The sequence below is a fragment of the Sphingomonas sp. Leaf62 genome (genome assembly GCF_001421915.1).
Classification (GTDB): Bacteria; Pseudomonadota; Alphaproteobacteria; order Sphingomonadales; family Sphingomonadaceae; genus Sphingomonas.
Map to the genome: position 1 here is coordinate 55038 of NZ_LMLN01000028.1, position 57671 is coordinate 112708.

The 57671-nt window shown below is 67.2% G+C and carries 46 protein-coding genes and 1 tRNA gene (2 of these 47 cut by a window edge); 22 read left to right on the top strand and 25 right to left on the bottom strand.

Features of this window, described 5'->3' with window-relative positions; genetic code table 11:
• Both ASE91_RS11705 and ASE91_RS11710 read right to left on the bottom strand, forming a co-directional pair.
• Positions 1-314, bottom strand: partial view of a hypothetical protein gene (locus ASE91_RS11705; protein WP_056626433.1) — the start only. It extends 388 nt beyond the left edge of the window; only the first 314 of its 702 coding nucleotides appear in the window; its start codon is at positions 312-314; the stop codon falls past the left edge of the window.
• 4 nt (positions 315-318) lie between these two features.
• Positions 319-1512: a toxic anion resistance protein gene (locus ASE91_RS11710; protein WP_055995737.1), complete on the bottom strand. Its 1194-nt coding sequence runs from the start codon at positions 1510-1512 to the stop codon at positions 319-321.
• A 141-nt stretch (positions 1513-1653) separates the two neighbouring features.
• On the opposite strand from ASE91_RS11710, the gene ASE91_RS11715 reads away from it, so the two are divergent.
• Complete coding sequence (locus ASE91_RS11715; protein WP_235530453.1) at positions 1654-2892, top strand: alpha-galactosidase; 1239 nt, start codon at positions 1654-1656, stop codon at positions 2890-2892.
• A gap of 393 nt (positions 2893-3285) precedes the next feature.
• Positions 3286-5130, top strand: a complete 1845-nt coding sequence (typA, locus tag ASE91_RS11720) for a translational GTPase TypA (protein ID WP_055995729.1) — start codon at positions 3286-3288, stop codon at positions 5128-5130.
• Between the two features lie 165 nt (positions 5131-5295).
• Here the strand turns inward: typA and ASE91_RS11725 are convergent, their stop codons facing one another.
• Together ASE91_RS11725 and chrA are read right to left on the bottom strand one after the other, a co-directional pair.
• The gene (locus ASE91_RS11725) at positions 5296-6060 is read right to left on the bottom strand and encodes a hypothetical protein (protein WP_235530454.1); all 765 of its coding nucleotides are present in this window, start codon (positions 6058-6060) and stop codon (positions 5296-5298) included.
• Between the two features lie 86 nt (positions 6061-6146).
• Positions 6147-7325, bottom strand: coding sequence for a chromate efflux transporter (gene chrA, locus ASE91_RS11730; protein ID WP_056626435.1), 1179 nt, complete (start codon positions 7323-7325; stop codon positions 6147-6149).
• A gap of 256 nt (positions 7326-7581) precedes the next feature.
• Here chrA and polA point away from each other — a divergent pair, with 256 nt between their 5' ends.
• Positions 7582-10341, top strand: coding sequence for a DNA polymerase I (gene polA / locus ASE91_RS11735; RefSeq protein WP_056626437.1), 2760 nt, complete (start codon positions 7582-7584; stop codon positions 10339-10341).
• A gap of 130 nt (positions 10342-10471) precedes the next feature.
• The gene (locus ASE91_RS11740) at positions 10472-11998 is read left to right on the top strand and encodes a lipopolysaccharide biosynthesis protein (protein WP_056626439.1); all 1527 of its coding nucleotides are present in this window, start codon (positions 10472-10474) and stop codon (positions 11996-11998) included.
• Between the two features lie 250 nt (positions 11999-12248).
• On the opposite strand, the gene ASE91_RS11745 is transcribed toward ASE91_RS11740, so the two are convergent.
• From ASE91_RS11745 to ASE91_RS11755, 3 genes are all read right to left on the bottom strand, one after another.
• A complete protein-coding gene (locus ASE91_RS11745; RefSeq protein WP_056626442.1) occupies positions 12249-13700 on the bottom strand; it encodes an AMP nucleosidase in 1452 nt (483 codons plus the stop codon).
• A gap of 71 nt (positions 13701-13771) precedes the next feature.
• Positions 13772-14086 (bottom strand): hypothetical protein, encoded by a 315-nt coding sequence (locus ASE91_RS11750; RefSeq protein WP_056626444.1) that lies wholly within the window; start codon positions 14084-14086, stop codon positions 13772-13774.
• Between the two features lie 256 nt (positions 14087-14342).
• Positions 14343-14825 carry a peroxiredoxin gene (locus ASE91_RS11755; RefSeq protein WP_056627151.1) on the bottom strand — a complete coding sequence of 161 codons (483 nt, stop codon included), beginning with the start codon at positions 14823-14825 and terminating at the stop codon, positions 14343-14345.
• Positions 14826-14937: 112 nt separating this feature from the next.
• Here ASE91_RS11755 and ASE91_RS11760 point away from each other — a divergent pair, with 112 nt between their 5' ends.
• The 10 genes from ASE91_RS11760 (at position 14938) to ASE91_RS11805 (ending at position 29143) form a co-directional block, all read left to right on the top strand.
• On the top strand, positions 14938-15498 hold the full coding sequence (locus tag ASE91_RS11760; protein WP_055995711.1) for a YqgE/AlgH family protein: 561 nt from the start codon (positions 14938-14940) through the stop codon (positions 15496-15498).
• Between the two features lie 189 nt (positions 15499-15687).
• The gene (gene ahcY, locus ASE91_RS11765) at positions 15688-17097 is read left to right on the top strand and encodes an adenosylhomocysteinase (RefSeq protein ID WP_055995708.1); all 1410 of its coding nucleotides are present in this window, start codon (positions 15688-15690) and stop codon (positions 17095-17097) included.
• 270 nt (positions 17098-17367) lie between these two features.
• Positions 17368-19701 carry a sensor histidine kinase gene (locus tag ASE91_RS11770; RefSeq protein ID WP_056627152.1) on the top strand — a complete coding sequence of 778 codons (2334 nt, stop codon included), beginning with the start codon at positions 17368-17370 and terminating at the stop codon, positions 19699-19701.
• Positions 19701-20144: a tRNA (adenosine(37)-N6)-threonylcarbamoyltransferase complex ATPase subunit type 1 TsaE gene (tsaE, locus tag ASE91_RS11775; protein WP_082454038.1), complete on the top strand. Its 444-nt coding sequence runs from the start codon at positions 19701-19703 to the stop codon at positions 20142-20144. Before ASE91_RS11770 ends, tsaE begins: the two co-directional genes overlap by 1 nt.
• Positions 20129-21100, top strand: a complete 972-nt coding sequence (locus ASE91_RS11780; RefSeq protein WP_056626446.1) for an aminoglycoside phosphotransferase family protein — start codon at positions 20129-20131, stop codon at positions 21098-21100. Before tsaE ends, ASE91_RS11780 begins: the two co-directional genes overlap by 16 nt.
• Positions 21097-21852: a nucleotidyltransferase family protein gene (locus ASE91_RS11785; RefSeq protein ID WP_056626448.1), complete on the top strand. Its 756-nt coding sequence runs from the start codon at positions 21097-21099 to the stop codon at positions 21850-21852. Before ASE91_RS11780 ends, ASE91_RS11785 begins: the two co-directional genes overlap by 4 nt.
• A complete protein-coding gene (gene addB, locus ASE91_RS11790) occupies positions 21845-24931 on the top strand; it encodes a double-strand break repair protein AddB (RefSeq protein ID WP_082453995.1) in 3087 nt (1028 codons plus the stop codon). Before ASE91_RS11785 ends, addB begins: the two co-directional genes overlap by 8 nt.
• Positions 24918-28343: a double-strand break repair helicase AddA gene (addA, locus tag ASE91_RS11795; RefSeq protein ID WP_056626450.1), complete on the top strand. Its 3426-nt coding sequence runs from the start codon at positions 24918-24920 to the stop codon at positions 28341-28343. The genes addB and addA overlap by 14 nt, the downstream gene beginning before the upstream one ends.
• 46 nt (positions 28344-28389) lie before the next feature.
• On the top strand, positions 28390-28713 hold the full coding sequence (gene trxA / locus ASE91_RS11800; protein WP_055995696.1) for a thioredoxin: 324 nt from the start codon (positions 28390-28392) through the stop codon (positions 28711-28713).
• A gap of 118 nt (positions 28714-28831) precedes the next feature.
• Positions 28832-29143 (top strand): hypothetical protein, encoded by a 312-nt coding sequence (locus ASE91_RS11805; protein ID WP_235530455.1) that lies wholly within the window; start codon positions 28832-28834, stop codon positions 29141-29143.
• A 15-nt stretch (positions 29144-29158) separates the two neighbouring features.
• Here the strand turns inward: ASE91_RS11805 and argJ are convergent, their stop codons facing one another.
• Positions 29159-30385: a bifunctional glutamate N-acetyltransferase/amino-acid acetyltransferase ArgJ gene (gene argJ, locus ASE91_RS11810; protein ID WP_056626454.1), complete on the bottom strand. Its 1227-nt coding sequence runs from the start codon at positions 30383-30385 to the stop codon at positions 29159-29161.
• A 110-nt stretch (positions 30386-30495) separates the two neighbouring features.
• Between argJ and ASE91_RS11815 the strand changes: the two genes are divergently transcribed.
• The 3 genes from ASE91_RS11815 to secA all read left to right on the top strand — a co-directional run bounded on the left by ASE91_RS11815 (position 30496) and on the right by secA (position 34437).
• Positions 30496-31248 (top strand): energy transducer TonB, encoded by a 753-nt coding sequence (locus tag ASE91_RS11815; protein ID WP_056626456.1) that lies wholly within the window; start codon positions 30496-30498, stop codon positions 31246-31248.
• Positions 31249-31344: 96 nt separating this feature from the next.
• The gene (locus ASE91_RS11820; protein ID WP_235530456.1) at positions 31345-31599 is read left to right on the top strand and encodes a hypothetical protein; all 255 of its coding nucleotides are present in this window, start codon (positions 31345-31347) and stop codon (positions 31597-31599) included.
• A gap of 90 nt (positions 31600-31689) precedes the next feature.
• Entirely contained in the window at positions 31690-34437 is a 2748-nt protein-coding gene (gene secA, locus ASE91_RS11825; RefSeq protein WP_056626460.1) for a preprotein translocase subunit SecA, read from the top strand.
• Between the two features lie 198 nt (positions 34438-34635).
• On the opposite strand, the gene ASE91_RS11830 is transcribed toward secA, so the two are convergent.
• From ASE91_RS11830 to moaA, 4 genes are all read right to left on the bottom strand, one after another.
• Entirely contained in the window at positions 34636-35295 is a 660-nt protein-coding gene (locus tag ASE91_RS11830) for a CC0125/CC1285 family lipoprotein (protein ID WP_055995677.1), read from the bottom strand.
• Between the two features lie 221 nt (positions 35296-35516).
• Positions 35517-35591 (bottom strand) — tRNA-Asn (locus ASE91_RS11835).
• A 360-nt stretch (positions 35592-35951) separates the two neighbouring features.
• On the bottom strand, positions 35952-36719 hold the full coding sequence (locus ASE91_RS11840) for an NAD kinase (RefSeq protein WP_055995674.1): 768 nt from the start codon (positions 36717-36719) through the stop codon (positions 35952-35954).
• The gene (gene moaA / locus ASE91_RS11845) at positions 36716-37714 is read right to left on the bottom strand and encodes a GTP 3',8-cyclase MoaA (protein WP_056626462.1); all 999 of its coding nucleotides are present in this window, start codon (positions 37712-37714) and stop codon (positions 36716-36718) included. Before moaA ends, ASE91_RS11840 begins: the two co-directional genes overlap by 4 nt.
• Before the next feature lie 216 nt (positions 37715-37930).
• On the opposite strand from moaA, the gene ASE91_RS11850 reads away from it, so the two are divergent.
• On the top strand, positions 37931-39916 hold the full coding sequence (locus ASE91_RS11850; RefSeq protein WP_056627159.1) for an EAL domain-containing protein: 1986 nt from the start codon (positions 37931-37933) through the stop codon (positions 39914-39916).
• On the opposite strand, the gene ASE91_RS11855 is transcribed toward ASE91_RS11850, so the two are convergent.
• The gene (locus ASE91_RS11855) at positions 39910-41160 is read right to left on the bottom strand and encodes a D-amino acid dehydrogenase (RefSeq protein ID WP_055995665.1); all 1251 of its coding nucleotides are present in this window, start codon (positions 41158-41160) and stop codon (positions 39910-39912) included. The two genes, ASE91_RS11850 and ASE91_RS11855, sit on opposite strands and share 7 nt — an antisense overlap.
• Positions 41148-42260 (bottom strand): alanine racemase, encoded by a 1113-nt coding sequence (alr, locus tag ASE91_RS11860; protein WP_056626464.1) that lies wholly within the window; start codon positions 42258-42260, stop codon positions 41148-41150. The genes ASE91_RS11855 and alr overlap by 13 nt, the downstream gene beginning before the upstream one ends.
• Positions 42261-42381: 121 nt before the next feature.
• On the opposite strand from alr, the gene ASE91_RS11865 reads away from it, so the two are divergent.
• The gene (locus tag ASE91_RS11865) at positions 42382-42834 is read left to right on the top strand and encodes an Lrp/AsnC family transcriptional regulator (protein ID WP_055995659.1); all 453 of its coding nucleotides are present in this window, start codon (positions 42382-42384) and stop codon (positions 42832-42834) included.
• A 347-nt stretch (positions 42835-43181) separates the two neighbouring features.
• Here the strand turns inward: ASE91_RS11865 and ASE91_RS11870 are convergent, their stop codons facing one another.
• Both ASE91_RS11870 and ASE91_RS11875 read right to left on the bottom strand, forming a co-directional pair.
• On the bottom strand, positions 43182-43712 hold the full coding sequence (locus ASE91_RS11870; protein WP_055995656.1) for an alpha/beta hydrolase: 531 nt from the start codon (positions 43710-43712) through the stop codon (positions 43182-43184).
• Between the two features lie 147 nt (positions 43713-43859).
• Complete coding sequence (locus ASE91_RS11875) at positions 43860-44312, bottom strand: Lrp/AsnC ligand binding domain-containing protein (protein WP_056500112.1); 453 nt, start codon at positions 44310-44312, stop codon at positions 43860-43862.
• 256 nt (positions 44313-44568) lie between these two features.
• Between ASE91_RS11875 and putA the strand changes: the two genes are divergently transcribed.
• Positions 44569-47664, top strand: a complete 3096-nt coding sequence (gene putA / locus ASE91_RS11880; protein ID WP_056626466.1) for a bifunctional proline dehydrogenase/L-glutamate gamma-semialdehyde dehydrogenase PutA — start codon at positions 44569-44571, stop codon at positions 47662-47664.
• On the opposite strand, the gene ASE91_RS11885 is transcribed toward putA, so the two are convergent.
• Positions 47650-49455: an aminopeptidase P family protein gene (locus ASE91_RS11885; RefSeq protein WP_056626468.1), complete on the bottom strand. Its 1806-nt coding sequence runs from the start codon at positions 49453-49455 to the stop codon at positions 47650-47652. The genes putA and ASE91_RS11885 overlap by 15 nt on opposite strands.
• Before the next feature lie 85 nt (positions 49456-49540).
• Here ASE91_RS11885 and ASE91_RS11890 point away from each other — a divergent pair, with 85 nt between their 5' ends.
• Complete coding sequence (locus ASE91_RS11890) at positions 49541-51598, top strand: S9 family peptidase (protein ID WP_056626470.1); 2058 nt, start codon at positions 49541-49543, stop codon at positions 51596-51598.
• 79 nt (positions 51599-51677) lie between these two features.
• Here the strand turns inward: ASE91_RS11890 and ASE91_RS11895 are convergent, their stop codons facing one another.
• From ASE91_RS11895 to ASE91_RS11920, 6 genes are all read right to left on the bottom strand, one after another.
• Positions 51678-52736: a 5-(carboxyamino)imidazole ribonucleotide synthase gene (locus tag ASE91_RS11895; RefSeq protein ID WP_056626472.1), complete on the bottom strand. Its 1059-nt coding sequence runs from the start codon at positions 52734-52736 to the stop codon at positions 51678-51680.
• Positions 52733-53218 (bottom strand): 5-(carboxyamino)imidazole ribonucleotide mutase, encoded by a 486-nt coding sequence (purE, locus tag ASE91_RS11900; RefSeq protein WP_055995641.1) that lies wholly within the window; start codon positions 53216-53218, stop codon positions 52733-52735. Before purE ends, ASE91_RS11895 begins: the two co-directional genes overlap by 4 nt.
• Before the next feature lie 388 nt (positions 53219-53606).
• Positions 53607-54293 carry a 2,3-diphosphoglycerate-dependent phosphoglycerate mutase gene (gene gpmA / locus ASE91_RS11905; protein WP_056626474.1) on the bottom strand — a complete coding sequence of 229 codons (687 nt, stop codon included), beginning with the start codon at positions 54291-54293 and terminating at the stop codon, positions 53607-53609.
• A gap of 36 nt (positions 54294-54329) precedes the next feature.
• The gene (locus ASE91_RS11910) at positions 54330-54785 is read right to left on the bottom strand and encodes a GNAT family N-acetyltransferase (protein ID WP_056626476.1); all 456 of its coding nucleotides are present in this window, start codon (positions 54783-54785) and stop codon (positions 54330-54332) included.
• Entirely contained in the window at positions 54782-55894 is a 1113-nt protein-coding gene (locus tag ASE91_RS11915) for a M14 family metallopeptidase (RefSeq protein ID WP_056626478.1), read from the bottom strand. The genes ASE91_RS11910 and ASE91_RS11915 overlap by 4 nt, the downstream gene beginning before the upstream one ends.
• Positions 55891-56505, bottom strand: coding sequence for a DUF4136 domain-containing protein (locus tag ASE91_RS11920; protein WP_056626481.1), 615 nt, complete (start codon positions 56503-56505; stop codon positions 55891-55893). Before ASE91_RS11920 ends, ASE91_RS11915 begins: the two co-directional genes overlap by 4 nt.
• A gap of 190 nt (positions 56506-56695) precedes the next feature.
• Between ASE91_RS11920 and ykgO the strand changes: the two genes are divergently transcribed.
• Positions 56696-56821: a type B 50S ribosomal protein L36 gene (gene ykgO, locus ASE91_RS11925; protein ID WP_055755695.1), complete on the top strand. Its 126-nt coding sequence runs from the start codon at positions 56696-56698 to the stop codon at positions 56819-56821.
• Positions 56822-57063: 242 nt separating this feature from the next.
• Here the strand turns inward: ykgO and ASE91_RS11930 are convergent, their stop codons facing one another.
• Both ASE91_RS11930 and ASE91_RS11935 read right to left on the bottom strand, forming a co-directional pair.
• Positions 57064-57480: a hypothetical protein gene (locus ASE91_RS11930; RefSeq protein WP_056626483.1), complete on the bottom strand. Its 417-nt coding sequence runs from the start codon at positions 57478-57480 to the stop codon at positions 57064-57066.
• Positions 57477-57671, bottom strand: the final stretch of a protein-coding gene (locus tag ASE91_RS11935; RefSeq protein WP_056626485.1) for an arginyltransferase. The gene runs 594 nt beyond the window's last position; 195 of the gene's 789 nt are visible here — the last part of the coding sequence; its start codon lies off the right edge, out of view; it ends in the stop codon at positions 57477-57479. The genes ASE91_RS11930 and ASE91_RS11935 overlap by 4 nt, the downstream gene beginning before the upstream one ends.

Genomic DNA, 57671 nt, shown 5'->3' on the forward strand with positions numbered 1-57671 from the left:
AGCGACTTGATCGGGGCCTGCACCAGTTGCTCGACGGCGACCGGTCGCGTGACCGGCAGTGCCGCGAACAGCACCGTCGCCGCGATCAGCAGCGCGACGACCAGCAGTGCGCCGCCGACGCCCAGCGGCACGAACCAGCCCAGCACCAGCGCGGCGAGGAGGATCGCGCCATCGGCGAGCGCGATGCGGCCGACGCGGCGCAGCACCTCCGCCTCGCGCCGCCGCCGGGCGCGCGGGGCGACGACGCCGTTGCGTTCGCGCGCGCGTTCCAGCGTCAGGCTGGCGCGTTCCAATACCTCGTCGCTGCGCGACATGGGCCTACATCGCCTCCAGCTTGAACGTCTCGCCCTGGCCCGATGCGTTCTGCGACGCGCCCTCGGCACGGGCGATATAGCCCTTCGACCGTTCGACCTCGCTGCCGAGCGTGTTGATGGTGGTCTTCATCGAATCGAGCGCCTTCAGCTTGAACGTGTCGATCGCGTCCATGGTGTCATAGACGTTCTGGAACGCGCGTTGCAGCACTTCGACCGGAATCGTCGAGGCGGCGGCCTGTTCATGGATCGTCGCGGTTTGCGAGCGGAGCAGCTTGCCGGTCGAATCGATGATGTTGGCGGTGGTGGTGTTGAGCGCGGTGATCTGTTCGAGGACCAGCTTCTGGTTGGTCAGCGCCTGCGCGACGGTCACCGCGGTGCGCAGCGCGCCGACGGTGGTGGTGCTGGCGCGATCGACACCCTTCACCAGCTCGACATTGTTCTTCTTGACCAGATCGAGCGCGAGATAGCCCTGCACCGTCACCGCCATCTGCGTCAGCAGGTCCTGGCTGCGTTGCCGGACATAGAAGAGCGCGGTTTCGCGGATCGCCTTGGCCTTGGCCGGGTCGGTGTGATCCAGCTCGTTGGCCTTGTCCTCCAGCTTCCGGTCCATCTCGCGCGAAAGATAGATCATCTGTTCGAGCCGCCCCATCGCGGTCCACAGGTTCGCGCGTTCGGTGTCGATGGCGGCATTGTCCATCAACAGCTCGTCCTTGCCCGATTGCAGCCGCTTCAGGATCGAGGCGATATGGCTCTGCGCGGATTTATAGCCGTCGAAATAATCGCGGACCTTGCTGCCGAACGGGATCATGCCGAACAGCTTTTTCGGTTCGAGCAGATTGCCCTGACGGCCCGGATCGAGATCCTCGATCGTGCGGCGCAACTGCGCCAGATCGGCCCCGACGCCCGATTCCTGATCCATCGCCCGCACCGGCCGGTCGAGGAAGCGGTTCGACTGGCCCGCCGCCTCGCGAATCTCGCGCGCGCCCAGATTGCTGATCGCGTCGACCCGCTTGCCGAATTCGGGGGAATTCACGTCCTGCGCGACCAGCTGGTCGATGAAATCGTCGACGCGGGTCTGCAATTCGGTCTTCTTGACGTCGTCGACCGGGACCAGTCCGGCCGCCTTGGCGGCGGGAACCGTCGGCACCGGATCGGGCGGCGTCAGCACCAGCGCGGGTTCTTCAGTCTGCGTCGCCATAGTTCCTCCACGTCGTCCGCCGGGTGATGCCATGCGAACGCGGTATCATTCAACTGTGGTATTTAGGTAATACACCAAGCGGGCGCAACCTCTTGTCTCACGCTGTCATCCACGATAGCCAGCACGGCAGAGGGGATTGATATGACAAAGCGTTTTCAAGGCCTGTTGCGGACCGCCGCCCTGTCGATCGCGTTGATGACGCAGACGGCACGGGCGCAGGATCAGTTCGTCGATCCCAATACGCTGCGCCCGTCGCTCGATCCGGCGCGGATGGCCAATGGCCTCGCGCTCACCCCGCCGATGGGGTGGAACAGCTGGAACAAATATGGCTGCAACATCACCGAAAAGATCGTGCGCGACATGGCCGACGCCATGGCCGGCAACGGGATGAAGGCGGCGGGCTATTCCTATATCGTCATCGACGATTGCTGGCACGGGCAACGTGACGCGAACGGCTTCATCACCGCCAATGCCGAGAAGTTCCCGAGCGGGATCAAGGCGCTGGCCGACTATATCCATGGAAAGGGGCTGAAGTTCGGTATCTATTCCGATGCCGGCGCCAAGACGTGCGGCGGCAAGCCCGGCAGCCAGGGCCATGAATATCAGGACGCGCTGACCTATGCCCGCTGGGGCGTCGATTATCTGAAATACGACTGGTGCTCGACCGGGGTCCGCAATGCCGAGGAAGCCTATGCATTGATGGCCGATGCGCTGAAGGCCAGCGGGCGGCCGATCGTGCTGGCGATCTGCGAATGGGGCAACAACCGGCCGTGGGAATGGGCGAAGAAGATCGGCAATCTGTGGCGCACGTCCGCCGACATCCGCGACGGGTGGAAGGGGCGTGAGAAATGGTCGATCGGCATGACCGACATCGTCGACATCAACGAACCGCTCTATGCCCATGCCGGCCCCGGCCACTGGAACGATCCCGACATGCTCGAAGTCGGCAATGGCGGGATGAGCGACACCGAATATCGCGCGCATTTCAGCCTGTGGGCGATGATGGCCGCGCCGCTGATCGCCGGCAACGACATCGCGACGATGAGCGACGCGACGAAGGCGATCCTGCTCAACCACGACGTCATCGCGGTCGATCAGGATGCGCTGGGCGCGCAGGGCCGCCGCGTCCGCGACGACGGCGATCAGGAAGTGTGGTCGCGCACGCTGGTCGACGGATCGCGCGCCGTCGTCCTGTTCAACCGGGGCGAGGCACCGGCGCAGATCACGGCGACGTGGCCGGAGATCGGCTATCCGGCAGGCGTAAGGGCCGAGGTTCGCGACCTGTGGGCGCACAAGTCGCTCGGCCGGATGGCGGGCCGGTTTGCGGCGACCGTTCCGGCGCATGGCGTCGTCATGGTCCGCGTCACGCCGGGCAAGTAGCGGCGGTTTTCGCGCAGAGGCGCTGAGGGTGGGTGCGGTCGGGAGACGCTACGACGGCGTCGAACGCACCTTCTCCGCGCCTCCGCGCCCCTGCGCGAACATCTTTCGCCTGCGATCAGGAAGAAGGAAGGTTGCTTCATGCGAAGGCGCGAAGACGCGGAGGAGACTCGTTCGGGGCATTTGTTACCCGCGCCACCAGCCTCTAGCTTGCGTCTCCGATAGCGCTGTGTCTCCCGAACGCGAGCCGGCCGCCGGTCGCGCAACCGCTTCACGCCTTCGCGTGAACCAATCTAAGGCCCCCACGCTGCACCGCAAAAACGTCCCCTTTGCGGAATCGCGATAAATACGCTAAGCGCGCGCCCAACTGCACTCCCGCACGATCCAGGAAATAGTATGAGCCTTCGCAACGTGGCAATCATCGCCCACGTCGATCACGGCAAAACCACGCTCGTCGATCAGTTGTTCCGTCAGTCCGGCACGTTCCGCGACAACCAGCGCGTCGAGGAACGCGCCATGGATTCGAACGACCTCGAAAAGGAGCGCGGGATCACCATTCTCGCCAAGCCGACCTCGGTCGACTGGACCCCGCCGGGCAGCGATGAATCGATCCGCATCAACATCGTCGACACCCCCGGCCACGCCGATTTCGGCGGCGAGGTCGAACGCATCCTGTCGATGGTCGACGGCGTCGTCCTGCTGGTCGATTCGTCGGAAGGCGCGATGCCGCAGACGAAGTTCGTGACCGGCAAGGCGCTGGCGCTGGGCCTCAAGCCCATCGTCGTCGTCAACAAGGTCGACCGCAGCGACGCGCGCATCCAGGAAGTGCTGGACGAAGTGTTCGACCTGTTCGTGTCGCTGGACGCCAACGACGAACAGCTCGACTTCCCGGTGCTCTATGCCTCGGGCCGCAACGGCTATGCCTCGACCGACATGGACGCGCGCGAAGGCACGCTGATCCCGATGTTCGAGACGATCGTGTCGCACGTCCCCGCGCCGAAGGTGGAAGTGGAGGACGTTCCGTTCACCTTCCTCGTCACGCTGCTCGACCGCGACAACTTCCTCGGCCGTATCCTGACCGGCCGCGTCAATTCGGGCACGGTGAAGCTGAACCAGCCGATCCACGCGCTCGACAACGACGGCAACATCGTCGAGACGGGTCGCGCATCGAAGATCATGTCGTTCCGCGGCCTCGACCGCGTGCCGGTCGACGAAGCCAAGGCGGGCGACATCATCTCGCTGGCCGGCCTGACCGTTGCCACCGTGTCGAACACGATCTGCGACCCGCAGGTCACCGAGCCGCTGCACGCGCAGCCGATCGATCCGCCGACGCTGTCGATGCGCTTCGCCGTCAACGATTCGCCGATGGCGGGTCGCGAAGGCACGAAGGTCACGTCGCGGATGATCCGCGACCGCCTGTTCCGCGAAGCCGAATCGAACGTCGCCGTGAAGGTGACCGAAGCGGCCGATCGCGACAGCTATGAAGTCGCGGGCCGCGGCGAATTGCAGTTGGGCGTGCTGATCGAAACGATGCGCCGCGAAGGGTTCGAACTGGGCATCTCGCGTCCGCGCGTGCTGTTCGGCGAGGACGAGAACGGCAAGAAGACCGAGCCGTACGAAACCGTCATCATCGACGTGGACGAGGAATATTCGGGCACGGTCGTCGAGAAGATGAACCTGCGCAAGGCCGAGATGACCGACATGCGTCCGTCGGGCGGCGGCAAGACCCGCATCACCTTCTCCGCCCCGTCGCGCGGCATGATCGGCTATCATGGCGAGTTCCTGTCGGACACGCGTGGCACCGGCATCATGAACCGGCTGTTCGAGAAGTACGGCCCGCACAAGGGCCAAATCGACGGCCGCAAGAACGGCGTGTTGATCTCGAACGGTGCCGGCGAAGCGCAGGGCTATGCACTGGGTCCGCTCGAAGAGCGCGGCATCCTGTTCGTCGGGCACGGCGAGGCGCTGTACGAAGGCATGATCATCGGCGAGAACGCCAAGACGGATGACCTTGAGGTCAATCCGATGAAGGCGAAGCAGCTGACCAACTTCCGCGCATCGGGCGGCAAGGACGACGCGATCCGCTTGACCCCGCCGAAGAAGATGACGCTGGAACAGGCGATTGCGTATATCGACGACGACGAGATGGTCGAAGTGACGCCGAAGAACATCCGTCTGCGCAAACGCCACCTCGATCCGAACGAACGGAAGAAGGCATCGCGCGCGAAGGCAGCAGCCTGAGCGAGCGGGCCGGGCAGGCGGACCGGGCAACGGCGTAGCGTCAGCTACGCCGAGCCGCACAGGGTCCGCCCGACCGGCCTTGCCCAAGGCGAGGACCGACGACGTGGCTTCGCCATGTCGGGCCAGAGAAAAGAACGGCCCCGGAAGCGATTCCGGGGCCGTTCGCTATCCCGGAAAGAACGCCGCCATCGGCCGCGCCGCGCCGGGCGTACCCGCCACCACCGCCTGGGTCAGTGCGATGCCCCATGGGCTGAAGGCGAAGGCTTCCGCCAGCAGGAAGCAGGCCACGAACGCACCCCATCCCCACCGCCATGCCGGGTGAATCCGTCCGGTGCGGCGGCGCTCGGCAACCATCGCGATCACCGGAAAGATGGACGGCGCGATCAGTGCCGCGGCCCACCATCCCCACGGGATCAGGAACGGCATGGGCAGCAATCGTCCGAAGCCGGGACCGGTAATTGCCGCCATGCCGCAGAACATCAGCCGACGGTGCCAGTCGGTGCGCCGCCGCAGGACGATCGCGACGCTGCTGACCGAAACGAAATAGAGGATGCCGACCGGATTGCCGATCAGGAAGGAATTGAGATCGAGGATCGGTGGCCCGCCATGATGCCGCGCCGACAGGATCGTGATGCCGATACCGAGCACCGTCATCAGCGGCAGCAACGCCAGCGCGAGCCAGCCGAGTTGCCGGTGACCGCGTACCGCGCCGCCATAGATCAGGACGTTCTGCGCGACGTACAGGATGATCCAGCTGAGAAAGACCGCGCCGTGCAGATGATAGATGATCGGAAGCGAAAGGCTGGAGCGACCCGCGAAAAAATTCAGTGAAAAGCCGGCGATGTCGACCGTCGCCATGGCGATCGCCGAAAACAGGAAGAAGCGATGTTCCGGCGTTCTTGCCGTCGATGCCGTTGCCAATGTTGCCATGTGTCACCCCCCCGATGAACTAAGCGGTTTGACTGTACCATGGGTCGGGGAGTTAGGCGAGACGACCTGTCGACGACGCCGTTCGGTCAGAGCAACGCCCACCCCGTCACCGCCCCTACGCCCACGATTACAGGCGTCACCCAGCCACCCTTCAGCCGCCACGCCAACCCCAGCGCGACCGCGAACAGGATTCCGCCGATGGCGACCGCATCGATTCGCGCGCCGGTCGCCACCGCCAGTTGCACGAAGGTCGCCGCGATGATGCCGACCACCGCCGCCGCCACGCCGGTCAGTGCGTGGCGGAGCGAGGGCGCGTCGACAATTCGCTCCAGCCGTTCGAAGAACAGCAGCGAAAAGGCGAAGGCCGGCAGAAACATGCCGAGCGTGATCGCCAGCGCGCCGGTGAGGCCGCCCGCGACGAACCCGACAAAGGTCGCAAAGATCACCAGTGGCGCGGGGATGACATTGGCGAAGGCGACCCCGTCGAGGAACGCCGCATCGCCGATCCAGCCCCGCCCGACGGTATCGGCGCGGACATAGGGGATGGCGGTATATGCCCCGCCAAAGGTCAGCAGCCCGCCCTTCAGGCCGGCGAGGAACAGCGCGAGGATGGTCAGCGGTTGCGCCATCGATCCGGCCGGGGCGGGGGTGGCGATGCCCATCGCCCCGACGGCAGCAACAAGGCCAACCATGCCGATCGCGATCATCATCGCCGGCCGAGCCATCGCTGCATAGACGCCGCCACCGACCAGCAAGGGTATCCAGAACGGTATGCCGATCAGCGTCGCGATCGCCGCCGCCACCGCGATCGCCGCCAGCAATCGGTCCTCGATCACATGCTGGCCGATCCGCACCACCGCGCGCAGGATCACCGCAAGGATCGCGACCTGAATGCCGAGCAGGATGCCGCCGAAGCCGACGCTGCCCTGCACCACCGAGACATACAGCCAGCCGACCAGCAGCATCAGGCAGAAGCCGGGCAGCATGAAGCCCAGTCCCGCGAGTAGCCCGCCGACCCGGCCGCGCGCCAGCACGCCGAAATGGACGCAGAGTTCGTGCGCCTCGGGGCCGGGCAGGATCTGCAACACCGCGAGCAGGCGATTGAACCGCCCGCGGTCGATCCAGCCCTCCTCCTCGACCAGCGCCTGCCGCAACATCGCGATCTGCGCGACCGGCCCGCCAAAGGCGAGACAGCCGAACCGCAGGAATTTGAGGAACAGCGCGATCAGGCCGATGACCGGGGGGCGGGAGGGGGCAATCTGCATAAAGCAACGCTCCTACAGGCCGCGAACGCGACCGATGGAGCGGAACTTGGACGGCACCCGTCTGAACGGGCGTCCGCGGCGGCCCGTGACGGCACTCCGCCACAATGGCGGGGATGTGTCAATCGGTCGCGCGGGGAGGGGGGCTTCCAGATTCTTCCCGGTACGGGGAGGAGCCTGCCTCCGCACCAAGCCGGGGGTAGCGAAGGATCCCGCTACCCCCTCGCAAGCGCTCCCCCGCGCTGCTATCTCCCCGGCCATGCCCCATCTCTATCTCGTCGACGGCTCCGGCTATATCTTTCGCGCCTATCACCGGCTGCCGCCGCTGACGAACCAGCATGGCGAGCCGGTCGGGGCGGTCTATGGCTATACGACGATGCTGTGGCGGCTGGCCGATGCACTGCACAAGGCGGACGGACCGACACATATGGCGGTGATCCTCGACAAATCGTCCAAGACGTTCCGCAACGACCTGTACGACCAGTACAAGGCGCATCGCCCGCCGCCGCCCGAGGATTTGGTGCCCCAGTTCCCGATGATCCGCGACGCGACGCGCGCCTTTTCGATTCCGTGCATCGAGGAAGAGGGGCTGGAAGCCGACGACATCATCGCCTGCTATACGCAGGCGGCACTGGCGCAGGGGTGGGCGGTGACGATCGTCAGTTCCGACAAGGACCTGATGCAGCTGATGACCGATCCGTCGGTCGACATGCTCGACACGATGAATAACCGCACGCTCGGCCCCGATCACGTCCGCGACAAATTCGGGGTGGGGCCGGAGCAGCTGGGCGACGTGCTGGCGCTGATGGGCGACGCGGTCGACAATGTGCCGGGCGTGCCCGGTGTGGGGCCGAAGACCGCTGCCAAGCTGATCGCCGAGCATGGCAATCTCGAAGCCGTCCTAGCCGCCGCGCCGGACATGAAGAAGGGCAAGCTGCGCGACAACCTGATCGACCATGCCGATAATGCGCGGCTGTCGAAGGTGCTGGTGACGCTGAAATGCGATGGCGGCCTGCCCGAACCGCTCGACGCGCTGGCGATGCAGGGGATACCCGACGCGCCGCTGCGCGCGTTCCTCGAACATCATGGCTTCCGCACGCTGCTGACCAAGCTGTCGAGCGTCGCCGACGAGCCGGTCGCGCCGGCCACGGCACCGGGGGGCGAAGAGGACGAACCGGCCTGCAACCATGACGGCTATGAGACGGTCGTGACGCAGGAGGCGCTCGACCGCTGGGTACAGGTGGCGCGGCATCAGGGCTGGGTCGCGATCGATACCGAGACGACCGGGCTGGACGCGACCCGCGCCGAACTGGTCGGGATCAGCATGGCGCTGCATCCCAATCTCGCCTGCTACGTGCCGATCGGCCATGGCGGGACCGACATGTTCGCCGAGCGCCCCGAGCAATTGTCGCGCGAGCTCGTGCTGGCGACGCTGAAGCCGCTGTTCGAAGACCCCAGCGTCCTGAAGATCGGGCATAACCTGAAATACGACATGATTGTCCTGTCGCGCGCCGGGGTCGATGTCGAGCCCTATGACGACACGATCTTGATGAGCTTCGACCTCGACGCGGGCCTGCATGGGCATGGCATGGACGAACTGGCGGCGACGCACCTCCAGCATAGCTGCATCGCGTACAAGGACGTGGTGGGGACGGGGAAGAAGCAGGTCGGTTTCGGCGAAATCGATCTGAAGACCGCGACCCGCTATGCCGCCGAGGACGCCGACGTAACCTTGCGGTTGTGGCGGCGGTTCAAGCCGCGCCTGCCATATGAACAGGCGACGCGCGTCTACGAGATGGTCGACCGCCCGCTGGTCCGCGTGATCGCCGAGATGGAGATTGCGGGGATCAAGGTCGATGCGCAGGTGCTGGCGCGGCTGTCGGACGATTTCTCGACCCGGATCGCTGCGCTGGAGACCGAGATCCACGAGCTGGCGGGCGTGAAATTCACCATCGGATCGCCGAAACAGTTGGGCGACGTGCTGTTCGTCACGCTGGGGATCAAGGGCGGCCGCAAGGGCAAGTCCGGCGTCTATTCGACCGACGTCACCGAATTGGAGCGGATCGCCGCCGACAAGGATTCGCCGGGTGCGGTGATCGCGGCGAAGGTGCTCGACTGGCGACAGCTGACCAAGCTCAAGAACACCTATACCGATGCGCTACAGGCCCAGATCAATCCGGCGACCGGACGGGTGCATACGTCGTACAGCCTGACGGGCGCGCAGACCGGGCGGCTGTCGTCGACCGATCCCAACCTCCAGAACATCCCGATCCGTACCGAGGTCGGGCGGCAGATCCGCGATGCGTTCGTGGCGGAGCCGGGCAACGTCATCCTCGCGGCCGATTATTCGCAGATCGAGCTGCGGCTGGCGGCGCATATCGCCGACGTGCCGCAGTTGCGCGACGCGTTCGCGCGCGGCGACGACATTCACAGCATCACCGCGCAGGAACTGTTTGGCGAGGTCAACCGCGACACGCGCGGGCGGGCCAAGACGATCAACTTCGCCATCCTCTACGGCATCAGTCGCTGGGGGCTGGCTGGGCGGCTGGACGTGAGCGCCGAGGAGGCACAGGCGATGATCGATCGCTATTTCGACCGCTTCCCCGGCATCAACCGCTATATCGCCGAGACGACGCAGAGTGTCAGAACGGCGGGTTTCACCACCACGCTGTTCGGCCGCAAGACGCATTTCCCGCGCATCAAGTCGAAGGTGCAGCACGAACGCCAGGGGGCCGAACGCGCCGCGATCAACGCGCCGATTCAGGGGACCAGCGCCGACATCATCAAGCGGGCGATGGTGCGGATGGGGCCGGCGCTGGCCGAGGCGGGCCTGGGCGAGGTGCGGATGCTGTTGCAGGTCCATGACGAACTGGTGTTCGAACTGCCCGAAGGACTGGTCGAGGCGGCGACCCCGGTTATCCGCCGGGTGATGGAGACCGCCGCCGAGCCGGTCGTGCAGCTGTCGGTGCCACTGGGCGTCGAGATCGGGACGGGGGCGAGCTGGGGCGCGGCGCATTAAGCGCCAGCGCGGCGATCGGGACCCAACCGTTGCCCCCAAGCCGCACCCCGTCGCCAAAGCGCAACGGGGGGCTATGGCGGGTCGCCCCCCTCGCGTATGACGCCGCGATGATCCAGCCTTCGCGCGACGTATGACCGACGCGCCGACCCAGCCCACCGACGACATCGCCGCACTTGCCAAAGGCGGGCGGACCAACGTGTTCGGATTCGTCCTGCGGCTGGTCGCGCGGCTGCCGTTCCTGTTCATCGCCGGGCGGATCTATGGGCCGGCGATCGTCGGGCGGTTCGCGTTGGCGGTCCTGGTGGTGGAACTGGCCGCGCTGGTCGCGACGCTGGGGCTGAAACGGGGGCTGGCGCAGGCGCTGTCGTCGACCGATCGGCCGCATGCGCATGTTGTTTGGGACGCGCTGGCGGTCGCCTTCATCCTGTCGGTCGCGGCCAGCGCGGTGTTGTTCGTGTTTCCGCAGATCATGTACCCGAACAGTCAGGTGATCGGGTTCGAACGGCTGTTGCCGCTGATCGTCTTTGCCATCGCATGGTCCGACGTCAGTCTGGCGGCGCTCGCCTATCGATTGAACGTCAAGGCGGCGGTGACGGCGCGCGCGGTCATCGAACCGTGGACGATCTCGATCGCGGCATGGGGCCTGAGCTATTATTCGACCCGCGACGGCCTGATCATGAGCTACGTGCTGTCGATGGCGGCGGCGCTGGTTGCATCGATCGTGCCGTTCGTCCGCAGCTATGGCCTGCCGATCGGGTGGTCGCCGCATCTGCGGCCGATGCTGGCGCTGGTGAAGCGCAACATGCCGCTGGCAGGTGCCGATGCGATCGAATGGGGCACGCGCAACGTCGATCGCTTCATCTTGGGGCTGTTGTTCGGGCCGGCGATCGTCGGCATCTATTACATGGCGCAGCAGGTCGCGTCGTTGCCGCAGAAGCTGAAGACCAGCTTCGATCCGGTATTGGGGCCGGTCATCACCCACAGCCTTGCCGCCGGTGACAAGCCGGCGGTCGCGCGACAAGTGCGGCAAGTCGGCTTCTGGATCATCACCGCGCAGGCGGCGCTGGCGCTGGCCGGCAGCATTCCGGCGTCGGGCGTGATGGGCGTGGTCGGTCGCGAGTTCGTGAGCGGCGCGGGCGCGTTGTCGTTCCTGCTGTTCGCCGAAGTCTTCGCGGCCAAGGGCGCGGTGTCCGAAGCGGCGCTGGTCTATATCGCGCGCCACCGTAACCTGATGATTTCGCTGGGGCTGCTGACGTTTCAGGTGTTGCTGAGTTTCGCGCTGGTTGCGTTGATGCGGACGCTGGGCCTGCCGCAGAATTACGCGGCGGTCGGGCCGGCGATGGCGCTGACGCTGTCGGTCGGGCTGGGATCGGTGATCAAGTCTGGGCTGTTGTCGAAGCTGCTCGGCGTCAGTGTCCGCGATTTCCGGCCGGCGTTCGTGTGGGCGGTGCTGGCGGCGGCGGTGGCCGGATCGCTGATCATGCGGCTACCGAAGCACTATGAATGGGCGGAACTGCTGTTCGGCATTCCGGTGATGCTCGCCATCTACTTCGCGGTGCTGTGGCGCTGGGCGTTCCGGCCCGAGGACAAGGCGCTGTTCCACAAGAGCGCGGCGGCGAGCGAGCCGCAGATCCCGACGGATCGGTACAAGGTGTAGGGTCAGGCGACATTCGACCCGTTGCGGACCGCCGTGCCCGACCGCGGCCCCATCGTCACTCCCGCGCAGGCGGGAGTCCCTATACGCCGAAGTCGCCGAACCAGCCAAAAGCGTAGCGGCTATGGATTCCCGCCTGCGCGGGAATGACGAAAATCCGTTGTAATCGCTGAATGTCGATCCGCCACAGGTTAGCAGGCGGTCGGTGTGGCTGTCGGGAACGGAGGTGTCGTGCCGCCCTCCCGCACATCCTTTACCGGAACGGCGGCTCGTTGAATGCGCGCAGCTTGCGGCTGTGCAGGCGGGCACCCTCTTGCCGCAATTGCTCGCACGCCTCGATGCCGATGCGCATATGTTCGTTGATCGCGCGTTCGTAGAAGCGGTTGGCCTGTCCGGGCAGCTTCAATTCGCCGTGGAGCGGTTTGTCGGAAACGCACAGCAGCGTTCCATAGGGGACGCGGAAGCGATATCCCTGTGCGGCGATCGTGGCCGATTCCATGTCGATGCCGACCGCGCGCGACAGCGAGAAGCGCAGCGCCGAGCGGCTGAAGCGCAATTCCCAGTTACGGTCGTCGGTGGTGACGATGGTGCCGGTACGTAGCCGCTTCTTCAGTTCGTCGCCCGACTGGCCCGACACGATCTCTGCCGCGCGTGCCATCGCCACCTGAACCTCGGCGATCGCCGGCACCGGGATTTCGGGCGGTAGCACGTCGTCGAGGACATGATCGTCGCGCAGATAAGCGTGCGCCAGCACGTAATCGCCGATCCGCTGGCTGGGGCGCAGGCCGCCGCAATGACCGATCATCAGCCACGCTTCGGGCCGCATGACCGCCAGATGGTCGCAGATCGTCTTCGCGTTGGACGGACCGACGCCGATATTCACCAGCGTGATGCCGCTGCCGTCGGGCGCGACGAGGTGATAGGCGGGCATCTGATGCCGCCGCCACGCGCTGTCGCTGACCATGCGTTCGGCATCGTCCTCGGCGGTCGCCAGCACGCCGCCGGCCCCCGACAGCGCGGTATAGCGGCTGGGCGTGCCATCAGCGGCTGGCTTCAGCTGTTCGCCGGCCCAGCGCACGAACTCGTCGACATAGCGGTGATAGTTGGTGAACAGCACATATTGCTGGATGTGTTCGGGCGGAGTGCCGGTATAGTGGCGCAACCGGGCCAGTGAAAAGTCGGTGCGTAACCCGTCGAACAGCGCCAGCGGACGGCTGTCGTCATGCGCGGTCCACAGGCCGTCGGCGATCTCGTCGCCGATATGCGCCAGTTCGGTCGCGGGGAAGAACCGCGCCAGTTCGGACGCCGACACCGCATCGAGACTGAGCGCGTGCCCGGCGTCGAGAACATAGGGGAAAGGAATTTCCTGCCGACCGCCGACCGCCTCGACCGTGACGTCGTGGTTGGCGATCAGCAGTTCGAGTTGTTCGGTCAGATACGCGGCGAACATCGCGGGCTTGGTCACGCTGATCCGGTATTCACCGGGGGTGGTCAGCCGGCCATAGGCGCGCGAGGGCATCGGCCGTTCGCTGCCGCCACGATAGGTCAGGCGGATTTCGGGATAGGCGAACGTGCCGTCGACCCGCGCGGAAGACGGCGGGGGCGTGCCGTCGGTCAGATAGCGGTCGAGCGCAGCGCGTAACCGCGCCACCGAGGCAGTGTAGAGCCGATCGAGTTCGGCAACGATATCGGAAGCCTGCGTCATCGATCGTGGCTAAGTCGATCCCGTAACGCAGGTCAAGACCCGGCGCAGTGCGGTGCGCCGGGTCAGGGGGGTCAGGTCGCCGACGAAGGAACCTTCGGCGTGGCGTCGGATTCGCGCTTCTTGTCGATCAGCTTCGACGCGCCGAAGGCGGCTCCGGCGATCGCGGCGGCAGCGCCGGCGACGATTGCGGCGGTGGCACCCGGATGCGCCTTCACCGTCTCGGCGGTCGATTTGGCGGCATCCGCCACCGCATCGCGCGACTTGGCGGCGGCGTCGCTTACGGTTTCCTTGGCCGATGTGTAGGTCGCCGATGCCTTTTCGGCAAAGCTGCCCGAAGCTTCGGCGACGTCGTTGGCGACATCCTTGGTGGTGGTCGAATTGGTCATGACGCGTCCCTTTCCCGTTCGATATGGTTGCGTAACCACTTATCAACCCGGGACGGACCGGCCGGTTCCGACACGCACGTATCGAAACCGGCCGCGCGTCAGAGTTCGTTTGGAAATGCGTCGAGACGCATTTCGCGGCACCGGCCCGCTCCCCTACCCCAACACCCATGCAATGATACTGACTTGGGTGTTGGGGTGGGGGAGCGGGCCGGTGCCGCCTCGAAGCTCGCTATCGCGCGAGCTTCCAAACAGACCTTTAGATCGAGGCGAGCAGGTTTTCGGCCGAGCTGACCTTGAACTCGCCTGGTGCCTCGACGTGCAGTGCTTCGACCACGCCGTCATTGACCAGCATCGCATAACGCTGCGACCGGGTGCCCATGCCGTAGGCGGAGCTGTCCATGTCGAGGCCGGTCGCCTTTGCGAAATCGGCATTGCCGTCGGCCAGCATCGTCACCGTGTCGGTCGCGTTGCCGGCCTTTGCCCACGCGTCGAGCACGAAGGCGTCGTTGACCGCGGTGCAGGCGATTTCGTCGACGCCCTTGTCATGGAACGCCTGGGCCTGTTCGACGAAGCCCGGCAGATGCCTGGCCGAGCAGGTCGGGGTGAACGCGCCGGGCACCGAGAACAGCGCGACGCGGCGGCCGGCGAAGAAGTCGCTGGTCGACACCTGATCGGGGCCGTCGGGCGTAACCTTGACCAGTTTCGCGTCGGGCAGGCGGTCGCCGATCTTGATCGTCATCATTTTCTCCGGGAATAGCCGCGCATCGTTGCGCACGGGCGAAGCGTGGGAGCGCTGGCGGCCCTTTTCAAGCATGGCGCCGCAGCCGCCGGACGATTAGCGTCGTCCGATCATGGACCAGACCCGATTCCTGACCGGACAGATGTTGCTGGCGATGCCCGGCATTGGCGACCGCCGGTTCGACCATGCCGTCATCGCGATGTGCAGCCACGACGCCGATGGCGCGATGGGGATCGGCGTGGGCGATACGATCGAGGGGCTGACGCTCCACACATTGCTGGCGCAACTGGAGATCGAACCCGGCGCGGCACCCGACGTGCCGATTCATCAGGGCGGACCGGTCGAGACACGGCGCGGCTTCGTGCTGCACGATGCCGGCTGGGGCGGGCAGGATACGATCGACGTCGCCGGCAAATGGGCGCTGTCGGGGTCGGTCGACGTGCTGCGCGCGATCGCCGGTGGCAGCGGGCCGGAACGGTTTTTGATCGCGCTGGGCTATGCCGGCTGGGAGGGCGGGCAGCTGGATGCCGAAATGTCGCGCCATGGCTGGATGAACGTCGATGGCGATGCCGCGCTGCTGTTCGACGTGCCGACCGCGCAGCGCTGGAGGGCGGGATACGACCGGGCCGGCATCGATACGCGCCTGTTGTCGCCGGGTGCCGGCACCGCCTGACAATGGTTTGTTAGGGGCGGTTCGCTAGTCGCGTATGACCGGGCAGTCGCCGCCTACCCCTCGCATTCCAGCGTCACGGAACAGATATAAAGAAATCTTTATATTCGTATTTGCGTTTCGACCGACGGGTCGGTAGAGGCGCAGTCATCCGCCATGGGCGTGCCCATGGCCCAAGCTCCAGGAGTATCCATGGCCACCGCCATTGCCGACAAGCAGACCGATTACGTCATCGCCGACATCGGCCTCGCCGATTTCGGTCGCAAGGAAATCGAGATCGCCGAAACCGAGATGCCGGGCCTGATGGCGCTGCGCGAGGAATTCGGGGCGTCGCAGCCGCTGAAGGGCGCGCGGATCACCGGTTCGCTGCACATGACGATCCAGACCGCGGTGCTGATCGAAACGCTGACCGCGCTCGGTGCCGACGTTCGCTGGGCAACGTGCAACATCTTCTCGACGCAGGACCATGCCGCCGCCGCGATCGCGGCCAAGGGCATTCCGGTCTTCGCGATCAAGGGCGAGAGCCTCGCCGATTACTGGGACTATGTCGGCGACATCTTCAACTGGGGCGACCAGACCGCCAACATCATCCTCGACGATGGCGGCGACGCCACCATGTTCGCGCTGTGGGGGGCGAAGCTCGAAGCCGGCGCGACGCTGGGCGAGCCCGAGAATGAGGAAGAGGTCGAGTTCCAGCGCGCATTGAAGGCGTTCATCGCCAAGCGTCCGGGATACCTGACCGAGACCGTCAAGAACCTGAAGGGCGTGTCGGAAGAAACCACGACCGGCGTCCACCGCCTGTATGAGATCGCGAAGAAGGGCGAGCTGCCGTTCCCGGCGATCAACGTCAACGACAGCGTCACCAAGTCGAAGTTCGACAATCTGTACGGCTGCAAGGAATCGCTGGTCGACGCGATCCGTCGCGCGACCGACGTGATGCTCGCCGGAAAGGTCGCCTGCGTCGCCGGCTTCGGTGACGTCGGCAAGGGTTCGGCGCAGTCGCTCCGCAACGGCGGCGCGCGCGTGATGGTGACCGAAGTCGATCCGATCTGCGCCCTGCAGGCGGCGATGGAAGGGTTCGAGGTCGTGACGATGGACGAAGCGGTGACCCGCGCCGACATCTTCTGCACCGCGACCGGCAATGCCGACGTCATCACTGCCGATCACATGAAGGCGATGAAGCCGATGTCGATCGTCTGCAACATCGGCCACTTCGACAGCGAGATCCAGATCGCCGCCCTGTCGAACTATGAGTGGGACGAAGTGAAGCCGGGCACCGACCTGGTGAAGTTCCCCGATGGCAAGCAGATCATCGTGCTTGCCAAGGGCCGCCTCGTGAACCTCGGCTGCGCCACCGGCCACCCGTCGTTCGTCATGTCGTCATCCTTCACCAACCAGGTGCTGGCGCAGATCGAACTGTGGACCAAGGGCGAGAACTACAAGAACGAAGTATACGTTCTCCCCAAGCACCTCGATGAAAAGGTCGCGGCGCTGCATCTCGAAAAGCTGGGCGTGAAGCTGTCGAAGCTTACCCCGAAGCAGGCGAGTTACATCGGCGTGCCGGTCGAAGGGCCGTTCAAGCCGGACCATTATCGCTACTGATCCGACCGGGTCGAAAGCGTCATAGGGGCGGGCATCCGGTTGGATGTCCGCCCTTTTTGTTGCTGGTAGATGGCGGCGTGTTGCGATCGTGCCGGTGCGAGCTTCCGTATGTGATCGGATACCGCCGAGGTTTCGGTTGAACGATTCCGGGCGGCACCATGCGGTGTCGCCCCTTTTTTATATGACGGCGAAGGACTAGGCAGGAGCGGTGTTCATGCTTGCCTTTCTGTTGCCGCCCGCCGGAGATCGCCCGTGATTACCGTCACGACCATGGCCGCGGTGATCTGCGGCGCGGTGTTGGCGGTGCTGATCGTCGGCAGCGTCTGGGCGCTCTATGCCGGGGTGTCTGCACGGCGGCGGGCGCTGGCCGACCGGGTGCTGTTCGATTCGCTGCGGTCGACGCTGGCGGCATCGCCGGCGCTGGCGATGGTGGCGCGGGCCGACGGGCGGCTGTCGATCGATCGGCCACTCGCCGACCGGCTGGGACAAAGCGAGCTGCCCGGGACCGTCGCCGATCTCGGCAATCCCGACAACGGCCTCGAACCCGGCAGCGCCGACCGGCTGCTCGATGCGATCAATGCCGCGTTGCGCGGGGGCAAGCCGTTCCGCACCGTCATCCGCGCCACGGGATCGGCGCGCTCGCTGTTCGCGATCGGCGACCGCGCGCCGCCCGAACTCAATACGCCGGGCGGGGTGCTGGTCTGGTTCTTCGATGCGACCGAATTCCATGACGAGATCGCGACGCTCGGCGCGGAGGCGGAGGAATATCGCGCCGCGTTCGATGCGCTTTCCAGCCTGATCGAGGCCGCGCCGATGCCGATGTGGTATCGCGACGATTCGCTGCGGCTGGCGATGGTTAACACCGCCTATGTCCGTGCCGTCGATGCGCTGGATGCGGGCGAGGTGATCGCGCGACAGGTCGAGCTGGTCGAAGGCGTCGGCATGGGCGGGCCACTGGCCAGCGCGTCGATCGCGCGCGATACCGGACAGCCGCAACAGGCGGCAATGCCGGCGACGATCAACGGCGAACGGCGGATGCTGCGCGTCCACGACATGCCGCTGCGCGATGGCGGTACCGGCGGCTTCGCGATCGACGTGCACGAGATCGAGGAAGCGCGCGGCACGCTGAAGCGCAGTCGCGATGCGCAGCGGGCAATGCTCGACCGGCTGTCGGCGGGGGTGGCGCAATTCGAACCCGACCGGACGCTGGTGTTCTACAACCAGCCCTTCCTGCGCGCCTTTGCGATGAAGCCCGAATGGCTGGCCGACCGGCCCGAATTCGACCGTGTTCTGGACCGGATGCGCGAGGCCAAGCGCCTGCCCGAAGTCCGCGACTTTCCGGGGTGGAAGGCCGAGCGCCGCGACTGGTTCCGCGCGGCGGAGGGCGCGATCGAGGAGCAGTGGCATGTGCCCGGCGGCACCCATCTGCGCGTCGTCGCCCAGCCGCTGCCCGAGGGCGGATTGCTGCTAATCTTCGAAGATCGTACCGAGGAAGTGCAACTGGCCAGTGCGCGCGACACGCTGCTGCGCGTCCGCACCGCGACGTTCGACAATCTGTTCGAGGCATTGGGCGTGTTCGCCGCCGATGGTCGCCTGCAGATCTGGAACGCGAAGTTCCGGCAGGTCTGGGGGCTGGACGACGCGTTCCTCGATGGGCATCCGCGCGTCGATGCGCTGGCCGAGCGGGTCGCCGACAGCCTCGCCAACCCGGGCCGTGCCGCGCTGATCCCCGAACTGGTCCGCTTCGCCACGCAGCAGCGGATGCAGCGTTCGGGCCGGTTTGCGATGGCCGACGGGCGGCATTATGAATTCGGCGCGGTGCCGCTGCCCGACGGCAATGCGCTGCTGACGATGCTCGACATTTCCGACAGCCGCCGCATGGAACAGGCGCTGCGCGACCGCAACGAGGCGCTGGAGGCGGCCGACCGGGTCAAGAACGCCTTCGTCGCATCGATGAGCTATGAACTGCGCACCCCGCTGACGTCGATCAAGGGTTTCGCCGAGATGTTGCAGGCGGGCTATGCCGGCAAGCTGACCGAAGATGGCGGACGCTATACCGACGCGATCCTCGAATCGGTCGAACGGTTGAGCGGGCTGATCGACGACACGCTCGACCTGACCGCCAACGAAACGCTGCCGGTTGCACGTGCTACGGTCGCCTTGAAGATGATCGCCATCGAAGCGGCCGAAGCGGCGCGTCCCACCGCGACGGCGCGCGGCATCGAACTGGCGGTCGAGATCCTGCCATCGGCGGGCGTGATGCTGGGCGATGCACGACGGCTGCGGCAGGCGATCAGCCATCTGCTCGACCATGCGCTGGGTGGCTTGCGGCAGGGGGGGCGCGTGCTGCTGCACGTCGATGGCGATGCGCAACAGGCGCGGATCGTCGTGTCCGACGACGGGCCGGGCCTGTCGAAGGATGCCGTCGCCCGCGCATTCGACCGGTTCGCACAAGCAGGCGCGGCGCGGGTCGGCGAACGCGCGCTGAGCCTCGACCTGCCGCTCGCGCGGCAGGCGGTCGAGGCGCATGGCGGTACGATCGAGCTGGTGTCGGAAAAGGGGCTGGGGACGCTGGTCACGATCGACCTGCCGCGCGAGCCGTGATCCACCTGCCCGACGAAGCGGCGGCGCATGCCTTTGGCGCGCGGATGGCGTCCGTATTGCGGCCGGGCGATGTCGTCGCGCTGTCGGGGCCGCTGGGCGCCGGCAAGACCAGCATCGCGCGCGGGCTGCTGGCCGCATTGGGGCTGGAGGGGGAGGCACCGTCGCCGAGTTTCGCGATCGTCCAGCCCTATGACCCGCCCGAGGTGCGCATCAGCGTGCTGCACGTCGATCTCTACCGCATCGAGGACCCCGAAGAGGCGTTGGAACTGGGGCTGGACGAGGCGCGGAACGATGCTGCGCTGGTGGTCGAATGGCCCGAACGGCTGGGCGACGATCCGTGGCCCGACGCGCTGTGGCTGACGCTCGCGTTCGACGACGCCGGCGGGCGGCGCTTGACAGCGCGGGTGCCGGACGCTTGGGAACGCCGATGGCCGCTGACCTGAACCCGCGCGATGCGGCACCTGCATTCCTGACCCAGGCCGGCTGGGGCGATGCGCAGATCCTGCCGCTGGCGGTCGATGCCTCGTTCCGCCGCTACTATCGGGTAATCGGGACCGGGCGGACCGCGGTGCTGATGGACGCGCCGCCGCCCGAGGATACGCGCAAGTTCGCGCGGATGGCGGCGTGGCTGGCCGAACGGGGCTTTGCCGCGCCCGCGATCCTTGCCGACGATGCTGCCGCAGGCTTCATGCTGCTGGAGGATTTCGGCGACATGCGGATGCGCGAGACGGTCGACGCCGCGCCCGAGAGCGAGGGGCGGCTTTATGCGGCGGCGGTCGATCAGTTGCTGCGGTTGCAACGCCACGAAGCCGCGCCGGTCCCCCCCTATGACCGCGCGTTCATCCTGCGCGAAGCCCTTCTGCTGATCGAATGGTATTGCGACGCGTTGGGGCTGGCCGTCGACATTAATGGCTATACGGCGGCATGGAACGCGGCGTTCGACGCGCTGCCGGACATGCCGGTGGTGACCGTCCTGCGCGACTATCATGCCGAAAACCTGATGCTGCTCGACGATACGCGGCTGGGTCTGCTCGATTTTCAGGACGCGCTGGCCGGGCACCCGGCCTATGACCTCGTCTCGCTGTTGCAGGATGCGCGCCGCGACGTGCCGGCAGTGGTCGAAGCGTCGATGATCGCGCGCTACCGCGAATCGACCGGGGTGGGCGAGGGGTTCGACGCCGCCTATCATCTGTTCGGCGCACAGCGGAATGCGAAGATCCTCGGCATCTTCACCCGGCTGTGGCGGCGCGACGGCAAGCCGCGCTATGGCGCGCTGTGCCCGCGCGTGTGGCGCTATCTGGAACGCGATCTCGCCCATCCGGCGCTGGCCGGCGTCGCGCGCTGGTTCGATCTCAACATCCCGCCGCACCGGCGCGGCGATCCGCAGGAACTCGCATGACCACGCTCCGTTCGATCCGCCCCCATCCGCAGGCACAGGTGCCCGAAACCGCGATGGTGCTGGCGGCGGGGCTGGGCAAGCGGATGCGCCCGTTGACCGCGATGCGGCCCAAGCCGCTGGTGGAGGTCGCTGGCAAGCCGTTGATCGACCATGTTTTCGACCGGTTGCGCGGGGCCGGCGTCAAGCGCGCGGTGGTCAACGTCCATTACCTTGCCGATGCGATGGAAGCGCATCTCAAGCACCGGGTGAAGGGCATCGACGTCGCCGTGTCCGACGAACGCGCGCAGTTGCTGGAGACCGGCGGCGGGCTGGTGCAGGCGCGCGACCTGATCGGCGACCAGCCGTTCGTCTGCGTCAATTCGGACAATCTGTGGGTCGATGGTCCGGTCGATTCGATCCGGTTGCTGAGCGCGCTGTGGGACGATGCCAGGATGGACGCGCTGTTGCTGCTGGTGCCGCAGGCGCTGGCGCATGGTCATCGCGGGCAGGGCGATTTCCATATCGACGCGATGGGGCGCATCACCGGCCGCCGCAAACCCGGCCGGCTCGCGCCGTTCGTGTTCACCGGCGTGCAGATATTGTCGCCGCGGGTCATTGCCGATTGGCCCGAAGGCGCATTTTCGACCAACCTGTTCTGGAACCGCGCGATCGAGGCGGGCCGGGCATTCGGGGCGGTGCATCAGGGGCTGTGGTTCGATGTCGGCACCCCCGGTGCGATCCCGATGACCGAAGCGTTCCTCGCCGATGGCTGAGGGGGCTTTTGAAAACTCGCGGGAGAGCGAGTTTTCAGGCGGTGCCGGCCCGCTCCCCCACCCGGCCACCCATCAGGATACTGCCGTTGGTGGCCGGGCGGGGGAGCGAGCCACCACCATAAGGCGCCTCGGCCTCTATACCATTCCGATCCACCGCGCGTTCGCCGATGCGCTGGCGGTGGGGCTGATCCGCCGGTTCGGCGGCGACCCCGTCGGCCTTGCGCAGGGCATGGTGCTGGTCCCGACCAACCGTGCCAAGCGGACGGTGCAGGAGGCGTTCGTGCGCGCCAGCGGCGGCGGGTTGCTGCTGCCCCGGCTGGTCGCGATCGGCGATCCGGAGCTTGACGAAGGGGCCGGCAGTTTCGCCGACCCGGCCGATGCCGCGCCGATCCCGCCCGCGATCGATCCGCTCGCGCGGCGGATGATCCTCGCCCGGCTGGTGGCCGAGGAGCGGCAACGCGCCGGTCGCCCGGTCGACGGGGCGGAGGCGGTGCGGCTGGCGGGCGATCTGGCCGCGACGCTCGACCAGTTGCTGGTCGAGGAGGTCGACCCGGCGGCGCTGCGGACGCTCGACCTCGACGAAACGCTGTCGGCGCATTGGGAACGCTCGCTCGAACTGTTCCGCATCGTGCTCGATCGCTGGCCGGGCGAACTGGCGGCGCTGGGGCGGATCGACCTTGCCGATCGGCGGACCCGGTTGCTCAAGCGGCTGGCCGCGCGCTGGACGGCCGTCCCGCCCAAGGGGTTCGTCTGCGCGGCCGGGATCGCGACCAACGCGCCCGCGCTCGCCCGCATCCAGCGCTGCGTCGCCGGCCTGCCGAGCGGGATGGTGGTTCTGCCGGGCCTCGACCTCGCGATGGACGACGACGAATGGGCGTCGCTGGGGCCGCATGATCCCGATCCGGTGACCGGCCGTCGCAAGCGATCGATCGAGACCCACCCGCAATTTCATCTGAAACTGTTGCTCGACCGGATGGGCGTCAACCGCCGCGAATTCGTCCGCTGGCAGGCGGCGAGCGAGCATGACGCGACCCCGACGCGCAGCCGCGCCATCGCCACCGCGCTCAGCCCCGCCGACCGGACCCATCACTGGATCGACGTGCCCGCCGCCGACCGCCGCCTGTCGGGCGTGAAGATGGTCGAACTGGCGACCCCGGCCGAGGAAGCGCAGGCGATCGCCATCGCGCTGCGCGAGGCATTGGAAACGCCGGGCCGCACCGCCGCACTGGTCACCCCCGACCGGATGCTCGCGCGGCGGGTGGCGGCGCATATGGCGCGTTGGGACGTGGCGGTCGACGATTCCGCCGGGCAGCCGCTGTCGCTGCTGGCCCCCGGCACGTTGCTGCTGGCGGTGGTCGAGGCGGCGGCACAGGGCTTCGCGCCGGTCGCGCTGCTGGCGCTGCTCAAACATCCGCTGGTGCGCAGCGGCGAGGCCGAACAGCGTGTCACATGGCTCGACGGGGTGCGCCGGCTCGACCGTGCATTGCGCGGGCCGCGCCCCGCGCCGGGGCTGGCGGGGATCGACCGCCATCTGCGCGAGGGCGAGCCGCGCGATGCCGCGATCCGGTCCGCCGCGCAGCCCTTCTGGGACATGGCGTGCCCGTTGCTGACGCCGCTGGCGACCGCCTTTGCCGCCGGAGCGCAACCGCTGGCCGACCTGCTGGTGCTGCTGCGCGAGACCGCCAGCGAACTGGCGGGCGATGCGGCATGGAGCCGGCCCGAAGGGCGCGCCGCCGCCGAACTGATCGCCGCGCTGGAGGAACAGGCACCGATCGGGCCGCCGACGATCGACCCGCGCACGCTGCCGGCGCTGTTGCGCACCCTGCTCGATGAAGTTGCGGTGCGTCCGCCGCAGGGGGCGCATCCCCGGCTTGCCATCCTGGGTCTGCTCGAAGCGCGTTTGCAGACCGCCGACCTGATGATCCTCGGCGGCCTGAACGAAGGGGTCTGGCCGCAATTGCCGTTGCCCGATCCGTGGCTTGCGCCGCGCATCCGCGCCGACCTGAAGCTGCCCGGCCTCGAACGCCGCATCGGCCTTGCCGCGCACGACTTCGCCGGTGCGTTGGGGGCGCGCGACGTGATCCTGACCCGCGCCGCGCGCGATGCGACCGCGCCGACCATTGCCTCACGGCTGTGGTTGCGGTTGCAGGCGCTGGACGACGGGCTGGAGCGCGCCGGGCATCTGCGCGACTGGGCGCGGGCGATCGATACGCCCGATCGCTACGCCGCCGCGTCGCGTCCGGCACCGCGTCCGCCGGTGCCGCTGCGCCCGCGTCGGATTTCGGTGACCGAGGTCGACCGGCTGAAGGCCGACCCTTACGCCTTTTACGCGCGGCGGATGCTGCGGCTGTCGCCGCTGGATGCGGTCGATGCCGATCCGACCGCCGCGTGGCGGGGTACGGCGGTGCATGGCGTCCTCGAACGCTGGGCGCGCGAGGACGGGTTGGACCCGGGGAAGCTGCACCGCCGGTTGCAGGCACTGTCCGACGATCCGCGCACCCACCCGTTGCTGCGCGCATTGTGGGTGCCGCGCCTGCGCGAGGCGATCGATTGGGTAGCGGCCTTCACCCATGAGAAGCTCGCCGAAGGGCGGATCGTCGCCGGCGTCGAATGCGGCGGCACGCTGGAGATTTCCGGTGTCGAACTGTCGGGCAAGGCCGACCGTATCGATCGTGCCAGCGACGGCGGCCTCGCCATCATCGATTACAAGACCGGCAAGGCCCCGAGCGCGAAGGCGGTCGCCGCCGGCTACAGCCTGCAACTGGGGCTGTTGGGGTTGATGGCGGAGCGCGGCTGCTTCGGCGGGGTGCGCGGCACCGCCACCGCGTTCGAATACTGGTCGCTGACCAAGGATGGCGACCGCTTCGGCAAGATGACCTCGCCGGTCAATGCCGACGGGTCGAAGGGGCGGGTGGTCGCCGACGATTTCGTGCGCGTAGCCAAGGGGCATTTCGAAGACGCCGTTGCCCGCTTCCTGACCGGCGACGAGGCGTTCGTCGCCAAGCTCGTCCCCGAATATGCCCCCTATGCCGAGTATGACCAGTTGATGCGCCGCGACGAATGGTATGGCCGTGAGTGAAGTCCGCGCGCTTCAGCGGCTGAAGAACGATCAGGCGGCAGCCAGCGACCCGCATCGCCATGTGTGGCTGTCGGCATCGGCGGGCACCGGCAAGACGCACGTCCTGTCGGCGCGGGTGTTCCGGCTGCTGTTGCGCGGGGTCGATCCGGCGGCGATCCTGTGCCTGACCTTTACCAAGGCCGGGGCGGCGGAGATGGCCGAACGCGTGGCGAGTCGGCTCGCGCGCTGGGTGCGGTTGCCCACCGCCGATCTGAAGGCCGATCTGTTCGCGCTGGGCGAGGATGTGAACGATCCGGCGCTGCTCGCCCGCGCCCGTACCCTCTTCGCCCGCGTGCTCGACGCACCGGGCGGCGGGGTGCGGATCCAGACGATCCACGGCTTCTGCCAGAGCCTGCTCGCCGGTTTCCCGGTCGAGGCGGGGCTGGTCCCTGGTTTCCGCCCGCTGGAGGCGCGCGAGGAAGCCGGCATGGCACGCGAGGCGCTGGCCGAATTGCTGGTCGAGGAACAGCGGAGCGGTTCGACCCGGATCGGCGACGCCATCGCCGCGATGTCGCTGCGGATGGGCGAGGGGGCGGCAGAGGGATTCCTGCGCGAATGTGCGCGCAATCCGCAGGCGATGGCGGAGTTGCCGAGCGGTATCCAGCCGTTCCTGCGCCGCGCCTTTCACCTGCCGTCGGGGGACGTGGACGAGGTGATCGCACGGGCGTGCAGCGACGACGAGTTCGACTGCGACGCGCTCGAACGATTGGCCGAGGCCAATCGCGCCTGGGGCACCGCCACCGGGCTGAAGCTGCATGGCGCGATCCTCGACTGGCTGGCGCAGCCCCCCGCCGAACGCGCACTGCGGCTGGGCGATGTGCGCGGCATGTTCTTTACCCAGAAGGATACGCTGAAAAAGGCATCGGCCAAGCTGATCGCCGCCGATCCCGACTATGATGAGTTGGCCGATGCGGTCGGCACCCGCGCCGCCGAACTGCTGTCGATCCGCGCGCAGGCTGCTTACGCCGATGCGCTGGCCGGCGCGCTGGAGGCCGGGCGCGCCTATGCTGATGCCTATGTCCGTGCCAAGCGGCGGGCGGGGACGGTCGATTTCGACGATCTGATCCGCGAGACGCTCAAGCTGCTCGCCCAGCCGGGCATCGGCGACTGGGTCCGCTTCAAGCTCGACCAGACCACCGAGCATGTCCTGATCGACGAGGCGCAGGACACCAATCCGCAGCAATGGGCGATCGTCCGCTCGCTGGTCGAGGAATATTTCAGCGGCGACGCGGTGCGGGCGGCGGGGATGCGGACGTTGTTCGTCGTCGGCGATTACAAACAGGCGATCTTCGGCTTTCAGGGCACCGACCCGATCTATTTCCGGGCGGCGCACAGCGATTTCACGCGCCGCGCGACGCTGCCCGACGATTATCGCGGCGATGCGCGCGAGTTGGACACGCTGTCGCTGACCCATAGTTTCCGCACGACGCGGCCGGTGCTGGAGTTCGTCGACGCCGCCATCGCCGCCTTGCCCGATCCGGGCATGGGCATCGACACGCCCGAAACCCATGACAGCGAAGTGCCGGGGCCCGGCACCGTGACCCTGTGGGCACCGACCGTGGTCGAGGCGGCGGGCGAGGACGAGGAAGGCTGGATCGACGATTCGACCCGCGTCATCGCGCGCGATATCGCCCGCGCGATCAAGGGCTGGATCGGCACACTTCCGCTCGAATCGAAGGGGCGGACGCTCCAGCCCGGCGACATCATGGTGCTGGTCAAGCGGCGCGGCGACCTCGCCTCGCTGATCGTCGCGCGGTTGTACGCGGAGGGGGTGCCGGTCGCGGGTGTCGACCGGTTGCGGCTCGACGCGCCGCTCGCCGTGCAGGATCTGCTGGCGGCGATCCGCTTCGCGCTCCAGCCCGACGATGATCTCAGCCTCGCCAACCTGCTGGTGTCGCCGCTGATCGGCTGGACGCAGGAACAGTTGCTGGCCGGGGCCTTGCGCGAGGGCGGCAGCCTGTGGCGGCATCTGCGCCAGAGCGGCAGCGACGCGGTCGCGCCATTGTCGCGGATCCTGCGCCGCGCCGATTTCGCCACCCCCTATCGGTTCCTCGAGGAACTGCTGTCGGGCGATCTCGATGGCCGTCGCAAGCTGATCGCGCGGCTGGGCGAAGAGGCACGCGACCCGATCGACGAACTGCTCAACGCCGCGCTGTCGTTCGAGACCGTCGCCACGTCCTCGCTGCAACGCTTCGTCGAATGGTTCGACCGGGGCGAGGTGGAGATCAAGCGCGACGCCGGTGCCGCCGGCGGCGCGGTGCGGGTGATGACTGCGCACGGTTCGAAGGGATTGCAGGCCCCGCTGGTCCTGCTGGCCGACGCGGCGATCGATCCCGCCAACAGCCGCCGCGACATCGTCGCGTGGACGCCTGAAGGCCATGACGGCGCGGCCTTCCCCGTGTTCCGCCCGCGCGGTGGCGAGCGGGGTACGCCGGTCGACGATGCGGTCGCTGCGATCGACAAACGCGAACTGGAGGAACATTGGCGGCTGTTCTACGTCGCCGCGACCCGTGCCGAGGAACGGCTGGTCATCGCCGGTGCTCCGTCCGCCCGTTGTCAGGGCGTACCGCCGGCGCTCAGCTGGTACAGCGCCGCCGCCGCCGCGTTCGATGCGCTGGGCGTGCCCGCGGGGGAGGGCGAACGCGTCTTCACCGGCCTGACCCGGCAAGCCCCGGTCGCCGCCCGTACCCGTCGCGGTACGACCGCCCCGGCGCCGACCGCCGCCCCCGCGTGGCTCCGCGCCCCGGCCCCGGCCGAAGCACGCCCGCCGCGCCCGCTGGCACCCTCCGCGCTGGGTGAGGACGAAGTGTCCGATCCACCCCCGACCGCGACGATGCGCGCCGCCGCCGAGCGTGGCCGGTTGCTGCACCAGCTGTTCGAACGCCTGCCCGACCTGCCCCGCGATCAGCGCGCCGCCGCCGCCGAACGCTGGCTGGCCGGGGCGGCCGGCGTGGACGACGCGACCTTACGCGATCGGGTGACGCGCGACGCAATGGCGATCCTCGACGATCCGGTCTTCACCGATCTGTTCGGCCCCGACGCACTCGCCGAAGCGCCGATCGCCGCCGTGGTCGGCACGCAGGTCGTGGCCGGTACCGTCGACCGCCTGTGCATCGGCGAGACGGTCGTCCGCGTCGTCGATTTCAAGACCGGTCGCCGCGTACCGCCCGCGATCGACGACGTTCCGGTCTATCATCTCAAACAGATGGCCGCCTATGCCGCCGCGCTCGCCGTGATCTTTCCCGACCGGTCGATCGAGGCGGCGCTGCTCTATACTGCCGGGCCGAAGCTGTTCGTCCTGCCCGCCGACCTGCTGGCGGCGCACAAGCCGGGCTTGGTGCCAACGGAACAAAGCTTGCCACGCGAAGCTTGAGGTGCCGCCCTGCCGTTCATAGATGTTGGTCCAGAAGGAGACTCCCATGCCGACGAAGACCGTAACCGACGCCAGCTTTTCCGCCGATGTCCTGCAATCCGACAAGCCGGTGCTGGTCGATTTCTGGGCGGACTGGTGCGGCCCGTGCAAGATGATCGCCCCGGCGCTCGAGGAAATCGCCGAGGAACTGGGCGACAAGGTGACGATCGCCAAGGTCGACATCATGGCCAACCCCGACACCGCCGGTTCGATGGGCGTCCAGTCGATCCCGTTGCTCAAGCTGTTCAAGAACGGCCAGCCGGTCGCCGACCTGCTCGGCGCGCGGCCGAAGAGCCAGTTGAAGGCATGGTTAGAGGGTGAGCTGGGCTAAAGGATAGCAAGTTGGGGCGGGCGGTTGGCCCGCCCCAACTTGGCTGTTCAGGATCGACCGTTGCAACGCATCCGATATACGATACGTTCGTGGGTGCAAACAGCGGATGGAGCGCCCGATGTACAAACGAATGATCGTTGCGATGGTCGGTTTGGGTTTGGCCGGTCCGGCCTTTGCGCAATATTCGAATCCGGTGAATGATCGGTACGCCGGGTCATTTCCCGCGCTGTCGTCGGGTCAACTGGATCATTTGATCTATTATCCCGGATACGGCGGTATGACGCCGACCATGAAGCGGCAACGTACCGCCCAAGTCCTTCGGCTGCGCGATTTCGTAGAACAACGTACCGCAGAAAATGGCGGCGCGCTGACCGAGGCCGATCATCAGGAAATTTCGCGCCGGTACAGGCGGATCATCGGCGTACGGTGACTTGCCGCCGTTCGGTCAACTCCGATAATCGGCGTTGATCGAAATATAGCCATGCGTCAGGTCGCAGGTCCACACCGTCGCGCGACCTTCGCCGAGGTGCAGGTCCACCCCGATCTCGACCTCCTGTCCCCGCAGATGCGCCGCGACCGGTGCTTCGTCATAGCCCGCGACCGCCACACCGCCCTCGGCGACCTGTGTCGTGCCGAAGCGGATCGCCAGCTTGTCGCGCTCGGCCGGTTCGCCGGCCTTGCCGACCGCCATCACCACCCGACCCCAATTCGCGTCCTCGCCGGCAATCGCGGTCTTGACCAGCGGCGAGTTGGCGATGCTCATCGCGATGCGGTGCGCGCTGCCGTCGCTGTCCGCGCCCTCGACGGTCACGGCGATGAACTTCGACGCGCCTTCGCCGTCGCGCACCACCAGATGCGCCAGCTGCCGGCACAGGTCGTGCAGCGCCGCCGCGAACGCATCCGCGCCGTCATCGTCGAACGACGCGATCGGCTCGCCCCCCGCCGCACCGGTCGCGAACGCCAGCACCGTGTCGCTGGTCGAGGTATCGCCATCGACCGTGATGCACGAAAAGGTCTGGCGATTGGCGGCCTCCAGCACGCTTTGCAGGAACGCCGGATCGACCGCCGCGTCGGTGAAGACGAAGCCGAGCATCGTCGCCATGTCGGGCGCGATCATGCCCGACCCCTTGATGATTCCGGCCAGCTTGACCGTGCGATCGCCGACCCGCGCGGTCGTGAACGCGCCCTTGGTAAAGGTGTCGGTGGTGCCGATCGTCTCCGCTGCCGCCTCCCAGCCACAGGGTTCGGCGACGAAGGCGGCATCCAGCCCGGCCTCGGCCTTGTCGATCGGCAGCGGCACGCCGATCACCCCGGTCGAGGCGACGAACACGTCGGACGGCTGGCACGCCATCGCCTGCGCGGTGCGCGCGGCGATCGCCTCGACCGCCGCACGGCCCCGGTCGCCGGTGAAGGCGTTCGAGTTGCCGGCATTCACCACCAGCGCCCGCGCCCGGCCGAGCACCAGCGCGCGGCGGCACCATTCGACCTCGGGCGACGGGCATTTGCTGTTGGTCAGCACGCCCGCAACCGCCGTCCCCTCGGCCAGCGTCGCGAAGGTCAGGTCGCACCGGTCCCAATTCTTGTACTGCGCCCGCGCCACCCGCAGCGTCACGCCCCCGATCGGCGGCAGCGCGGGGAAGGGCGTGGCGAGCGGCGATACGGCAGTCGACATGGGCGCGGTGTCCGGTCTAGCCTGCGCCGGATACGGGGCAGGGGGTGGAGATGCGACGGTTCCTACGCATGGGCGCGGCGGTTGCAACGCTTTGTTGTGGGGGCGGGGCCATGGGGCAGACCGATCCGAAGCCGATCGATCCGGCCACCTGGGTGACGCAGGACGATTATCCGGCGGAAGCGCTGAACGCGAATGAATCGGGTACCGTCGTGATGCGCATGGCGATCGATGCGAAGGGTGCGGTCACCGATTGCACCATCGTGCAGTCGAGCGGTTCGGCGTCGCTCGATACCACCAGTTGCAACGTCATGCAGGAACGCGCCCGGTTCACGCCGGCGACCGACGCCAACGGCCAGCCGACGACGTCGACATTCCAGCGCCGCATCCAGTGGAGCAGCCCGAATGACGTAGCGTCGCCCCTGTCGCCCTTCGCCATGGTCATCCGCTTGACACTGGGCGAGAAGGGAGCCGTTCTGGCGTGCGAGACGATTGGCAGCGGCATGAACGGCGAAAGTTTCCATGCCTGTCAGCAGAAGGACGGGCAGTATACCGGTTTCGCCAATATGGGACTGTCGGGCTTTCGTCCCGGCATCCTGACCCTGTCCAACGTGTTCGAAGTGGACGGGGTACCGTTCAGGCCCGCTCCAGCACGCGGCGCGACCAGCGACATTCCGCCCTATTTCACGCAGACCGAGCGACTGACCGTGGATGCTACGGGCAAGGTTTCGCGCTGTGAACGTCGATCGTCGCGGCGCGATACCATCGAGCCCTGTTCATACCCCGTCCGGTACGAACCGAAACCGGGCCAGCCGGCGCGACACGCGACCATGACCACGAGCATGGCCTTCCAGCCGAAGCAATGACGCGCGCCGGGTGGACGCAGGGCCGCCCATTCCCTATGTCTCAACAACACGCGACCGGGCGACCCGTCGCGAAACCATAACGTTCGGACGTATCGCTTGCGTTTGCTGCTGTTCCTTTCCGCGCTGCTGACGGGCCTGACCGGCCTGCTCCCCGGCGTGGGAGTCGCGAATGCGCGGCAGGTGGCTCAGGCGCAGGTCGTAGCCGCACATGTTGCGGTTGCGGTGGTCGAGGCCGGATCGGCCACGACCGTCCGACCCGTCCAGCCGCTGCTGCGAGACCCACAGCCGCTGTTCCTGGCGCCCGCGCCCCATGTTGCGGTCCGCGCCCGCACGCTGCGCACCCACGAATAGCGCGCACCCGCGCTTTTCCGACCTTTTCATTCTGCGCAGCCGCCGATTTCCGGCGCGGCGCGCACCGCCCGTATCCAAGGAATTTCGCCCATGTTCGGTGGCCTCGCCAAATCGCTGTTCGGGTCGTCCAACGACCGTTACGTCAAGTCGCTCGGTTCGATCGTCAACAAGATCAACGAGTTCGAACCCGTATTGACCGCCATGTCCGACGCGGACCTCGCCGCGCAGACGCCGAAGTTCCGCGAGCAACTCGCGAATGGCGCGAAGCTCGACTCCTTGCTTCCCGAAGCGTTCGCGACGGTCCGCGAGGCGGCGCGCCGCGTGCTGGGCATGCGCCATTTCGACGTGCAGATGGTCGGCGGCATCGTTCTCCACCGTGGCGAAATCGCCGAGATGCGCACCGGCGAAGGCAAGACGCTGGTGGCGACCCTCGCCTGCTATCTCAACGCCCTGCCGGGCGACGGCGTTCATGTCGTCACCGTCAACGACTATCTGGCGCGGCGCGACGCGGCGCAGATGGGGCAGGTCTATGGTTTTCTCGGCCTGACCACCGGCGTGATCGTGCCGAACATCCCCGATCACGAACGCCGCGCCGCCTATGCCGCCGACATCACTTACGGCACCAACAACGAATTCGGTTTCGATTACCTGCGCGACAATATGAAGTTCGACCGCGCGTCGATGACGCAGCGGCCGTTCAACTTCGCCATCGTCGACGAGGTCGATTCGATCCTGATCGACGAGGCGCGCACCCCGCTCATCATCTCCGGCCCGACCGACGACAAGTCCGACCTGTACCGGTCGGTGAACGAGGTCGTGCAGCGGCTGAGCGCCGATGATTACGAAAAGGACGAGAAGCAGAAGTCGATCGTGCTGACCGAGGACGGCACCGAAAAGGTCGAACGGATGCTGGAGGATGCCGGGCTGCTGTTCGGCGCCAACCTCTACGACTTCGAAAACACGCAGGTCGTGCACCATGTGAATCAGGCGCTGCGCGCGAACATCATGTTCAAGCGCGACACCGATTACATCGTGAAGGACGGCAAGGTCGTCATCATCGACGAATTCACCGGCCGCATGATGGACGGTCGCCGCTGGTCGGACGGCCTGCACCAGGCCGCCGAGGCCAAGGAAGGCGTGAACATCGAGCCGGAGAACCAGACGCTCGCCTCGATCACCTTCCAGAACTATTTCCGCATGTACCCGAAACTGTCGGGCATGACCGGCACGGCGGCGACCGAAGCGCCCGAATTCTTCGACATCTACAAGATGAACGTCGTGTCGATCCCGACCAACGTGCCGGTCCGCCGCGTCGATGAAGAGGACGAATTCTACAAGACGCTCGACGACAAGTTCCGCGCGATCGCCAAGAAGATCCGCGACCATGCGTCGCAGGGGCAGCCGGTGCTGGTCGGCACGGTCTCGATCGAAAAATCGGAACTGCTGTCCGAATTCCTCACCCAGGAAGCCGTCGATCACAAGGTCCTGAACGCCCGCTATCATGAATCCGAAGCGCATATCGTGGCGCAGGCGGGGCGGCTGGGCGCGGTGACCATCGCCACCAACATGGCCGGGCGCGGCACCGACATCCAGCTGGGCGGTAACCTCGAATTCCGGATGCTCGACGAACATCCCGATCTGGTCGAGGGGACGGGCGAATATGACGCCGCCGCCGCGCGCGTCCGCGCCGAGATCATCGAGGAAAAGCAGCAGGTGCTGGCGGCCGGCGGGCTGTTCGTGCTCGGCACCGAGCGCCACGAAAGCCGCCGTATCGACAACCAGCTGCGCGGCCGTTCGGGGCGGCAGGGCGATCCGGGCCTGTCGCGCTTCTATCTGTGCCTCGACGACGATCTGCTGCGGATTTTCGGGCCGGATACGCTGTTTGCCAAGATGATGCGCAACAATATCGAGGACGGCGAGGCGATCGGCAGCAAGTGGCTGAGCCGCGCGATCGAAACCGCGCAGAAGAAGGTCGAGGCGCGCAATTACGACGTCCGCAAGCAGGTCGTCGAATATGACGACGTGATGAATGACCAGCGCAAGGTCATCTACGAACAGCGCGCCGACGTCATGGATGCGGAGACGGTCGGCGACGTCGTCGTCGACATGCGCCACGCGACGGTCAACACCGTTGTCGGCGATGCCGTCCCGCCCGACAGCTACCCCGAACAATGGAATGTCGAAGGGCTGCGCGAACGCGCGCAGGAGCTGCTCGGCGTCGATGCGCCGGTCGCCGACTGGATCGCGCACGAGGACGGTCTCGACGCCGAGACGCTTGAGGAACGCATCCGTACCCAGGCCGACGCGCTGGTCGATGCGAAGTCGGCCGAACTCGATGCCGACAGCTGGACGCAGATCGAAAAGTCGATCCTGCTCCAGACGCTAGACCACCACTGGAAAGAACATCTGGCGATGCTCGACGCGCTGCGGGCGGTGATCCACCTGCGCGCCTATGCGCAGAAGACGCCGATCAACGAGTATAAGCAGGAAGCGTTCGCGCTGTTCGAACGGATGCTCGCCAGCATCCGCGAGGACGTGACCCGAACGATGGCGCACGCCAATTTCAATTTCCAGGCGCCGCCCGAGCTTCCCGAGCTGCCCGATTTCCTGACGATGCATATCGACCCGCTGACCGGCGAGGACGACAGCTGGGGCGGGGAGGGCGCGCAGGGCCTGATCACCACCCGCGTGCCGATGCTGCAGATGGCGGCACCGGTGCCCGACGAGGAACTGGGCGACGATCCCGCCAGCTGGGAAGGCCGCGTCAGCCGCAACGCACCCTGCCCGTGCGGATCGGGTCGCAAGTACAAGCACTGCCACGGCGCGCTGGTCGCGTAGGCACCGGGCCAGTCGCACACCCTGTCGTATCCCCACGGAGGCGGAGATCCAGAGCCAAGGGCGTCACGCTTCGTAACCCTGGATCCCCGCCTGCGCGGGGATACGATGGATCGCCCGGCGTACTTCCTCAGCACAACAGAAAAGGCCGCCGTCCCCCATGGGAACGGCGGCCTTCCTGTTTCTACCCCTGTCGCAGGCTTAACGCCGCGGTTCGGGCTCCATCACGCTCGGCCCGAGGCTCTGCAACACTGCCCGCGCGTCGAAGGCGCGGATGTTGTTGGCGGGCTTGGGACCCTTGCCCAACACGATCTCCGCCATCGCCTCATATTTGTCGACGGTGCGGATATCGACCGAGCGGTCGAAGAACGGATCGCCCCAGAACGGGTCCCATGCGCGCCAGCCAAATGCCGGGCTGCGATAGCGCCATGCCGGACCCCAGCCGCCCCAGCCAAAGCCACCGCCCCAGCCACCGAACCCGCCGACGCCCGGCGTCGAGAAGGTCCGGCTGCGCAAATTGGTGTCGCGGTCGGCCATCAGGAAATAATCATAGCCACGCTCCAGCGTCAGCTGCGCGGCGCGATACAGGAGATACCGCTCGACCGTCTCGCGCGAGGTCAGGCTGTTGCCGGAAAAGCTCACCTGATAGCGGTTCGGCTCGACCTGCTGGTCGCTATAACCGTTGCGATAGAAGCCGGAGCCGGATGCCGGCTGATAGGGAGTCGGCGTCGCGCAGGCGGCGAGTGCCAGCGCTCCGACAAGAGTCGTGCCGATCGCGCGAAGGCGGACACGGTGGGGAGGGTGCAGCAACATCAGTTTCTCCAATGCCGCCATGGCTACCGACCCATGGCGATCGTCCATTGCCGGAACAACGATCTGCCACGGGTTCGGGTCCGTGGACGCAGCGCGACGGACCGTGCCGTATCGGAGATTACCCGATGCTGAACGCCGGTTCAGCTGTATGTGACGAAGAATTTCCGGGTTCGATCGATCGTCGATCGCAGACGCCGCAAATCGGAAAAAAGGTCACCGCGAGATCGGTACCCCTGGCGGGGAAAATCCAAATTTTCCGATGGTGTCGCTGGCTCCCTGAGTAGGATTCGAACCTACGGCCGCTCGATTAACAGTCGAGAGCTCTACCGCTGAGCTATCAGGGAACAACTGCGAGGCCGCGTCTCTACCAGCGGATTCGGTGTTTGCAAGCGGTTATTTCCGAATTTTCGGAAGAATGCCGGGAGGGTACGGTTTTCCGGGCATTTTGGTCGCGGAAGAAGGTGGGGTTCACGCGAAGGCGCGAGGGGCGCGAAGAAGTAAGGTAGATTTTCGCGCAGAGGCGCGGAGGCGCAGAGAGGGGTAGCACCGAGCGGGTCGCGCGCGAGCGGAAGACCTTGAGCGTTCTGAAAGCATGGAACTCGGCCGCCGGCGCAGGTGCGGGCTGCGTAGATCGCAACCTCTCCGCGCCTCCGCATGTCTGCGCGAACCAATTTCTTCTTCATGCCCTTCGGGCAACCCGAACGCTACCCGGCGAATTGCTCCATCGTGATCCGGTCGTCCAGCGCGTGTTCGGGGTCGAACAACAGCGTCAGATCGCGCACCCGGTCGATGACGACATCGACCCGCGCCACGTCGCGCACTTCGCGCTGGTCGGCGACCGCCGATACCGGACGCTTTTCAGGTTCGAGCACCTTCAGCGTGATCCGCGCCTTGTCCGGCAGGATCGCCCCGCGCCAGCGCCGCGGCCGGAACGGGCTGATCGGGGTCAGTGCCAGCATCGCCGATCCCATCGGCAGGATCGGGCCGTTGGCCGACAGGTTGTACGCCGTCGACCCGGCCGGCGTGGCGGCAAGGATGCCGTCGCAGACCAGTTCGGGCATCACCACCCGGTCGTTGACCGACACTTCCAGCTTCGCCGTCTGCCGCGTCTCGCGCAGCAGCGACACCTCGTTGATCGCGGGAAGCACGCGGACATCGCCGTCCATCGTCGTTGCGGTCATGGTCAGCGGCGATACGCGAAACGGCTTGGCGCGGCCCAGCCGCCGGTCCAGTTCGTCCATCCGCCATTCGTTCATCAGGAACCCGACCGTGCCGAGGTTCATGCCGAACACCGGCACCGTCCGCCGCCGTTCCAGCAGCATGTGGAGCACCTGCAACAGGAAGCCGTCGCCACCCAGCGCGACGATCAGGTCGGCATCCTCGACCCCGCGAAAGTCGTAGCGGGCGCGCAGCGTCTCTTCGGCCGCGCGCGACTGCGCCGTCGGCGATGCGAGCAGGGCAAGGCGCGTCATCCGCCGGTCACGCTCATGTGACGGGCGACGGCCGGGGCGGCCCCGGCTTCGATCCGGAAATCATGCGCGGCGGGCTTGCGCGGCAACGCGGCGTCGAGGGCGGCATCGACCGCATCCAGCCCGCCGGTGCGCAACGCATCCTTCAGATCCACATGATCGTCATGACCGAGGCAGAGGTACAGCTTGCCCTCGGTCGTCAGCCGGATGCGATTGCACCCGCCGCAGAAATTGTCGGTCAGCGGCGAGATCAGCCCCAGCCGGTTGCCATGTTCGCCCACCCGCCAATAGCGCGCCGGCCCGCCGGTGCGATGCGCGTCACGGGTCAGCGTAAAGCGCTGCGCCAGCGTGTCGAACACCCGCGTCAGGGGCACGAACCGGTCGGTGCGGTCCTCGTCGATCGCACCCAGCGGCATCGTTTCGATCAGCGACAGGTCGTGCCCCTCGCGGCCGCACCAGTCGAGCATGTCGCCGACCTGATCTTCGTTCAGTCCCTTCAGGACCACCATGTTGATCTTCACCGCGATGCCTGCCTCGCGCGCGGCGGCGATGCCGTCGACCACCTGCGCGACGTCGCCATGCCGCGTCACATAGCGGAAGGTATCGGGGTCGAGACTGTCGAGGCTGACGTTGATCCGCCGGATACCGGCATCGGCCAGCGCGGGCGCATGATCGCGCAGCCGCGTGGCGTTGGTGGTCATGGTCAGTTCGTCGAGTGCGCCGCCGACCATCCGCCCCAGCCGCTGGCACAATTCGGTGACGCCGCGCCGCATCAGCGGTTCGCCGCCCGACAGGCGAATCTTGTCGATCCCGCGCGCCACGAACCGCTCGGCGATCAGTGCGATCTCTTCGAGGCTGAGGACCTTGGCACGCGGCAGGAACGTCATCGCCTCCGCCATGCAATATCGGCAACGCAGGTCGCAACGATCGGTCACCGATATTCGCAGGTACCGGATGGTGCGGCCATGCGCATCGATGAGATTGGGGGCGCAGGACATTGTCGGCCAAGTTAGGGGTGGATGCGGGGCAGGACAAGGCGCGGGTGCGTGGCGCACCGCCAGGATGGCAGCGGGAAGGGGGCAGGCGGCGCATGGCGGGTCTGCGCTTCGCGGACGGGGTGGCTTGCAGGGCACTACCCGGCGACATCGCCATCGTCCGGTGGCGGACCGCAAGTGTCCATTGCCGCCACGCCGGTCGCCTCATACAGTCGGATGATGACGGGGGGCATGACCGGTTGGCAAGGCCACGATGCGACGCGCGAGCGGACGCTGTTCGTGCTGTCATTCCGGCAACGCGACGAACTGGCCGCGATCCTGTCGCGCGGCGGCTGGCACGTCGTCGCCGCCCGCCGGGCCGAGGGGTTGCGCCAGCGCGTCGCCGCCAGCGGTGCGGCGATCGTCATCATCGATGCGCGCGGCGCGGTGCAGGAGGCGATCGCCGCCACCGCCGAACTGGCGCAGGTCGCCGGCCATGGCGACGCATTGCTGGTGTTGGTCGCGCGTGGTGATTCGCCGCAACTGGGCGCGTTGCACGATGCCGGAGCCACCCATTTCCTCGTCAGCCCGATCGCGACCGACATGTTGTTGCAGGCGGTGCGATCGGCCGAGCGCTACGTCCTCCGCATGGGCGGCGGCTGGCACGATCCGCAGGCCGGGGGCGGGGCGGCGCTCGGCTGGCGGCATGACGGCGAACGCGGCACGCTGCAACTGACGCCGGCGCTGGCGGAGGCGGTCGGCCTGCGCGAACTCGGTTCGTCGCGTACCGCGCTGCGCGCGATCGGCCGGGCGGGGCGGCGGACGGCGTTGACGGCGATCCGGCGGCTGGGCGACGCGCTGCCGGCGACTGCCTTCGCGCACGACCTGCCCGGGCTGGGGCGCGTCGTGCAGCATGTCGCGCGCGACCCGCATACCCATCGGCTGCACGCGCTGGTCGAGCCGCTGGCCCGCGTCGGCGATATCGGCGCGGCGGTGCGCGAGGCATTGGGATCGGTGCGTGACCTCGCTGGCGCACGCAGTTGGCTCGACCGCCGGATCGAGGGGGGTGAACTGCCCGGCGCACGGGTGCTCACGATCCGCGGCATCGACGCGATCAACCGGCAACAGGGGCGCGGCGTCGGCGATGCGTTGCTGCGCGCGGTCGAGCGCCGGATCGAACGCGCGGTGCGCGACGCCGGGGTCGCACGCGCGGCGCTGGCCCGGCTGGGCGGTACCGAATTCGCCGTCCTCCTGCCGCACGGTGCGGACGCCGGGCTGGAAACGGCACTGGCACAGGCACTGGCCCGCCCGTTCGTCGCGGGCAGCACGATGGTGACGTTGCTCCTCGAACAGGCGTTCGGCATCGCCCGCCCCGGCGAGGACGGCACGGCGCTGCTCGACCGGATGCGCGACGCCCTGCCCGGCGTACCGGCCGACGAAGCGGCGGAGCGCCGGGCGTCCGACGACGACCGCTCGCTATCCGCCGGCATCCGCCGCGCGATCGATCGGGGCGAGATCGGCATCCGGTTCCAGCCGCAGGTCCATCTGCTGTCGGGTGCCATCGTCGGCGTCGAGGCGCTGGCGCGGTGGGACCATCCCGATCGCGGCGAACTGGGGGCCGAACTGCTGTTCGCCGCTGCGGCCCATGCCGGGCTGGCGGGGGCATTGTCGAGCCATGTCCAGCAACTGGCGCTGCGCATCGCCGCCGCGTGGGCGCCGCCGCTCGCCCGACTGCGCCTGTCGATCAACGTCACCGCCGAGGACATCGCCCGGCCCGATTTCGCCGAAACGCTGCTCGCCTGCGCCGATGCCAGCGGTTTCCCGCGCGACCGGCTGACCGTGGAGGTGACCGAAAGCGGCCTGATCGCCGAACTGGGCGAGGCCGCCGGGCTGCTCGCGACGCTGCGCGCGGCGGGGTGCCGGGTGGCGATCGACGATTTCGGCACCGGCTATTCCAGCCTCGCCTATCTGAAAGCGCTACCGCTCGATTATCTCAAGCTCGACCGGCGGATGACGCAGGACATCGTCGGGTCGCATCGCGACCGGGTGGTGGTGCGCGGCGTCATCGACATGGCCCGCTCGCTCGACCTGACGATCATCGCCGAGGGGGTGGAGACGGTCGAACAGCGCGACGCGCTCGCGACCGAGGGATGCCAGCTATATCAGGGGTTCCTGTGCGCCGAACCGCTGACCGGCCCGGCGCTGGCCGCGCTGCTGGATCAGTAGCGCGCGATCGACAGGTCGGCGGTCTCGATCGCCGCGCGCCTGCCCGACATCAGATCGGCGATCACCGCCGCCGATCCGCACGCCATCGTCCACCCGAGCGTCCCGTGCCCGGTGTTCAGGAACAGGTTGCCGAACTTCGTCGGTCCGACCACCGGCGTGCTGTCGGGCGTCATGGGCCTGAGGCCGCTCCAGAAACTCGCCCGCGACGTGTCCCCGGCACCGGGGAACAGGCTGCCCAGCGAATATTCCAGCGTCGCCCGCCGCGCTTCGGGCAAGTCGTTGTTGAACCCCGAAATCTCCGCCATGCCGCCCACCCGGATACGGTCGCCCAGCCGGGTGATCGCGACCTTGTAACTCTCGTCCAGCAGCGTCGACACCGGCGCGCGGCCCGCGTCGACGATCGGCACGGTGATCGAATAGCCCTTCACCGGATACACCGGCACCCGCAACCCCACCGGACCCAGCAGCTGCGGCGAGAAGCTGCCCATCGCCACCAGATACGCGTCGCCGGTCACCGGTCCGGCATCGGTTTCGACGCCGGTGATCCGGTCGCCCTGCCGCACCAGCCGCGTGATCGTCGTCCCCATGCGGAACTCGACCCCGGCATCCGCTGCCATCTTCGCCAGTGCATTGGTGAACTTGAAGCAATCGCCCGTCTCGTCGCCCGGCAGGCGCAGCCCGCCCGCCAGCGGCTGGTTGCTGCCCGCCAGTCCCGGTTCGGCGGCGATGCACCCGGCGCGGTCGAGCACCTCATAGGCGACGCCATCGGCCTTCAGCACCGCGATATCCTTGTCGATCCCCGCCAGCTGCTTTTCCTCGCGGAACAGCTGCAACGTGCCTTGCGACCGCTCGTCATAGGAAATGCCCGTCGCGCCGCGCAGCTCGATCAGCTGGTCGCGGCTGTACTCGGCCAGCCGCACCATCCGCGCCTTGTTCACCGCATAGTCGCGCGCATTGCAGTTGCCGAGCATCGCCACCAGCCAGCGCAACATCGCCAGGTCGAACTGCGGCCGCAGGATCAGCGGGGCGTGTTCCATGAACAGCCACTTCACCGCCTTGGCCGGAATGCCCGGCGCGGCCCATGGTGAGGCATAGCCCGGCGAAATCTCCCCGGCATTGGCGAAGCTGGTCTCCAGCGCCGGCCCCGCCTGCCGGTCGATCACCACGACCTCATGGCCCGCCTGTGCCAGATACCATGCGGAGGTGACCCCGATCACCCCCGCGCCCAGGATCACGACGCGCATTGCACTGCCCCCTCTTGCCGAACGCCCAGAATGCGGCGCGCATGGCGGTGGCGCAGCCCGGTCAGAATTTCATAGGCGATCGTGCCGGCATCGGCGGCGACGCGATCGATCGTCTGGTTCGGTCCGATCAGCTCGGCCCGGCCCGCCGCCGCCAGCACGTCGCCGGGCACGTCGGTCACGTCGATGCAGATGCTGTCCATCGACACCCGCCCGGCGATCGGCGCGCGATAGCCACCGACATAGGCCGCGCCCCGGTTGCTGAGCGATCGCGGCCAGCCATCGGCATAGCCATAGGACAGGGTCGCGATCCGCCGGTCGTGGGCCGCGACCGACGTCAGGCCATAGCCGACCCCGGTCCCCGCCGGAACGTCGCGCCACTGCACGATCCGCGCGTCGAGCGCGACCACCGGCCGCATCGGATTGTCGCGCCCCATCTGCGGTGCCGCGCCGTACAGCGCGATCCCCGGCCGCACCAGATCGCCATGAAATCCGGCACCCAGAAACGCACCGCCCGAATTGGCGAGCGAGCGCGGCGCGGCGGGCAGCATCGCCGCCAGTTCGGCAAACCGCGCCCGCTGCGCCGCGTTCGCAGCCGAATCGGGTTCGTCGCCGCACGCCAGATGGCTCATCACCAGCACGATTTCGAGATCGGCGAGCGGCCCGCCATCCGCCGCCAGCGCCCCCACGTCGCCGGGGGCAAGGCCCAGCCGCGACATGCCGCTGTCGACCTGCACCGCCGCCGGCAATCGCCGCCCGACGATCCGCGCCGCCGCCGCCCAGCGCGCGATGTCCGCCGGGCAGTTGAGCACCGGCACCGCCTCCGCCGCGATCAGCGCCGCTTCCTCGCCCGGCGCGATTCCGTTCAGCACGAACAATTGCGTATCGGCGGGTAGCGACGGCCGCAGCGCGCTCGCCTCCGCCGTCAGCGCGACGAAGAAATCGCGACACCCCGCGCCATACAGCGCCCCCGCGACCAGCGCCGCACCCAGCCCATAGCCATCGGCCTTCACCACCCCTGCGACCCGCGCCGGCGCGGCGGTGCGCGCGACGATCCGGTAATTGGCGGCAAGGGCGTCGAGGTCGATGGTCAACAACGTCATGGCGGCATGATCTCCGATTCCGATCCTAATACCAAATCACGTGCAGAGGATGCGTTTGTCGTGCAGGATCGGTCATATTCGGCCGATTGCGCAACATCCTGCGGCAGGAAAGCAAGATTCGATGAACCTCGACGCGATCGATCGCAAATTGCTGAACCTGCTCCGCCTCGACGCGCGGCGCACCAACAACGCTCTCGCCGCGGAGGTCGGCCTGTCGCCTTCCGCCTGCCTGCGCCGCGTTCGCCTGCTCGAAGAGGCCGGCGTCATTCGCGGCTACACCGTCGTCACCCGCACCGACCCCAACGACCATGGTGCGACCGTGATCGTACAGGTCACGCTGGAGCGCCAGACAGAGGAATATCTCTCCCGTTTCGAAGCCGCGGTGCGCCGCCATGCGGAGATTCAGGAATGCTGGCTGATGACCGGCCAGTCCGATTACTGGCTACGCGTCGCGGTCGATTCGGCGGCGGCCTATGAGGCGCTGCACACCGACATCCTGTCGCGCCTGCCCGGCGTGACGCGGATCAATTCGAGCTTCGCGATGCGGAACGCGCTGATGCCGCGGCGGCGGTAGGCGTTACGCCAAGCCTTGCCGATTATCCGAGCGGCCGTTCGTCCTGAGTAGCCATTGAGCTGTCGAAATGGCGTATCGAAGGACCGTTCGTGGCAGGTGCTTCGATACGGGTCTTCGAGTTCGCCCAGCCTCTACTCAGCACGAACGGCTGCGGAGTAACACTCGAATCCCCAACAACCCCGTTCGGTTCGAGCAGCTTCGAGCGAAGTCGAGAAGTGTCCGTCGAGAACTTGGTCGTTCGGGACAACCCCTTCTCGACTACGGTTCTCGACAAGCTCGAACCTTCGCTCGAAGCAAACGGAAGGGGCAAGGGGCAGCATGAAAGCCCAGGCCCCGAAAACCCAACCCTATCGCAACCGCGCCAGCTTCTCCGCGGTCCGCACGTCATGCGCAACCACCGCACCGCTCAACCGCTCGATCAACCCGATCAGCCCGCCGCCGCGCACCGCGCTCTCCGGTGCCAGCAACTCGCTGCCCCATTCGCGGGCCAGTGCCTCGATCTGCCCGGTCCGGTCGACCGTCACCGATCGGAACGGCAGCAGCGTCGCGGGGGAGGCAAAGCGATCCGCCCCCGCCTCCATCGTCGGGTTGACCAGAATCGCCCCCGCCACCCGTTCGACATAATGGGCGGGCGACAGCCGCGCCCACCACGCCGCCGCACGGCATCCGGCGCCGTGCGCCAGCAGGATCACCTGCCGATCGGCCTCCCCGACGAACCGGTCGATCCGCGCACCCAGCAGGTTGCGATCCCCATCGGTCTGTCGCCCCAGCGGCAACAGGGTCGCGCGCAACCGGTCCACCGCCTCGCGCAGCACGGGCGGCGGTGCCCCGTCGGACAGGGCAAGAACCGAACAGCGGGCAGCAGCAATCGCGACCATGGTTTCGTCTCCCGTTCAGGATATCGACAGGAAAGCTACCACAGCGGTGAACCGGCGCAACCGTGTTGGGGGCTGCAAGGCGGTCAAGCGATCCTTCGCCACCACGAACCGCGCGGCGGCCGCGGTTCACACGCCGCCACCGGCCGATCACAGCGGCAGCGCCGTCGTCGATTTGACCTCCTCCAGCACCGCATAGGTCCGCGTTTCGCGCACCCCCGGCACGGTCGTCAGCGTCCGGCCGAGGAACGCGCGATAGGCCGCCATGTCAGCCATGCGAACCTTCAACAGATAGTCGAAACCGCCCGCAACCATATGACATTCCAGCACTTCGGGCAGGTCGCGAACGTGATGACCGAATGCGGTGAACACGTCGTCGGTCGTCCGGTCGAGCAGCACTTCGATGAATACCAGCAGCGACCGGTCGAGCTTCTCCGGGTCGAGCAGCGCGGCATAACCGCGAATGACGCCGCTTTCCCGCAACCGTCGCACCCGTTCGAAACAGGCAGCGGGGGAGATGCCGCACTGCGCCGCCAGCGCCTGATTGGTGATGCGCCCGTCACCCTGTAGCACGCGCAGCAGCTTGCGGTCGGTCTGGTCCATCGGGCTTCCCTTGTTTGGCCCCAAAACACATTCATCGTCATCCCGGCGCAGGCCGGGATCCACGGTTCCGCAACATCGACGGCTTCGGCACCTGCGGAACCATGGATCCCGGCCTGCGCCGGGATGACGACGGAAAATGAATATTCTGTCGGCACCTGTCCAGATCGAGCGATTAATATCGCCAAACCCGGCGATCATACGAAGCACCTTCGCCGTCACCCGCGATATACCGAGGAACCGCCACACGGAGAGACGAATGCCCGCGATCGACTGGGTTGCCCTGGACGCCGACAAGTTCACCGACGAAAGCGTCCTGCTGCCGCAGTTGCTGGCACAGGTGCCGCTGACCCAGTCCGACCGCAGCGAGATCGTCGCCAAGGCCGCGACGCTGGTCGAGCGCACCCGTGCCGCCGCCGCCAAGCCCGGCGTGGTCGAAGGCTTCCTCCAGCAATTCTCGCTGGGCACGCAGGAAGGGCTGGCGCTGATGTGCCTCGCCGAGGCGCTGTTGCGCACGCCCGATGCCGCGACCCGCGACCGGCTGATCGCCGAAAAGGTCGGGACCGCCGACTGGGCGGCGCATCTTGGGCAATCGTCCAGCCTGTTCGTCAACGCCTCGACCATCGGCCTGACGCTTACCGGCAAGCTGGTCGGCGACGAAGGTCCGGCGGGGGTAGGCGAAACGATCCGGCGGCTGGCCGGGCGGCTCGGCGAACCGGTCATCCGTCGTGCGCTGGCGGCGGCGGTCGGCATCATGGGCGACCAGTTCGTGCTGGGCGCGACGATCGAAGCCGCGCTGAAGCGTGCCGCCAAGGAAGGCTATCTCTGCTCGTTCGACATGCTGGGGGAGGGGGCACGGACCGCCGCCGATGCCGATCGTTACGAACATATCTACGCCGCCGCGATCGATGCGGTCGGTCGTGCCCGCGCGCCCGGCAGCACTCCCGAACAGGGCCATGGCGTTTCGGTCAAGCTGTCGGCGCTGTGCCCGCGCTATGAGGCGGTGCGCGAGGCGGACGTCTTCGCCGACCTCTATCCGCGGATGAAGCGGCTCGCGCTGATCGGTGCCCGCCACAACCTGAACCTCGCGATTGATGCCGAGGAGGCCGACCGGCTGGCGTTGTCGCTCAAGCTGATCGACCGGCTGGCGCGTGAGGCCGAGCTTGGCGACTGGACCGGTCTCGGCGTCGTCGTGCAGGCCTATGGCAAGCGGGCGCGCGGCGTGATCGACGGGCTGGAACGGCTGGCGCGCGATACCGGGCGGCGGATCATGGTCCGGCTGGTCAAGGGCGCGTACTGGGACAGCGAGGTCAAGCGCGCCCAGATCGCCGGCCATCCCGGCTATCCGGTGTTCACATCGAAGGCCGCGACCGACCTGTCCTATTTGGTCTGCGCGCACAAGTTGATCGCCGCTGCGCCGGCGCTCTATCCGCAATTCGCGACCCACAACGCCCACAGCCTGATGGCGGTGCGGCACATGGCGACGCGCGCGGGCGTGACGATCGAGCATCAGCGCCTGCACGGCATGGGCGAAGGACTCTACCGCGCCGCGTCAGGAACCGGCGATAACCAGCTGATCCTGCGGGCCTATGCGCCGGTCGGCGGGCATCAGGAACTGCTCCCCTATCTGGTCCGCCGGCTGCTTGAAAACGGTGCGAACAGCAGCTTCGTCAACGCCCTCCTCGACGAGGACGTCCCGGCGGCGCAACTGGTCGCCGACCCGGTCGCGGCGGTGGCGGCAAGACCGCGTCAACATCCGCGCCTGCCGTCCCCATCCGACATCTATCCCGGCCGCGCCAACCCGCTGGGCCGCGACTATTCCATCGCCTCGGTCCGGTCCGGGGCGGCATCGGTACGTGACACCTTCGCCAACATCCACGCCACCCCCCTGATCGGCGGCAAATCGACCCCCGGTATGGGTGCCGCACCCATGGTAAGCCCGGTCGACCACAGCCGCACCATCGGCTCGGTAAGCCCCGCTACCCCCAGCGAAATCGACCAGGCCGCAGCACTCGCCCGCACCGCCCAACCCCGCTGGAACGCCCTTGGCGGCGTCGGTCGCGGCAAGGCGCTGCGCACGATGGCCGACGCCCTAGACGCGCAGATGGACCGCTTCGTCGCCATCCTTTCAGCGGAGGCGGGCAAGACGCTGAACGACGCCGTGGCCGAGGTCCGCGAAGCGATCGATTTCTGCCGCTATTACGCCCTCTTGGCCGAAACCCGCTTCGCCGGCCCGACCGTGTTGCCCGGTCCGGTGGGCGAGGTGAACCAGATCGAACTCCACGGCCGCGGCGTCTTCGTCTGCATTTCCCCATGGAATTTCCCCCTCGCGATCTTCACCGGACAGGTCGCCGCCGCACTTGCCGCCGGCAACGCCGTTCTCGCCAAACCCGCCGAGCAAACCCCGCTGGTCGCTTATGAAGCGGTCCGCCTGTTCCACGCCGCCGGCCTCGATCCCGACCTGCTCGCGCTACTCCCCGGCGAGGGCGCACAGGTCGGCGCGGCGCTGGTCACGCATCCCGCGATCGCCGGCGTTGCCTTCACCGGCGGCACCGACACCGCGTGGGCGATCAACCGCACGCTCGCCAACCGCAACGGCCCGATCCTGCCGTTCATCGCCGAAACCGGCGGCCTGAACGGCCTGTTCGTCGACACCAGCGCGCTGCGCGAACAGGTCGTCGACGACGTCCTGCTCTCCGCTTTCGGCTCGGCCGGACAGCGCTGTTCGGCGCTGCGCCTGCTGTACCTGCCCAGGGATACCGCCGATGCGGTGATCGAGACGCTGGTCGGCGCGGTGGGTTGCATGGTGCTGGGCGATCCGTCCGACCCCGCAACTGATATCGGCCCGGTGATCGACGCCGATGCGCGCGCAGCGCTGAACGCCCATGTCGAACGGCTGGAGCGCGAGGCGAAGATCCTGTTCCGTGCCGATGTGCGCGGTTGGGCCGAACGCGGCACCTATTTCGCGCCGGTTATCGCCGAAGTGCCCAACCCCGACTTCCTCGAACGCGAGGTATTCGGCCCGATCCTGCACATCTATCGCTATGATCCGGCTGATCTCCCCAATGTTGCGGGCAAGCTGGCGGCGCGCGGCTATGGCCTGACGCTCGGCATCCATAGTCGCATCGACCGCTTTGCCGAGGAAGTCGCGGCGCTGGTTCCGGCGGGCAACGTCTATGTCAATCGCTCGATCATCGGCGCGGTCGTCGGCGTGCAGCCGTTCGGCGGCGAAGGGCTGTCGGGTACCGGCCCGAAGGCGGGCGGTCCCGACGCGCTGCTGCGCTATGCCGCCGAGCGATCGACGTCGATCAACATCATGGCGAAGGGCGGCGACCCGGCGCTACTCAACCTGTAACGGCGCGCACTTCGCAGCGACCCACGCCGCTGTCTCGAGGTCGAGCAGCGGCGTCAGCAGGTCGGCGACGCGGGCGTGATAGGCATCGACCCACGCCCGCTCGGTCGGCGTCAGCAGCGCCGGTACGATCAGCGTCCGCTCGATCGGCACGAAGGTCAGCGTTTCGAATCCCAGCATCGGCAGGTCGCCGCCGGGGATGTCGCGTTCGACTACCAGCAGCAGGTTTTCGATGCGGATGCCGTATTCGCCCGCTTTGTAATAGCCCGGCTCGTTCGACAGCATCATGCCGGCGCGCAGCGGCTCCATCGGCCCGCCGCCCGGATAATTGGGCGCACCGATTCGCTGCGGTCCTTCGTGTACCGACAGATACGCGCCGATGCCGTGCCCCGTGCCGTGCGCATAATCGAGACCCGCTTCCCATAAGGGACGCCGTGCGAAGCCGTCGATATGCCCGCCCAATGTTCCGTCGGGGAAGATGGCGGTGTCGATCGCGATATGCCCCTTCAGCACGCGCGTGAAGCGGTCGCGCATTTCGTCCGACACGGCCCCGACCGGCATGACGCGGGTGATGTCGGTGGTGCCATCGGCATACTGACCGCCCGAATCGATCAGGTAGAGCTGGCCGGGCAGGATCGCCGCGTCGCTCTCGACCGTCGCCTTGTAGTGTGGGCTGGCGGCGTGCGCGCCGGTGGCGCTGATCGTGTCGAACGACAGGTCGCGTAAGCATCCGGTTTCGGCGCGCATCGCCTCCAGCCGGTCGGATGCCGATAATTCGGTCAGCGTGCCCGACGGTGCGGTTTCCTCGAACCATTTCAGGAAGCGGACCATCGCCGCACCGTCACGTGCCTGCGCGGCGGCGTGGCCGGCGATCTCGACCGCATTCTTGATCGCCTTGGCCAGCACGGTCGGATCGCGTTCGGCGATGATCGTCGCGCCGCCAAGTCGCAGCGTTTCGTGGATCGCCGCCACGGCACGGTTGGGGTCGGCAGCGACGCGCTTGCCGGCGAACTGGCCGAGCGCGTCCTTGAACGTTGTCATCGGCCGGACCGTCACCGCGTTGCCGAGATGGCGGACGACATCGTCGCCGACCTTGCCGGGCGCGGCGAAGAGATCGGCGGTGCCATCGGCGTGAACGATCGCATAGCTCAGCGCGACCGGGGTATGCGCCACGTCCGTCCCGCGCACGTTGAACGTCCATGCGATCGAATCGAGCGCCGACAGGATCACCGCGTCCGCCCGCCGTTCGGTCAGCCATTCGCCGATGGCCGCACGCTTTTCGGCAGAGGTGCGACCGGTCAGCGCATCGTCTTGCACACCCATCGGCGCGGGCGAGGCGGCGGCGCGATCGCGCCAGAGCGCGTCGATCGGGTTGGTGTCGATCGCCGCCAGCTCCGCGCCGGCATCGGCCAGCGCCTCCCGTGCGGACGCGACCCAATCGACCGTCGCCAGCCATGGATCATAGCCGATCCTATCACCGGCCTGCACGGCACCCCGCAGCCAGTCGGTCATCGACGTCGCGGGCACCTGCACGAACTGCCAGTCGGCAGCGTCGACCTGCTCACGGACCTGCAGCGTGTAGCGGCCGTCGGTAAACATCGCCGCCGTGTCGCGCAGCACGACTGCGCTGCCCGCCGACCCCTTGAACCCGGTCAGCCAGGCGAGGCGCTGCGCATAGTCGCCGACATATTCGCTCATATGTTCGTCGGTCAGCGGCACGACGAACCCGGTGAGGTTCAGCGTGGCGAGGTGGGTGCGCAGGGCGACAAGGCGTTCGTGGTAGTTGCTGGTCATGGCCGTGTCGTTACCAGCCACGACCGCGTCACAAAAGCACAACCGAACTCGACTTCCGCCTCGGCTCGCCCCACATGGGCGTCCTATGAGCAAGCCCATTCCGCCGATCGCCGAGCAACGTGCCCACACCTTCGAACGTCACGGCATCGTCGTCGACGATCCATGGGCATGGCTGCGCGACCCGAACTATCCCAAGGTCGAGGACGAAGACGTGCTCGCCTATCTGAAGGCGGAGAACGACTATTTCGATGCGGTGATGCGCCCGCATCAACCGTTGATCGATACGCTGTTCACCGAGATGCGGGCACGGATCAAGGAAGATGACGCGACCGTGCCGCAACGCGACGGCGACTGGTGGTACTGGTCCGATTTCGAGACCGGCGGAGAGTATCGCCGTTGGTGGCGCAAGCCGGTGGCGGGCGGTGCCGACGAACTGATCCTCGACGAACCGGCGCTGGCCGAGGGCAAGGAATATTTCCGGCTGGGCGCGCTGTCGGTCAGCCCCGACGGGCGGCTGCTCGCCTATGCGATCGACGATGACGGCGGCGAGCGGTTCGAGGCGCGGGTCAAGGATCTGGCGACCGGCGAATTGCTGGCCGACGTGATCCCGGGAACGCTGTCCGAACTGGTGTGGACGGCGGACTCCACCGGCTTTCTCTACGGTCTGGCCAACGAACAATGGCGCACCGACAATGCCCGGCTGCACCGCATCGGCACTCCCATCGAGCAGGACATCGAACTGTATCACGAGGCCGATGAGGGCTGGCGGGTATCGGTCGGCGAGACCCAGTCGCGGCGCTTCCTTGTCATCTCGGCGGGCGACCACGTCACCAGCGAGGTACGGCTGATCCCGGCCGACGATCCGACCGCCGAACCCATCCTCGTCCGGGCGCGCGAGGAACATGTCGAATATGATGTGGAGGAGCATGACGGCACGCTGTTCATCCACACCAACGACACCCATCCGAACTTCCGACTTGCGACCGCGCCGCTGGAACGGCCTGGCGACTGGCAGGAGTTGATCGCGGCCGACCCGCATTTCTACATGACCGGGATCACGACCTTCGCGAAGCTGTTCGTCGTCGAAGGGCGGCTCGACGGGCTCGATCAGATCCGGCTGCATGACTATGCGGGCGGGGCGGCGCGGCCGATCGCGTTTCCGGAGGCGAGCTTCGTCGTCGGGCTGGGCGACAATCCGGAATATGACGTCGATACCCTGCGGCTCGGCTATGAATCGATGGTCACGCCGGGCACCGTCTATGACTATGACGTGGCGAGCGGCGGCCTGACCGTCCGCAAGGTGCAGGCGATCCCGTCGGGCTACGACCCCGCCCGCTATGCGACCGAGCGGCTGCACATCACCGCGCGCGACGGCACCGCGATCCCGTGTTCGGTGGTATACCCGAAGGACTTCCCGCGCGACGGGACCGGCAAGCTCTATCTCTACAGCTATGGCGCGTACGGTTATGCGATCCCGCCGGGCTTTTCGACCAGCCGCATGTCGTTCCTCGACCGCGGCATGGCGTTCGCCATCGCCCATATCCGGGGTGGCGACGACCTTGGTCAGCAATGGTATCTCGACGGCAAGCTGGAGAAGCGGACCAACACGTTCAACGACTTCGTCGATGTGGCGAAAGGGCTGATCGACTTGGGCTTCACCGGCGAAGGGCGGATCGCGATCGCCGGCGGATCGGCGGGTGGCGAGTTGATGGGGGCGGTGATGAATTCCGACCCCGAGCTATGGGGCGCGGTGGTGGCGAGCGTGCCGTTCGTCGACGTGCTGAACACCATGCTCGACGACAGCCTGCCACTGACGCCCGGCGAATGGCCCGAATGGGGCAATCCGATCGAGGACAAGGCGGCGTTCGAACTGATCCGGTCGTACAGCCCGTATGACAATGTGACCGCACAGGCCTATCCGCCGGTGTTCATTTCGGGAGGACTGAACGATCCGCGCGTTACCTATTGGGAGCCGGCCAAGTGGGCGGCGCGGCTCCGCGCAACCAAGACCGACGATAATGTGCTGCTGCTCAAGACCAATATGGGCGCGGGCCATGGCGGCAAGTCGGGGCGGTGGGAGAGTTTGCGCGAGGCGGCCGAGGAGATGGCGTTCGTGCTGTGGCAGTTGGGGGTCGAAGCGTAAGTCGTTGCCGGGAGGGAGGGGGGAAGTCCGCGAGCGATCCGGTCGGGGAAGCCCCCCCTCCCCGCAGAGCGGGGAGGATTTAGCGTTTCACCCGCGTCACGTGGCCCATCTTGCGGCCGGGGCGGGCTTCGTTCTTGCCGTAGAGGTGTAGATGCGCGCCGGGTTCGGTCAGCAGCGCCTGCCAATGGTCGACATCGTCCCCGATCAGGTTGGTCATCTCGACCCGCGTCCCGGTGAGGCCGGTACCGCCTAGCGGCAGGCCGAGTACCGCGCGGACATGGTTCTCGAACTGCGACGTCTCCGCACCCTCGATCGTCCAGTGGCCCGAATTATGGACGCGCGGGGCCATTTCGTTGAACACCGCACCGTCGGCGCCGCAGAAGAATTCGAGCGTCAGCACGCCGACATGGTCGAGCGCGTCGGCCACCTTGCAGGCCAGCGCCTCGGCCTCGGCGCGCCACGGTTCGATCGAGGGGGCGGGGACGGTCGAGGTGTCAAGGATGCCGTCCTTATGGACATTCACCGGCGACGGATACAGCGCGACCGTGCCATCGACACCGCGTGCCAGCACGACCGAGAATTCCTGTTCGAAGTCGACGAACGCTTCGAGGATCGCCGGTCCGCCGCCGATCGCCAGCCATGCCGCGCTGGCGTCGTCGGCTGACAGCAGCCGGGCCTGCCCTTTGCCATCATAGCCGAAGCGGGTGGTCTTGAGCACCGCCGGGCAGCCGACGGTGTCGATCGCCGCATCGAGCGCGGCGCGGTCGGCGACCTCGGCCCAGCGGGCGGGACGGCCGCCCAATGCCTCGACGAAGCGCTTTTCGCGGACCCGGTCCTGCGCTACCGCGAGCGAGCGGGCCGACGGGCGGACCTTGTCGCCCAGCGTCTCGATCGGGGCGGCGGCGATATTCTCGAATTCGTAGGTGACGACGTCGACCTGCCGGGCGAAGGCGCGCAACGCGTCGATATCGTCATAGTCGCCGCGGCTATGCGCGAAGGCGATGTCGTTGGCCGGGCCGCTGTCGGGTGCATAGACATGGATGCGGTAGCCGAGCTGCGCGGCGGCGACGCCGATCATCCGGCCGAGCTGGCCCGATCCGATGATGCCGATCGTCGATCCGGGGGGCAGCGGTGTCATTGCGGATCGATCGCCACGCCATCGGTCTGCGCGGACCGCCACGCGTCGAGCCGTTCGGCCAGCGCATCGTCGGCGGTGGCGAGGATCGAGGCGGCGAGCAGGCCGGCGTTGATCGCGCCCGCCTTGCCGATCGCCAGCGTGCCGACCGGCACGCCGCCGGGCATCTGCACGATCGACAGCAGGCTATCCATGCCCTTCAGCGCGTGCGATTCGACGGGCACGCCCAGCACGGGCAGGCGGGTCATCGACGCGACCATGCCCGGCAGGTGGGCCGCGCCGCCGGCACCGGCGATCACGACCTTCAGCCCGCGCTGCACCGCGGTCGTCGCATAGTCGACCAGCCGGGCGGGGGTGCGGTGCGCGGAGACGACCTTCGTCTCATGCGGAACGCCGAGTTTGGTCAGGGTTTCGGCGGCGTGGCGCATCGTCTCCCAATCGGAAGTGCTGCCCATGATGATGCCGACCAACGGTGCGTCGTTCATTGTCTGCCCGTAACGCTTGGGGGAGGGCGCTGCTTAGGCAAGGGGCCGAAACAGGGCAAGCGGAAGGATGCCGCGGCGGCGTATTCAAATGCCCAAAGGTCACAAAGGTCACACTCGTGAGCAGTTTGTGCGGTGGATGTTTTGCGAGGTCAAAGAGCGGCGGCCGGGGTCTGGGGCCAGAGGGGAGTTTGGCGGGGGTGGGGCGTGTAGGAAAGGGGTTTGCGGCCCTGACCTTATGTCCTCCGTTTGCTTCGAGCAGAGGTTCGAGCTTGTCGAGAGCCGTCGCCGAAAGGGTTTCCCCAAACGGGGCGTTCTCGACGGACGCTTCTCGACTTCGCTCGAAGCTGCTCGAACCAAACGGTAATCTGTATGGGTACGTTAGCCGCGCTTACCGCTCGCTGAGATAGTAGCGGTCGGTCGGCGTCAAATCGTCGGTCAGTTCGTACACGATCGGCTGGCCGGTCGGGATTTCGAGGCCGGTAATCTCGTCATCGGGAATGCCCGACAGATGCTTGACCAGCGCGCGCAGCGAGTTGCCGTGTGCCGAGATCAGGACGCGCTTGCCGGCCTTCAGTTCGGGGGCGATGCGGCTTTCCCAATAGGGGAGGACGCGGTCGATCGTGTCCTTCAGGCTTTCGGTCTGCGGAATGTCGATCCCGGCATAGCGGCGGTCGGCCGACAGGTCCCATGGGCTGTCCGCTTCGGGCAGCGGCGGCGGCACGTCGAAGCTGCGACGCCAGATCTTGACCTGTTCATCGCCATGCTTGGCCGCGGTCTCCGCCTTGTCGAGCCCGGTCAGGCCGCCATAATGCCGCTCGTTCAGGCGCCAGTCCTTTTCGACCGGGAGCCACAGGCGGCCCATCGCCTCCAGCGCGAGGTTCAGCGTCTTGATCGCGCGCGTCTGATAGCTGGTGAAGCAGACGTCGAAATCATGCCCCTTTTCCGCGAGCAACTCGCCCGCTGCCTTGGCTTCGCCCTCGCCCTTCTCGGTCAGGTTGACGTCCCACCAGCCGGTGAAGCGGTTTTCGAGATTCCAGGCGGACTGGCCGTGGCGGATCAGGACGAGCGTGGGCATGTGGCCTCCATTGCGGTTGTCGGGGTCGCGACTAGCCTAAAGCGGGCGGGAGAGGAACCGGTTGAAGGCGGTCGCAACGTAGCCACCGAAGGGCGGGCAGGGCACGAAGCCGTTGCGGGCGTACAGCCGGTGGGCCGCATCGAACATCGTGCCGGTGCCGGTTTCGAGCAGCAGGCCGGTCAGGCCCGCCGCCCGCGCATGGCCGACGATGTGGTCGAGGATCGCCTGCCCGGTGCCACGACCGCGTGCCGCGGGATCGGTACGCATCGATTTCACCTCGCCCGTACCGTCGCCGAGCGTGCGCAACGCGCCGCAGCCGAGCAGGCCTTCGCCGTCCCATGCAGTGAAGAACGCGATGTCGGGCGTCGCCAGCCCTGACAGGTCGAGCGCGTAGACGCTGCCCGGCGGCGAACTGGCGTGCATATCGACGAGATGCGCCGCCAGCAGCGCTGCGGTGGCCGGATGATCGAGGCCGCCCGGACGGACGATCACCGCGTGATGTCCGCCAGCACCTCCAGCCAGCTATGGGCCAGCCGTTTCGACCGTTCGGGCGACCAGCCGAATTCGGGATCGGGATTGGGATCGTGATCCTTGAACGGCATTTCCAGCGTCATGCCGAGCGCGCCGAAGCGGTTGGCGATCTGGTTGGTCGACATCGACAGGTTCGCCCGTCCGGCGGCCGATATGGGATAGCCGAGCCTGGTCTGGAAATCGGGCGTAGCCGCCGCCCATGCCGCGCCGAACGCGGTGAAGCGCGCGCCATGCTCGTCGGTCCAGTTCGGGATGCCTTCGTAGCCGGCGATGAAGTTGGCGGGGATCGCTTCGTCGCCGTGCACGTCGATGGCGATGTCGACGCCGGTCTCGTCCATGCGGCCGAGGACGCACAGCACTTCGGGGCTGCGCTCCGCCGACGGGGCGTGCCATTCGCGGTTGAGGTTCACGCCCGCGGCGTTGGTGCGCAGATGGCCGCGATACGACCCGTCGGGGTTCATGTTCGGCACGCAGTGGAAGGTCATGCGCTGCCGTAGATCGGCGGCGACCGCGTCGGCCGGATCGGTCAGACGTTCGAGCAGCCCCTCCATGAACCATTCGCACATCGATTCGCCGGGATGCTGGCGCGCATAGGCCCAGACCTGCAACGGGCCTTCGCCGAGCGTCAGATAATCGATCGCGCGACCATCGAGGCTCTGGCCCAGTTCGCGGTGGGCGACCCCCGGCTGTACTGCAATGCGCGCGATCAGGTCGTCATGGCGGTCCATGGTGTAGGGTGCGAAATAGGCGAACCATGCGAGATCGGTGTCGAAGGTCGCGTTGAAGGTGAGGACGCCGTCGGCATAGCCGGTATCGACCTGTCGCCATGCCGTGCGGTCGGTGCTCATCCGTGTACGATAGCCGGGCCAGCCGAACGCGTAGGCCGACCCACCGGCATTGACGATGCGGAAGGTCAGGGTCCGCCCGCGGGCGCCGGCGACGCGGAAATGAAACCATTGGTAGAAGTCGGACGCGTGGTCGGCGACGATCTCCAGATCGATCACGTCGCCCTGAATGGCGACCAAGCGTATATTGCCGCTGTCGAACGCGGCGTTGATGGTGATGCTCATTTCACCGTCGTAGTGATTCCCGACTCGCCTGGGAAGTTGCGGAACATCGCGTTCGCCAGACGATCCGCCTGGAACACCGGCTGCGCGCCCGGCGTGTTTTCCAGCGAATCGGTGAGCGCGCGCGCTTCCCAGATGGTCGTCGAATCGCTGCGGCGGCGGATCTGGACCATCATTTCCGTCCCGACCACCTCTCGCTGCCCGCCGCCGATGCCGAAGCCGACTCCGCCGCCCAGACCGACGCCACCGCCGCGCCAGCCACCGCCGCCACCGCCCGCGCCGATGCCGATCGATACCGGAGGGCGCTTCTCGACGAAACCGCGGGTGGCGCGGGTAAAGCCGACCGAGACGATCAGGTCGGACGGGCCTGTGGCGGCGCGGACGAAGCCGATCTTTTCCATCTCGCGACCGACGGCGTTTGCGTAGTTCTGGAATTCGGGGCTGACGCTGCCGTTGGTCGACAGCGGTTCGAGCGAGAAGCTGCCCCGCGCGACCGGCTGGTTCAGGTGGAAGCGGGTGACATCGACCGGGCGGACGCGGGAGCCGGTGGTGGTACAGCCCGATGCCAGTATCGCCGCCACGGCCATCACCCCGAATCCGAACGCTTTGTTCATGCGACTCACCTTCGTTTACGACACGACCGATTGCTGAAATGCCCAACGCGTATCGGCGGCGGAAGGGTTCATTGCGGTGGTGTTTCGATCGGCACGCCGTTCCGCTCTTGACGAATGGTCCGGCCGGCGATAGCTGGACGCCTCTTTTCCGGCCGTGCGAGCGGCCCTTTTGCCGTTTGAGAGCCGTGACATGAAGATCGTCAATTCGCTGAAGTCGCTCAAGGATCGCCACCGGGACAACCGCGTGATCCGCCGTCGCGGCCGTATCTACGTCATCAACAAGACCAACCGCCGCTTCAAGGCCCGCCAGGGTTGATTCGCGGTCGGTGCGGCCCGATCGGGCTGTGCCGGTGGGTGATTCGGACAGGCATCCGACCCTTGGTGGGTCGGGTGCCTTTTCGTGTTGTGGGTTTGGCGAATTTCATTCTTGGCGCGCAGGCGGGGAGCCATAGACGCTGCTGCTTCGGTCAGACCAGCGACGTCGGCGTGTTTGGACCCCCGCCTGGGCGAGTGTGACGAGAGGAAGTACATCGTCCGGGAAGACCCACGGACGGGGCCTTAGATCGTCCCTTGCGACGCGGCGTTTCGCGGCAGTTTCGGTTCGGAACAGGCGATCAGGACGCGCAATTCCTTGCCCGATCCGAACGGGCGGGTCGCGCGGCCGGTCGGTACCTTCGCCAGTTCGATCCGGAGCGGCGCGGGCAATACGGCATAGGGGACGTTCGGGCGCGAGGTGAGCGTGCCGGAGAAAATCCGGTCCTTCCTGTAGCGCGCGGCGATGCGGGCGGCGTCGGGGCAGGCGCGGATCGTGCGGGTGTCGGCGGTAAAGGTCGCGACGGCCCGGGTCCGCTCGGCAGTGCTCAGCGTATCGGGCAGGCGGACTTCGAATTGCAGCAGGTCGATGCGACGCTGGTCGAACACGGGTGGCCGCGCCGCCTGCGCAACGAACGCCAGCGCGACCAGCGCTGCGATCATGCGGGGACCGCCGTGCCCGCCGATCCGACCGCCGCCGCTGCGGCCGCCGTCGCGTCGTCGAGTACCGTCCAGCCCGCAGGGCCAAGGATTTCGAGCGGGCGGAACTTGGTCTTGTAGGTCATGCGCGGCGATCCCTGCACCCAATAGCCGAGATACACATAGGGCAGGCCGGTGGCGCGCGCACGGCGGAT

Excerpts from the sequence above, each read along its gene's own strand:
- ASE91_RS11710 (WP_055995737.1), bottom strand. The coding sequence starts at position 1,512 with ATGGCGACGCAGACTGAAGAACCCGCGCTGGTGCTGACGCCGCCCGAT.
- ASE91_RS11715 (WP_235530453.1), top strand. The coding sequence starts at position 1,654 with ATGACAAAGCGTTTTCAAGGCCTGTTGCGGACCGCCGCCCTGTCGATC.
- typA (WP_055995729.1), top strand. The coding sequence starts at position 3,286 with ATGAGCCTTCGCAACGTGGCAATCATCGCCCACGTCGATCACGGCAAA.
- ASE91_RS11725 (WP_235530454.1), bottom strand. The coding sequence starts at position 6,060 with ATGGCAACATTGGCAACGGCATCGACGGCAAGAACGCCGGAACATCGC.
- chrA (WP_056626435.1), bottom strand. The coding sequence starts at position 7,325 with ATGCAGATTGCCCCCTCCCGCCCCCCGGTCATCGGCCTGATCGCGCTG.
- polA (WP_056626437.1), top strand. The coding sequence starts at position 7,582 with ATGCCCCATCTCTATCTCGTCGACGGCTCCGGCTATATCTTTCGCGCC.
- ASE91_RS11740 (WP_056626439.1), top strand. The coding sequence starts at position 10,472 with ATGACCGACGCGCCGACCCAGCCCACCGACGACATCGCCGCACTTGCC.
- ASE91_RS11745 (WP_056626442.1), bottom strand. The coding sequence starts at position 13,700 with ATGACGCAGGCTTCCGATATCGTTGCCGAACTCGATCGGCTCTACACT.
- ASE91_RS11750 (WP_056626444.1), bottom strand. The coding sequence starts at position 14,086 with ATGACCAATTCGACCACCACCAAGGATGTCGCCAACGACGTCGCCGAA.
- ASE91_RS11755 (WP_056627151.1), bottom strand. The coding sequence starts at position 14,825 with ATGACGATCAAGATCGGCGACCGCCTGCCCGACGCGAAACTGGTCAAG.
- ASE91_RS11760 (WP_055995711.1), top strand. The coding sequence starts at position 14,938 with ATGGACCAGACCCGATTCCTGACCGGACAGATGTTGCTGGCGATGCCC.
- ahcY (WP_055995708.1), top strand. The coding sequence starts at position 15,688 with ATGGCCACCGCCATTGCCGACAAGCAGACCGATTACGTCATCGCCGAC.
- ASE91_RS11770 (WP_056627152.1), top strand. The coding sequence starts at position 17,368 with ATGGCCGCGGTGATCTGCGGCGCGGTGTTGGCGGTGCTGATCGTCGGC.
- ASE91_RS11780 (WP_056626446.1), top strand. The coding sequence starts at position 20,129 with ATGGCCGCTGACCTGAACCCGCGCGATGCGGCACCTGCATTCCTGACC.
- ASE91_RS11785 (WP_056626448.1), top strand. The coding sequence starts at position 21,097 with ATGACCACGCTCCGTTCGATCCGCCCCCATCCGCAGGCACAGGTGCCC.
- addB (WP_082453995.1), top strand. The coding sequence starts at position 21,845 with ATGGCTGAGGGGGCTTTTGAAAACTCGCGGGAGAGCGAGTTTTCAGGC.
- addA (WP_056626450.1), top strand. The coding sequence starts at position 24,918 with ATGGCCGTGAGTGAAGTCCGCGCGCTTCAGCGGCTGAAGAACGATCAG.
- trxA (WP_055995696.1), top strand. The coding sequence starts at position 28,390 with ATGCCGACGAAGACCGTAACCGACGCCAGCTTTTCCGCCGATGTCCTG.
- ASE91_RS11805 (WP_235530455.1), top strand. The coding sequence starts at position 28,832 with ATGTACAAACGAATGATCGTTGCGATGGTCGGTTTGGGTTTGGCCGGT.
- argJ (WP_056626454.1), bottom strand. The coding sequence starts at position 30,385 with ATGTCGACTGCCGTATCGCCGCTCGCCACGCCCTTCCCCGCGCTGCCG.
- ASE91_RS11815 (WP_056626456.1), top strand. The coding sequence starts at position 30,496 with ATGGGGCAGACCGATCCGAAGCCGATCGATCCGGCCACCTGGGTGACG.
- secA (WP_056626460.1), top strand. The coding sequence starts at position 31,690 with ATGTTCGGTGGCCTCGCCAAATCGCTGTTCGGGTCGTCCAACGACCGT.
- ASE91_RS11830 (WP_055995677.1), bottom strand. The coding sequence starts at position 35,295 with ATGGACGATCGCCATGGGTCGGTAGCCATGGCGGCATTGGAGAAACTG.
- ASE91_RS11840 (WP_055995674.1), bottom strand. The coding sequence starts at position 36,719 with ATGACGCGCCTTGCCCTGCTCGCATCGCCGACGGCGCAGTCGCGCGCG.
- moaA (WP_056626462.1), bottom strand. The coding sequence starts at position 37,714 with ATGTCCTGCGCCCCCAATCTCATCGATGCGCATGGCCGCACCATCCGG.
- ASE91_RS11850 (WP_056627159.1), top strand. The coding sequence starts at position 37,931 with ATGACGGGGGGCATGACCGGTTGGCAAGGCCACGATGCGACGCGCGAG.
- ASE91_RS11855 (WP_055995665.1), bottom strand. The coding sequence starts at position 41,160 with ATGCGCGTCGTGATCCTGGGCGCGGGGGTGATCGGGGTCACCTCCGCA.
- alr (WP_056626464.1), bottom strand. The coding sequence starts at position 42,260 with ATGACGTTGTTGACCATCGACCTCGACGCCCTTGCCGCCAATTACCGG.
- ASE91_RS11865 (WP_055995659.1), top strand. The coding sequence starts at position 42,382 with ATGAACCTCGACGCGATCGATCGCAAATTGCTGAACCTGCTCCGCCTC.
- ASE91_RS11870 (WP_055995656.1), bottom strand. The coding sequence starts at position 43,712 with ATGGTCGCGATTGCTGCTGCCCGCTGTTCGGTTCTTGCCCTGTCCGAC.
- ASE91_RS11875 (WP_056500112.1), bottom strand. The coding sequence starts at position 44,312 with ATGGACCAGACCGACCGCAAGCTGCTGCGCGTGCTACAGGGTGACGGG.
- putA (WP_056626466.1), top strand. The coding sequence starts at position 44,569 with ATGCCCGCGATCGACTGGGTTGCCCTGGACGCCGACAAGTTCACCGAC.
- ASE91_RS11885 (WP_056626468.1), bottom strand. The coding sequence starts at position 49,455 with ATGACCAGCAACTACCACGAACGCCTTGTCGCCCTGCGCACCCACCTC.
- ASE91_RS11890 (WP_056626470.1), top strand. The coding sequence starts at position 49,541 with ATGAGCAAGCCCATTCCGCCGATCGCCGAGCAACGTGCCCACACCTTC.
- ASE91_RS11895 (WP_056626472.1), bottom strand. The coding sequence starts at position 52,736 with ATGACACCGCTGCCCCCCGGATCGACGATCGGCATCATCGGATCGGGC.
- purE (WP_055995641.1), bottom strand. The coding sequence starts at position 53,218 with ATGAACGACGCACCGTTGGTCGGCATCATCATGGGCAGCACTTCCGAT.
- gpmA (WP_056626474.1), bottom strand. The coding sequence starts at position 54,293 with ATGCCCACGCTCGTCCTGATCCGCCACGGCCAGTCCGCCTGGAATCTC.
- ASE91_RS11915 (WP_056626478.1), bottom strand. The coding sequence starts at position 55,894 with ATGAGCATCACCATCAACGCCGCGTTCGACAGCGGCAATATACGCTTG.
- ASE91_RS11920 (WP_056626481.1), bottom strand. The coding sequence starts at position 56,505 with ATGAACAAAGCGTTCGGATTCGGGGTGATGGCCGTGGCGGCGATACTG.
- ykgO (WP_055755695.1), top strand. The coding sequence starts at position 56,696 with ATGAAGATCGTCAATTCGCTGAAGTCGCTCAAGGATCGCCACCGGGAC.
- ASE91_RS11930 (WP_056626483.1), bottom strand. The coding sequence starts at position 57,480 with ATGATCGCAGCGCTGGTCGCGCTGGCGTTCGTTGCGCAGGCGGCGCGG.